The sequence below is a fragment of the Streptomyces sp. NPDC042336 genome, assembly GCF_055581985.1.
Map to the genome: position 1 here is coordinate 338,665 of NZ_JBVJEA010000004.1, position 56,609 is coordinate 395,273.

The window sequence follows — 56,609 nt, forward strand, 5'->3', positions numbered from 1 at the left end:
GATCGACCCCTGGTTCGTCGACCAGCTCTTCCTGATCAAGGAGATCGCCGACGAGCTGGCCGCCGCGCCCGAGCTGACCCCCGACCTGCTCGCCGAGGCCAAGCGGCACGGCTTCTCCGACCAGCAGGTCGGCGAGATCCGCGGGCTGCGCGAGGACGTCGTCCGCGAGGTGCGCCACGCGCTCGGCATCCGCCCGGTCTACAAGACGGTCGACACCTGCGCCGCCGAGTTCGCCGCGAAGACGCCGTACTTCTACTCCTCCTACGACGAGGAGACCGAGGTCGCACCCCGCGAGAAGCCCGCGGTGATCATCCTGGGCTCCGGCCCGAACCGCATCGGCCAGGGCATCGAGTTCGACTACTCCTGCGTCCACGCCTCCTTCGCGCTCTCCGACGCCGGGTACGAGACCGTCATGGTCAACTGCAACCCCGAGACCGTCTCCACCGACTACGACACCTCCGACCGGCTGTACTTCGAGCCGCTCACCCTGGAGGACGTCCTGGAGATCGTCCACGCGGAGCAGCAGGCCGGACCGGTCGCGGGCGTGATCGTCCAGCTCGGCGGCCAGACCCCGCTGGGCCTCGCCCAGGCGCTCAAGGACAACGGCGTGCCGGTCGTCGGCACCTCGCCGGAGGCCATCCACGCCGCCGAGGACCGCGGTGCCTTCGGGCAGGTCCTGGCGCAGGCCGGGCTGCCGGCCCCCAAGCACGGCACCGCCACCACCTTCGCCGGGGCCAAGGCCATCGCCGACGAGATCGGCTATCCGGTCCTGGTGCGGCCGTCCTACGTCCTCGGCGGACGCGGCATGGAGATCGTCTACGACGAGACCCGGCTGGAGGCGTACATCGCCGAGTCGACCGAGATCAGCCCGTCCCGGCCGGTCCTGGTCGACCGTTTCCTGGACGACGCCATCGAGATCGACGTCGACGCCCTGTACGACGGCGAGGAGCTGTACCTCGGCGGCGTCATGGAACACATCGAGGAGGCCGGCATCCACTCCGGCGACTCGGCGTGCGCCCTGCCCCCGATCACGCTGGGCGGCTTCGACATCAAGCGGCTGCGCGCCTCCACCGAGGGCATCGCCAAGGGCGTCGGCGTGCGCGGCCTGATCAACATCCAGTTCGCGCTGGCCGGGGACATCCTCTACGTCCTGGAGGCCAACCCGCGCGCCTCGCGCACCGTCCCCTTCACCTCGAAGGCGACCGCGGTGCCGCTGGCCAAGGCCGCCGCCCGCATCTCGCTGGGCGCGACCATCGCCGAGCTGCGCGCCGAGGGCCTGCTCCCGGCGAACGGCGACGGCGGCACCCTGCCGTTGGACGCGCCGATCTCCGTCAAGGAGGCCGTGATGCCGTGGTCCCGCTTCCGGGACATCCACGGCCGCGGCGTCGACACGGTGCTCGGCCCGGAGATGCGCTCCACCGGCGAGGTCATGGGCATCGACTCCGTCTTCGGCACGGCGTACGCCAAGTCGCAGGCGGGCGCGTACGGGCCGCTGCCGACCAAGGGCCGCGCCTTCATCTCGGTCGCCAACCGCGACAAGCGCTCGATGATCTTCCCGGCGCGCGAGCTGGTCGCCCACGGCTTCGAGCTGCTCGCCACCTCCGGCACCGCCGAGGTCCTCAAGCGCAACGGCATCAACGCCACCGTGGTGCGCAAGCAGTCCGAGGGCACCGGCCCGAACGGCGAGAAGACCATCGTCCAGCTGATCCACGACGGCGAGGTCGACCTCATCGTCAACACCCCGTACGGCACCGGCGGCCGCCTTGACGGCTACGACATCCGTACGGCGGCCGTGGCCCGCTCCGTGCCCTGCCTGACGACGGTCCAGGCGCTGGCGGCGGCGGTGCAGGGCATCGACGCCCTCAACCACGGCGACGTGGGAGTGCGCTCACTCCAGGAACACGCCGAATTCCTGACCGCGGCCCGCGACTAGCAGCCCCGAGGGGGACACCGGAAACGGTGTCCCCCTCTTCATGAGGCTTCACGAGGACACCATGTACAAGACCTTCTTCTCTCTCGTCTTCAAGCGCATGGACCCGGAGGGCGCGCACCACCTGGCCTTCCGCTGGATCCGGCTGGCCGTCCGCGTGCCCGTCCTGCGCACCTTCGTCGCGGCCGTGCTGGCGCCCCGCTTCAGGGAACTGCGCACCGAGGCCCTCGGCCTGCGCATGCACGGCCCCTTCGGGCTCGCCGCCGGCTTCGACAAGAACGCGGTCGCGATCGACGGCATGGCGATGCTCGGCTTCGACCACGTCGAGATCGGCACCGTCACCGGCGAGCCCCAGCCCGGCAACCCCAAGAAGCGGCTGTTCCGCCTGGTGGGCGACCGTGCGCTGATCAACCGCATGGGCTTCAACAACGAGGGTTCACTGGCCGTCGCGGCCCGGCTGGCCTCCCGTACGCCACTCTTCCGGACCGTCGTCGGCGTCAACATCGGCAAGACGAAGGCCGTCCCCGAGGAGGAGGCCGTCGGCGACTACGTGAAGTCCGCCGAGCGGCTGGCCCCGCACGCCGACTACCTGGTCGTCAACGTCTCCTCGCCCAACACGCCCGGCCTGCGCAACCTCCAGGCCACCGAGGCGCTGCGCCCGCTGCTCAGCGCGGTCCGCGAGGCCGCCGACCGCGCGGTGACCGCCCGGCGTGTCCCGCTGCTGGTCAAGATCGCGCCGGACCTCGCCGACGAGGACGTGGACGCGGTCGCCGACCTGGCCGTGGAGCTGGGCCTGGACGGCATCATCGCCACCAACACCACCATCGCGCGCGAGGGCCTCGGCCTGACCTCCTCGCCCGCCCTCGTCGGGGAGACCGGCGGACTGTCCGGCGCCCCCCTCAAAGCACGGTCCCTCGAGGTGCTGCGCCGCCTCTACGCGCGCGTGGGCGACCGGATCACCCTCGTCGGCGTCGGCGGCGTCGAGACCGCGCAGGACGCCTGGGAGCGCATCCTGGCCGGTGCCACGCTGGTCCAGGGCTACAGCGCCTTCATCTACGAGGGCCCCTTCTGGAGCCGCGCCATCCACAAGGGGCTCGCCGCGCGCCTGCGGCAGAGCCCGTACGCCACCCTCGCCGACGCGGTCGGCGCCGACGTAAGGAAGCACTCATGACGGTGATGGAACCCTTCGGTGCCCGGCTGCGGCGCGCGATGGACGAGCGCGGCCCCCTGTGCGTCGGCATCGACCCGCACGCCTCCCTGCTCGCCGAGTGGGGCCTGAACGACGACGTGGCCGGGCTGGAGCGCTTCAGCCGCACCGTCGTGGAGGCGATGGCCGACCGGGTCGCCGTCCTCAAGCCGCAGAGCGCCTTCTTCGAGCGCTTCGGCTCGCGCGGCGTCGCCGTCCTGGAGAGGTCGGTCCAGGAGGCGCGCGCGGCCGGCGCGCTGGTCGTCATGGATGCCAAGCGCGGCGACATCGGCTCGACCATGGCCGCGTACGCGGAGTCGTTCCTGCACAAGGACGCCCCGCTGTTCTCGGACGCGCTGACCGTCTCCCCGTACCTCGGCTACGGCTCCCTGAAGCCGGCCGTCGACCTGGCGCGCGAGAGCGGCGCGGGCTTGTTCGTGCTGGCGCTGACCTCCAACCCGGAGGGCGGCGAGGTCCAGCACGCGGTCCGGGGTGACGGGCGCAGCGTCGGGGCGACGATGCTGGCGCACCTGGCCGCCGAGAACGCGGGGGAGGAGCCGCTGGGCTCCTTCGGCGCGGTGGTCGGTGCCACCCTCGGCGACCTGTCCTCGTACGACCTGGGCATCAACGGTCCGCTGCTGGCGCCGGGCATCGGTGCCCAGGGGGCCACGCCGGCGGACCTGCCGCGCGTGTTCGGTGCGGCGGTGCGCAACGTGGTGCCGAACGTCAGCCGGGGTGTCCTTCGTCACGGTCCCGATGCGGCGGCGTTGCGGAGTGCCGCGGACCGCTTCGCGGCGGAGATCCGGACCGCGGTCACGGCGCCCTGACGCTGGATACATCCTCAAATCAGAGGGAGTATGTCCTAAATGTCCGGCCTGACGGAGGCTGACCAGGACTTTTCCGCTGTTCTCGCTGACTCTGGCGGACTTGACCGCTAGTCTCCGTCGAGAGTCAACGGGCAAGCGTGTTGCTCGTGGCTCACCAGGTGAGGGGTGACTAGGTTCCTCACCGGTCCGTATCCGACAGTTCGACATCCGAGGTGACGTAGGCGTGGCTCTTCCGCCCCTTACCCCTGAACAGCGCGCAGCCGCGCTCGAAAAGGCCGCCGCGGCTCGCCGGGAGCGGGCCGAGGTCAAGAATCGACTCAAGCACTCCGGCGCCTCCCTCCACGAGGTCATCAAGCAGGGTCAGGAGAACGACGTCATCGGCAAGATGAAGGTCTCCGCCCTCCTCGAGTCCCTGCCGGGCGTGGGCAAAGTCCGCGCCAAGCAGATCATGGAGCGACTGGGCATCTCCGAGAGCCGCCGCGTGCGCGGTCTCGGGTCCAACCAGATCGCGTCCCTGGAGCGCGAGTTCGGCAGCACCGGCAGCTGAGTCCGGACCACTCCGGGATTGCTGGAATAATCGCTGCATGGCTGCAACACCCCGGGGGACGTCCCCCGTACCCCCGGACGCACGTCCGCGGCTGACCGTGCTCTCCGGCCCCTCGGGGGTCGGCAAGAGCACGGTCGTCGCCCATATGCGCAAGGAACACCCCGAGGTATGGCTGTCGGTCTCGGCGACGACCCGCAGGCCCCGCCCCGGCGAGCAGCACGGCGTCCACTACTTCTTCGTCAGCGACGAGGAGATGGACAAGCTGATCGCCAACGGCGAGCTGCTGGAGTGGGCCGAGTTCGCCGGCAACCGCTACGGCACGCCGCGCACGGCCGTGCTGGAGCGCCTGGAGGCAGGTGAGCCGGTCCTCCTGGAGATCGACCTCCAGGGAGCCCGGCAGGTCCGCGAGTCCATGCCCGAGGCCCGGCTGGTGTTCCTGGCCCCGCCCTCCTGGGACGAGCTGGTGCGCAGGCTCACCGGCCGGGGCACCGAGCCGCCCGAGGTGATCGAGCGCCGCCTCGCCGCGGCCAGGGTCGAGCTGGCGGCCGAGCCGGAGTTCGACCAGACCCTGGTGAACACCTCGGTCGAGGACGTGGCGCGCGAGCTGCTAGCCTTGACGAACGTCGTGTGATCGCCACTGGTCGTCCTGCGGTCATCCTTTGTGGTCATCCTGACTGAATCTTTCCCATCCATCGGAAGGTAGAGCGTGTCCTCTTCCATCTCCGCGCCCGAGGGCATCATCAACCCGCCGATCGACGAGCTCCTCGAGGCCACGGACTCGAAGTACAGCCTCGTGATCTACGCGGCCAAGCGGGCCCGCCAGATCAACGCGTACTACTCGCAGCTCGGCGAGGGCCTCCTCGAGTACGTCGGTCCGCTCGTCGACACCCACGTCCACGAGAAGCCGCTCTCGATCGCCCTGCGCGAGATCAACGCGGGGCTGCTGACCTCCGAGGCCATCGAGGGTCCGGCGCAGTAAGACCGGCGGCATCGCGGCGGTAATATCTTCAGCCTTACGCTGACTTTTCCACAGGCCCGGCAGTCCGACTGTCGGGCCTGTGGTGTGTGATGGGTCGTACGCGCAGTTCGAGCGGCGCGAAGTCCGAGCGCGTTATCCGAGCCGGGGAGAGACGGTGGACAAGCCCAAGGTCGTTCTGGGGGTCAGCGGCGGCATCGCCGCGTACAAGGCCTGTGAGCTGCTGCGCAGACTCACCGAGTCGGGGCACGAGGTCCGGGTCGTCCCCACCGCCTCCGCACTGCACTTCGTCGGCGCCGCCACCTGGTCCGCCCTGTCCGGCAACCCCGTGTCGACCGAGGTGTGGGACGACGTCCACGAGGTCCCACACGTCCGCATCGGCCAGCACGCCGACCTGGTCGTCGTCGCCCCCGCCACCGCCGACACGCTCGCCAAGGCGGCCCACGGTCTCGCCGGCGACCTGCTCACCAACACCCTGCTCACGGCCCGCTGCCCGGTCGTCTTCGCGCCCGCCATGCACACCGAGATGTGGGAGCACCCGGCCACCCAGGAGAACGTGGCGACGCTCCGCCGCCGCGGCGCCGTCGTGATCGAGCCCGCCGTCGGCCGTCTCACCGGCGTCGACACCGGCAAGGGCCGGCTGCCGGACCCGGGCGAGATCTTCGAGGTCTGCCGCCGGGTCCTCGCCCGCGGGGTGCGCGAGCCCGACCTCGCCGGACGGCACGTCGTGGTCAGCGCCGGCGGCACCCGGGAGCCCCTCGACCCGGTCCGCTTCCTCGGCAACCGCTCCTCCGGCAAGCAGGGCTACGCCCTCGCCCGCACCGCGGCCGCCCGCGGTGCCCGCGTCACGCTCGTCGCGGCGAACACGTCGATGCCGGACCCGGCAGGCGTGGACGTCGTGCCGGTCGGCACGGCGGTGGAGCTGCGCGAGGCGGTGCTGCGCGCCGCGGCGGACGCGGACGCCGTGGTCATGGCCGCCGCGGTGGCCGACTTCCGGCCGGCGGCGTACGCCACCGGGAAGATCAAGAAGAAGGACGACCGGGAACCGGAGCCGATCGTCCTGGTGCGTAATCCGGACATCCTCGCGGAGATCTCCACCACCCGGGCCCGCACCGGGCAGGTGATCGTCGGCTTCGCCGCCGAGACCGACGACGTCCTGGCCAACGGCCGGGCCAAGCTGAAGCGCAAGGGCTGCGACCTGCTCGTGGTGAACGAGGTGGGGGAGCGCAAGACCTTCGGCTCCGAGGAGAACGAGGCGGTGGTCCTGGGCGCCGACGGCAGCGAGACGCCGGTCGCCCACGGCCCGAAGGAGGCCCTGGCCGACATGGTCTGGGACCTCGTCGCCCGGCGGCTGGAGTGAATAACCCATTTGCTCGAAGGAGCCTCGAAGACGACGCATTCGAGCGTGGCGCCCCTGGCCAAGGGCGCTTCCTTCTGGGCAGAATGCCCGTGCCGCAGGTCACAGCCCTCCCGAGAGCTGAGACAGGTGGGCCCGCGGCAGAGTGCGACCGATAAACTGTTCTCGGACGTCGCCGGGTGCAGCTCCCCGTGCCGTCCACAAATGATCAGCCAGCAGCCGCTGCAACCCCAGGGAGCGTTGTGTCCCGTCGCCTGTTCACCTCGGAGTCCGTGACCGAAGGTCACCCCGACAAGATCGCTGACCAGATCAGCGACACGATTCTTGACGCGCTTCTGCGTGAGGACCCGACCTCCCGGGTCGCCGTCGAAACGCTGATCACCACCGGCCTGGTGCACGTCGCCGGCGAGGTCACCACCAAGGCCTACGCGGACATCGCCAACCTGGTCCGGGGCAAGATCCTGGAGATCGGTTACGACTCCTCCAAGAAGGGCTTCGACGGCGCCTCCTGCGGCGTCTCGGTCTCCATCGGCGCCCAGTCCCCGGACATCGCGCAGGGTGTGGACACGGCGTACGAGAACCGCGTCGAGGGCGATGACGACGAGCTGGACCGGCAGGGCGCCGGTGACCAGGGCCTGATGTTCGGCTACGCGTCCGACGAGACGCCGACGCTGATGCCGCTGCCCGTCTTCCTGGCGCACCGCCTGTCCAAGCGCCTGTCCGAGGTCCGCAAGAACGGCACCATCCCCTACCTGCGCCCGGACGGCAAGACGCAGGTCACCATCGAGTACGACGGCGACAAGGCGGTCCGCCTGGACACGGTCGTCGTCTCCTCCCAGCACGCGAGCGACATCGACCTGGAGTCGCTGCTGGCCCCGGACATCAAGGAGTTCGTCGTCGAGCCGGAGCTGAAGGCGCTCCTGGAGGACGGCATCAAGATCGACACGGAGAACTACCGTCTCCTGGTCAACCCGACCGGCCGCTTCGAGATCGGCGGCCCGATGGGCGACGCCGGTCTGACCGGCCGCAAGATCATCATCGACACCTACGGCGGCATGGCCCGCCACGGCGGTGGCGCCTTCTCCGGCAAGGACCCGTCGAAGGTCGACCGCTCCGCGGCGTACGCGATGCGCTGGGTCGCCAAGAACGTCGTGGCGGCGGGCCTCGCCGCCCGCTGCGAGGTCCAGGTCGCCTACGCCATCGGCAAGGCCGAGCCGGTCGGTCTGTTCGTGGAGACCTTCGGCACCGCCAAGGTCGAGCCCGAGAAGATCGAGAAGGCGATCGACGAGGTCTTCGACCTGCGCCCGGCCGCCATCATCCGCGACCTCGACCTGCTGCGCCCGATCTACGCCCAGACCGCGGCGTACGGCCACTTCGGCCGTGAGCTGCCCGACTTCACCTGGGAGCGCACCGACCGCGTGGACGCGCTGCGCGAGGCCGCGGGTCTGTAAGGCACCCGGGCGCAGCGCGCCCGACGGTCCCGGGGCGAGGCCCGGTGTCCCCGAAGGGGGGCGCCGGGCCTCGCCGCATACTCCCGACCCCGCCGCGTTGTCGGTGGTCTTTGCGAGAATGCAGGCGTGAGCAGCGAGAACGGACCGGAGCAGGGCGGCGCGCAGGACGCGCCGCCCGAGCAGCTCGCGCTCATCCGGGAGACCGTGCGCAAGGCGAAGACCCCGCGGGCCAAGCCGCGCACCTGGCGCGGGGCCGCGCTCGCCAAGGAACTGCCGGTCGCCAGGGTCCTGGTCGACAAGGGCGTGCTCCACCTCGACCGCTACTTCGACTACGCCGTGCCCGAGGAGCTGGACGCCGACGCCCAGCCCGGTGTGCGGGTGCGGGTGCGCTTCGGCGCCGGACGGCACCGGGTGCGCGACGGGCGGCGCGAGGGCGGCGGGCTCATCGACGGTTTCCTCGTCGAGCGGCTCGCCGAGTCCGACTACGCGGGGCCCCTGGCCGCGCTGGCCCAGGTCGTCTCGCCCGAGCGGATCCTCGACGAGGAACTGCTCGGCCTCGTCCGGGCGGTCGCCGACCGTTACGCGGGCAGCGTCGCGGACGTCCTCCAGCTCGCCGTGCCACCGCGCAACGCGCGCGCCGAGAAGCGGGCCTCGCCGCAGCCGCTGCCCTCACCGCCGGCTCCCGGGCCGGGATCGTGGGCGCGGTACGAGCAGGGGGCCGCGTTCGTGGCGGCCCTCGCGTCCGGCGGCGCGCCCCGCGCGGTGTGGAACGCGCTGCCGGGCCCGCAGTGGACCGAGGAGCTCGCGCGGGCCGTGGCGGCGACGCTGGCCTCCGGCCGGGGCGCCCTCGTGGTCCTGCCGGACGGCCGGGCGGTCGCCCGCGCCGACGCCGCGCTCACCGCGCTGCTGGGCGAGGGACGGCACGCGGTGCTCACCGCCGACGCCGGCCCCGAGAAGCGGTACGCGCAGTGGCTCGCGGTCCGCCGAGGTGCCGTACGGGCCGTGATCGGGACCCGCGCCGCCATGTTCGCGCCGGTGCGGGACCTCGGTCTGGTCGCCCTGTGGGACGACGGCGACGACAGCCACAGCGAACCGCACGCCCCACAGCCCCACGCGCGTGAGGTGCTGCTGCTGCGCGCCGCCCAGGACCGGTGCGCCTTCCTGCTGGGCGGCTGGAGCTGCACCGTGGAGGCGGCCCAGCTGGTGGAGACCGGCTGGGCCCGGCCGCTGGTCGCCGCGCGGGAGCAGGTGCGGGCCGCCGCGCCGCTGGTGCGGACCGTGGGGGACCAGGACCTGGCCCGGGACGAGGCCGCCCGCGCCGCACGGCTGCCGAGCATCGCCTGGCAGGCCGTCAGGGACGGACTGCGGAACGGACCGGTACTCGTGCAGGTGCCCCGGCGCGGTTACGTACCCCGGATGGCCTGCGCGGCGTGCCGGACGCCCGCGCGGTGCCGGCACTGCTCGGGCCCGCTGGAGGGGCAGGAGTCCGGAGCCGCGCTGCGCTGCGGCTGGTGCGGGCGCGAGGAGGGCTCCTGGCACTGCCCGGAGTGCGGGGCCTTCCGGCTGCGGGCGCAGATCGTGGGCGCCCGGCGCACCGCGGAGGAGCTGGGGCGGGCCTTCCCGGCCGTGCCCGTGCGCACCTCCGGACGGGAGCACGTGCTGGACACCGTGTCCGAGGCCCCGGCGCTGGTGGTGAGCACACCTGGGGCCGAACCGGTCGCCGAGGGCGGATACGCGGCGGCACTGCTGCTCGACGGCTGGGCGATGCTCGGCCGTCCCGATCTGCGCGCGGGCGAGGATGCCTTGCGGCGCTGGCTGGCCGCCGCCGCCCTGGTGCGCCCGCAGGGCGCCGGGGGCACCGTCGTCGCGGTCGCCGAGCCGACCCTGCGGCCGGTGCAGGCGCTGGTGCGCTGGGACCCCGTCGGCCACGCGCTGCGGGAGCTGTCCGAACGGGCCGAGCTGGCTTTTCCGCCGGTGTCGCGGATGGCGGCCGTCGCGGGGCCGCCAGAGGCGGTGACGGCCTTCCTCGACGCGGTCGAACTGCCGCGGGAGGCGGAGGTGCTCGGCCTGGTGCCCCTGCCGGTCACGGCACCGGGGCGGCCGCGCCGGGTGGGGGCGCCACCGCCCGGGGAGCACTGGGACCGTGCGCTGGTCCGGGTGCCGCCGGGGCGCGGGGCGGCGCTGGCCGGCGCGCTGAAGGCCGCTCAGGCGGCGCGGACGGCACGCGGGAGCGACACGGCGGTGTGGGTGCGGATCGATCCGCCCGACATCGGGTGAGGGGCGTACACGCCGCGGCCCTCCGTCTCCCGGAACGGAGGGGAGGGGCGGAGGGCCGGTGTGGGGTCGCGGCTCGGCCGGTGCGGGCGGCCGGTGCGGATTACCGCCGGGGCGGATCAGCCAGTGCGGGTCAGTCAGAGCAGATCAGTCAGAGCAGACCAGCCAGTACGGGCCGGCCAGAGCACTTCAGCCGTTGCGCGGGCCGGGGAAGGCGGTCGGGCGGACCTCGTCGCGCAGGGACGGGCTGCCCGACGTCGGCTGGGTCGGCATGGAGCGGGCCGCCGGGACCGTGGGCACCGGGGGGAGCCCCGAGCCCACGTCGACCGGGCGCGTACCCGTCGGCTCCGGAGTGTGCTCGGCGGTCTCGGCGGCGGACGCCGTCTGGGCCGCGGCGCGCCGGGAGCCGTAGCGCCGGTGCACGGCCTGCTTGGTGACGCCGAGCGCGGAGCCCACCGCGTCCCACGAGAAGCCGAGTGAGCGGTCGAAGTCCACGGCGGCCGTGACCAGTGTCTCGACACTGTCCCGCAGCTCCTGGGCGAGACGGACCGTCGGGGCGGGGGCGCGTCCGTAGACGACGAAGCCCGCGGAGGGGCCGGAGCGGCGCGGGCGGTAGACGTTGCCCAACTGGGCGGTGAGGGTGCGCAGTGCGTCCACCTGCCGGCGGACCCGCTCGATGTCCCGCACCAGCAAGTGCAGGCTGGCCCGAGCCTGGGCGTCGTGGGTTGCGTGGTCGGCCATGAACAAGCCTCTCGAACCGGCGTTGAAAGGAATCGGGCCGCGCGGGCGGCCCGGTGTGTCAACTCTTCCTTGACCAACGTGTGGGTGCGGCGTTGGTCACGGGGTGGGGGCGTGGGGGTTGGTTCGTGCGCCCCCTCGGCCTTCGGTCTTGTGCGCCCGTCGGCCTTCGGCCTCGTGCGCCTCCCACCCCCGCATCCCGCGTTTCCGGTCGGCCGAGCGGCTGAGCCCTCCCGTGGGGCTGCCGCGCCGCCGGCGCCTTCCCGTCGGTTGACGGCTCGTAGACTGGTGCGCTGCCCAGCAACCGCCCCCGCCCGAGAGGCCCGTCCCACCCATGAAGCTCGTCTTCGCCGGTACCCCCGAGGTCGCCGTCCCCGCCCTGGACGCCCTGATCGCCTCCGGGCGTCACGAGGTGGCCGCCGTCGTCACCCGGCCCGACGCGCCGGCCGGGCGCGGGCGCCGGCTGGTCGCCTCGCCCGTGGCCGAACGGGCCGAGGAGGCGGGCATCGAGGTGCTCAAGCCCGCGAAGCCGCGCGACCCCGGCTTCCTGGACCGGCTGCGCGAGATCGCGCCCGACTGCTGCCCCGTCGTCGCCTACGGCGCCCTGCTGCCCCGCGTCGCCCTGGACGTGCCCGCCCGCGGCTGGGTGAACCTGCACTTCTCGCTGCTGCCCGCCTGGCGCGGCGCGGCCCCCGTGCAGCACGCGCTGATGGCAGGCGACGAGATCACCGGCGCGTCCACCTTCCTGATCGAGGAGGGCCTGGACTCCGGCCCCGTGTACGGGACGGTCACCGAGACCATCCGCCCCACCGACACCAGCGGCGACCTGCTGACCCGGCTGGCCTTCGCCGGCGCCGGCCTGCTGGCGGCCACCATGGACGGCATCGAGGACGGCAGCCTGAAGGCGGTACCGCAGCCGGACGAGGGCGTCACCCTCGCCCCGAAGATCACCGTGGAGGACGCACGGGTCGACTGGACCGCCCCGGCGCTGCGCGTGGACCGGGTGGTGCGCGGCTGCACCCCGGCCCCCGGCGCCTGGACCACCTTCCGCGGCGAGCGGCTCAAGCTGGTGCAGGCCGTGCCCCTGCCCGACCGGACCGGCCTCGCCCCGGGGCAGCTCGCCGCCGGGAAGAACAACGTGTACGTCGGCACCGGCTCGCACGCCGTCGAGCTGCTGTGGGTGCAGGCGCAGGGCAAGAAGCCGATGCGGGCCGCGGACTGGGCGCGCGGGGCGCGGATCACCGAGGGCGAGCTGCTCGGCGACTGACGGACCCGCGCCCGCGGGCCCCGCGCCCGCGCTTCACCGTTCACCGGCCCGGCGTACGCTGGTGAGCGCACTTCATCCCACATCCGGAGCACCTTTTTCGTGAGCGAGCAGCCCCGCCGTCCCCGCAAGCCCGGCAAGCCGTACCGCAGGCCCCAGAAGGACCCCGTCCGCATCCTCGCCTTCGAGGCGCTCAGGGCCGTCGACGAGCGGGACGCGTACGCCAACCTCGTCCTGCCACCGCTGCTGCGCAAGGCGCGGGAGAAGGAGGGGCCGGAGAAGTTCGACGCCCGGGACGCGGCCCTCGCGACCGAGCTGGTGTACGGCACGCTGCGCCGGCAGGGGACGTACGACGCGATCATCGCGGACTGCGTGGACCGGCCGCTGCGCGAGGTCGACCCGCCGGTCCTGGACGTGCTCAGCCTGGGCGCGCACCAGCTGCTGGGGACGCGCATCCCGAGCCACGCCGCCGTCTCCGCGTCCGTCGAGCTGGCGCGGGTCGTGCTCGGGGACGGGCGGGCCAAGTTCGTCAACGCCGTGCTGCGCAAGGTCGCGCGGGACGATCTCGACGGATGGCTGGAGCGGGTCGCCCCGCCCTACGACGAGGACCCGGAGGACCATCTGGCCGTCGTGCACTCGCACCCGCGCTGGGTGGTCTCCGCGCTGTGGGACTCGCTCGGCGGTGGCCGGGCCGGCATCGAGGAACTGCTGGCCGCCGACAACGAACGCCCCGAGGTCACCCTCGTCGCGCGGCCGGGCCGGGCCACCCGCGAGGAACTGCTCGGCGAGGAGGCCGCCGTACCGGGGCGCTGGTCGCCGTACGCGGTGCGGCTGAGCGAGGGCGGTGAGCCCGGGGCCGTCGAGGCCGTGCGGGAGGGCCGCGCCGGTGTGCAGGACGAGGGCAGCCAGCTGGTCGCCCTGGCCCTCGCCAACGCGCCCCTGGACGGGCCGGACCGGCGCTGGCTCGACGGGTGCGCCGGACCCGGCGGCAAGGCCGCGCTCCTCGGTGCTCTCGCCGCCGAACGGGGCGCCTTCCTGCTCGCCTCCGAGAAGCAGCCGCACCGCGCCGGGCTCGTGGCCAAGGCGCTGGACGGCAATCCGGGGCCGTACCAGGTGATCGCCGCCGACGGGACCCGCCCGGCGTGGCGGCCCGGGAGCTTCGACCGCGTCCTGGTCGACGTGCCGTGCACCGGGCTCGGTGCCCTGCGGCGCCGGCCCGAGGCACGCTGGCGGCGGCGCCCCGAGGACCTGGACGGCTTCGCCCCGCTCCAGCGCGGGCTGCTGCGCAGCGCCCTGGAGGCCGTACGGGTCGGCGGCGTCGTCGCCTACGCGACCTGCTCGCCGCACCTCGCCGAGACCCGGGCGGTCGTCGCGGACGTCCTCAAGCAGCACCCCGGCACCGACCTCGTGGACGCCCGCCCCCTCCTCCCCGGCGTCCCGGACCTGGGCGAGGGCCCCGACATCCAGCTGTGGCCCCACATCCACGGCACGGACGCGATGTACCTGGCCCTGATCCGTCGCACCGCATGACGCGCCCGACAACGCGCCCCAAAGGGGCGCGGGGAACGGCGCGGGCAACCAGCACCGGTCCCGCGGCCGACGAACAAGCCAGACAGGTCCCCGGGCCCATGCCACCCGCCCCCGGAGGGCATGGCAGGCTTGGGCACATGGCCGCGCAGATCAACCCCAGCATCCTGTCCGCCGACTTCGCCCGCCTCGCGGACGAGGCCAGGGCGGTCGAGGGAGCCGACTGGCTCCACGTCGACGTCATGGACAACCACTTCGTCCCGAACCTCACGCTCGGCGTGCCGGTGGTCGAGTCCCTTGCCCGCGCGACCGACACCCCGCTGGACTGCCACCTCATGATCGAGGCTCCCGACCGTTGGGCGCCGCAGTACGTCGAGGCGGGCGCCGGTTCCGTCACCTTCCACGTCGAGGCGGCCGCCGCGCCGGTGCGGCTGGCCCGGGAGATCCGTGCCAAGGGCGCCCGCGCGTCCATGGCGCTGAAGCCCGCGACGCCGATCGAGCCGTACGAGGACCTGCTCCCCGAACTCGACATGCTGCTGGTCATGACGGTTGAACCCGGCTTCGGCGGGCAGGCGTTCCTGGACATCATGCTTCCCAAGATCCGGCGCACCCGTGAGCTGATCAAGAAGCACGGTCTGGAGCTGTGGCTCCAGGTCGACGGCGGGGTCTCGGCGTCGACGATCGAGCGGTGCGCCGACGCCGGCGCCGACGTCTTCGTCGCGGGTTCCGCCGTGTACGGGGCGTCCGACCCTGCCGAGGCGGTACGTGCACTGCGCACGCAGGCCGAGGCGACGACCGCCGGGGCATCCTGGTCCTGCGACCACTGAGGAACAGAAAGTGAACGGCTCCCATCAGGGCTGATCAACAGCGCCGAATCTGCAAGGATGAACGGCGTATCCAGAGTGTGAACAGCAGTGAGGAGATCGCCGTGTCGGGTATGTCGGCGGGCCGTTCAGCCATGCGGATGGGACCCGCTGAGCTGGTCCAGGCGGCGGCCATGGCCCGCCGCTTCTACCTCGAGGGCAAGTCCAAGATCCAGATCGCGGAGGAGTTCGGCGTCAGCCGCTTCAAGGTGGCCAGGGTTCTCGAGACCGCCCTTGAGCGGGACCTGGTAAGAATCGAGATCCGCGTGCCGGCCGAGCTGGACGCGGAGCGCTCGGACGCCCTGCGCGCCCGCTACGGGCTCAGGCACGCCGTCGTGGTGGAGTCCCCGGCCGACGCCGAGGAGACACCCGACCCGGAGAACCTGGGCGAGGTGGCCGCCGACCTGCTCGGCGAGCTGGTCAACGAAGGTGATGTGCTCGGCCTGGCCTGGGGCCGGTCCACCATCCACATGGCGGCGGCGCTCGACCGGCTGCCGCCGTGCACCGTGGTCCAGTTGACGGGCGTGTACGACGCCGGGACCGCCGAGCGCGGCTCGGTGGAGGCCGTCCGCCGAGCCGCCCAGGTGTCGGGCGGCGACGCGCACCCCATCTACGCGCCGATGCTGCTGCCGGACGCGGCCACCGCGCAGGCGCTGCGGCACCAGACCGGGATCGCCCGGGCCTTCGAGTACTTCGACAAGGTCACGGTCGCCTGCGTCTCCATCGGCTCCTGGGAGCCCGGCATCTCGACCGTGCACGACATGCTCAGCGACGAGGAGCGCGCGCACTACGCCTCGCTCGGGGTCGCCGCCGAGATGTCCGCGCACCTCTTCGACGCCGAGGGCCGCCGGGTCGGGCGGGACCTGGGGGAGCGGTGCATCACGGTCAAGGCCGACCAGCTCCGCCGTATCCCCGAGGTGGTGGCGATCGCGGGCGGGCAGCGCAAGGCGGCGGCCATCGACGCGGTGCTGCGCTCCGGCCTCGTCACCAGCCTGGTGACGGACACGTCGGCCGCGGACTACCTGATGACGGCCGGTTCGGCGCCGAAGTCGACGCTCAACCGGACCGATCCGGACGGGATCTGACGGCCGGTCGGCGCGGGACGAGCGGGAGGAAGGGCACCACATGGGCGAGATGACCGAGGACTCCGCGGGACGGCTCGTGGTCACGCTGGACCTCGGCGGGGTCACGGACAAGGCGGGCCTGATGGACCGCTTCGCCCGTGACCTGGCGCTGCCCGACTGGTTCGGCCGCAACTGGGACGCGCTCGCCGACTCCCTCGCCGACCCCTCCGTCTGGCCTGGCGGCGCGGCGGACCGGGGGCTGGTGCTGGTCGTCGAGGGCTGGCGGGCGTACGCCGAGGCGCGGCCCGAGGAGTGGGCCGTCGCCGAGGAGGTCTTCGCCGAGGCCACCGACCGCGGCCCGGGACTCTTCGTCACCCTCGGTCCTGGAGGTTCCTCCAAGGAGTCCGCTGACCAGCCTGGATGATCTGCCCGGGGATTATCGGCCACCCGTCATGGGAGAATGAAGTACGTGCTCTTTCCCCCTGGCTGACCTGTCCGGGGGCCACCTCTGATCGACTGGGATGTGCAGCACGTGCGTTTCCTGAATGACATCCAGCCCTCGTACGACCTGACGTACGACGACGTGTTCATGGTGCCGAGCCGCTCCGCCGTCGGCTCCCGGCAGGGCGTGGACCTCGGCTCCCCGGACGGCACGGGCACCACGATCCCGCTCGTCGTCGCCAACATGACCGCCATCGCGGGCCGCCGGATGGCGGAGACGGTGGCCCGGCGCGGCGGGCTCGTGGTCATCCCGCAGGACATCCCGATCGAAGTCGTCACCGATGTCGTCTCCTGGGTGAAGAGCCGCCACCACGTCCTGGACACCCCGATCGTGCTGGCCCCGCACCAGACCGTCGCCGACGCGCTGTCCCTGCTGCCCAAGCGGGCGCACAACGCCGGTGTCGTCGTCGACGAGGACGGCAAGCCCGTCGGCGTGGTCACCGACACCGACCTGACCGGCGTCGACCGCTTCACCCAGCTCGAAGAGGTCATGTCCAAGGACCTGCTCCTCATCGACGCGGACCTGGACCCGCGCGAGGCCTTCAACACCCTCGACGCCGCCAACCGCCGCTACGCGCCCGCCGTGGACCAGGACGGCCGCCTCGCCGGCATCCTCACCCGCAAGGGCGCCCTGCGCGCCACCCTCTACACCCCGGCCGTCGACGCCGACGGCAAGCTCCGCATCGCCGCCGCCGTCGGCATCAACGGCGACGTGGCCGGCAAGGCCAAGCAGCTCCTCGACGCGGGCGTGGACACCCTCGTCATCGACACCGCCCACGGTCATCAGGAGTCGATGATCAGCGCCGTCAAGGTGGTGCGCGACCTCGACCCGCAGGTGCCGATCGTCGCGGGCAACATCGTCTCCGCCCAGGGCGTGCGCGATCTGATCGAGGCGGGCGCCGACATCATCAAGGTCGGTGTGGGCCCCGGCGCGATGTGCACCACCCGGATGATGACCGGCGTGGGCCGGCCGCAGTTCTCCGCCGTCCTGGAATGCGCCGCCGAGGCGAAGAAGTACGGCAAGCACGTGTGGGCCGACGGCGGCGTCCGCCACCCGCGCGACGTGGCGATGGCCCTCGCGGCCGGCGCGTCCAACGTGATGGTCGGCTCCTGGTTCGCCGGTACCTACGAGTCCCCGGGCGACCTCCAGCACGACGCCAACGGCCGCGCCTACAAGGAGTCCTTCGGCATGGCCTCCGCGCGCGCGGTGCGCAACCGCACCTCGGAGGAGTCGGCGTACGACCGGGCCCGCAAGGCGCTGTTCGAGGAGGGCATCTCCACCTCGCGCATGTTCCTGGACCCGGCCCGCCCCGGCGTCGAGGACCTGATCGACTCGATCATCGCCGGTGTCCGCTCGTCCTGCACCTACGCCGGTGCGGGCTCCCTGGAGGAGTTCGCCGAGAAGGCCGTGGTCGGCATCCAGAGCGCCGCCGGCTACGCCGAGGGCAAGCCGCTGCACGCCAGCTGGAGCTGACCCGCGCGGCGCCGGACCCGGTACCCCATCGCGTCAGGTCTGCTTGACGTCAAGCAGACCTGACGCGACGCTGGGCGCATGACGACACCCGAGAGCATCGAGCCGCAGCACACCCTGCTGACCGCCGTGGCCCGCCTCGACGAACTGCGCGCCCGCGAGTCCCTCACCGGGTTCGGCAGCGACGACGAGGCCCTGGACCGCCCCCAGCTCCTCGAACTGCTCGCCCTGAGCGAGGTGGTCGCCCGCAAGGCGGCCTACGGGCGTCAGCTCACCGTCCGCGCCGCCCGCGAGGCGGGTGCCTCCTGGTCGCAGATCGGGGCCGCTCTCGGCACCAGCAAGCAGGCCGCCTGGGAGGCGCACATGCGCTGGATCGACGCCCAGGAGGACGCTCGCGACCGGCCCGGACAGATCGGCTTCGACGCCGCGGACGCGGCCGAGGCACGGGCCGTCGCGGGCGAACCGGACGGCCACTGACCAGGCCCGATCCGCCCTCCACCGACCCTCTGGGCGCACCGCGGCACACCCCGCGCGCAACGAACATCCGCGCTGCCCCGTGGAACGCAACGATCGTGCTCGAACGCGCAAGGTTGCTGCATTACCGGGGCACCGCCCCGCTCGTAGTGTTCTGCGCTGTACGTGGCGTGGCGGGGACCCCGCTCGGTGGGTTCCCGTTCTGCACGAGCGCGCCCGCCGGTCCCCGCCGCTCCCCAGGCCCGCCGGGAGCGCGTCCGCCCACCCGGGCGGCGCGACCGGCAGCGACAAAGGAGTCAACGCGTGCTCGACCAAGGCGCACCCCCGCACCACGACACACCGGCCACCCCCACGTCCCCGGGGCCGGCCGCGCGCCTCATGCGCCGCAAGCCCGTGGAGCGCCTGGTCGCCGAGGGCGGCCAGGGCGACGGCGGCAGCCTCCGCCGCTCCCTCGGCCTCTGGCAGCTCACGATGATCAGCATCGGTGCCACCCTCGGCACCGGGATCTTCGTCGTCCTCGGCGAGGCCGTCCCCAAGGCGGGTCCGGCCGTCACGCTCTCCTTCGTCATCGCGGGCCTCACCGCGCTCTTCTCGGCCCTGTCCTACGCCGAGCTGGCCGGGACCATCCCGGTGGCCGGGTCCTCCTACTCGTACGCCTACGCCACCATGGGCGAGCTGGTCGCCTGGATCTGCGGCTGGTGCCTGGTCCTGGAGTACGGGGTGTCCGTGGCCGCCGTCGCCGTCGGCTGGGGCGAGTACCTGAACGAGCTGCTCGACGGCACCATCGGCGTCACCCTCCCGACGGCCCTGTCCGCCCCGCCCGGCGACGGCGGCATCTTCAACCTGCCCGCGCTGATCGTCGTACTCCTGGCCATGACGTTCCTGCTCGGCGGCGCACGCGAGTCCGCCCGGGCCAACACGATCATGGTCGTCGTCAAGATCGCGGCCCTGGTGCTCTTCTGCGCGATCGGCGTGCAGGGCTTCCGCTCCGGCAACTACGAGCACTTCATGCCACTCGGCATGGCCGGGGTGAGCGCGGCCGGCGCCACCCTCTTCTTCTCCTACATCGGCTTCGACGCCGCCTCCACCGCCGGTGAGGAGGCGAAGGACGCCCAGCGCGACCTGCCCCGCGCGATCATGCTGTCCCTGGTCATCGTCACGGCGCTGTACGTCCTGGTCGCGGCCGTCGCCGTCGGCGCCAGGCCCTGGCGGACCTTCACCGACTCCGAGGCGTCCCTGGCGCAGATCATGGCCGACGTCACCGGGCAGAGCTTCTGGGGCACCCTGCTGGCCTTCTGCGCGGTCGTCGCCATCGCCAGCGTCGTGCTGACCGTCCTCTACGGCCAGACCCGCGTCCTGTTCGCCATGTCCCGCGACGGACTGGTGCCCAAGGTGTTCTCCAAGGTCCACCCCAAGACCGGCGCGCCCCGCGCCAACACGCTGATCGTCTCGCTGTTCTGCGGCGTCCTGGCCGCGGCCGTCCCGCTCGGACAGCTCGCCGACGCCACCAGCATCGGCACCCTCTTCGCCTTCGCCCTGGTCAACGTCGCCGTCGTGGTGCTGCGCCGGACCCGGCCCGAGATGCGCCGCACCTTCCGGGTCCCGCTGTCGCCGGTCCTGCCCGCCCTCGGCTTCGGCTTGTGCGTCTGGATGATGGGCAGCCTGTCCACCGTCACCTGGGTGGTCTTCGGTGTCTGGATGGCCGTCGGGCTCGTGTTCTACTTCCTGTACGGCCACCGCCGCTCCCGACTCGCCGCACCGGACCCGTCCGAGGGCCGGACGCACCAGAAGTGAAGTGAACGACCCGCAGTGCTGAACGATCTCGACGAACGCATCGTGCACGCCCTCGCCGAGGACGCCCGCCGCTCCTACGCGGACATCGGGCAGTCGGTCGGCCTCTCCGCGCCCGCCGTGAAACGGCGCGTGGACCGGCTGCGCGCCACCGGAGCCATCACCGGCTTCACCGTACGGGTCGACCCCGCCGCGCTCGGCTGGGAGACCGAGGGGTTCGTCGAGATCCACTGCCGCCGCAACACCTCGCCGGAGACCATCCAGCGGGGCCTGGAGCGCTACCAGGAGGTCGTGGCCGCGTCCACCGTCACCGGCGACGCGGACGCGGTCGCCCAGGTCTTCGCCTCCGACATGCGGCACTTCGAGCGGGTCCTGGAGCGGATCGCCGGGGAGCCGTTCGTGGAACGGACCAAGTCCGTCCTGGTGCTCTCGCCGCTGCTGCGGCGCTTCTCGTCGGGCTCGCCCGCGTAATCCCATGGGCTAGACGCCGTGTGCCGTCTAACATCGGTGCCATGACCTGGCGACATTGATCCACCCGCGCCACCCGTAGCGCCTCCTCCCGAGGGCCGCCCCGGACGCCGTACCTCCGGTGTCCGATCCGCCCCCTCGGGAAGGCCTCATGACCGTCTCACCCTCACCCTCGCCCTCGCGTGCGGCAACCGCGCCCGCCGGCACCCGCCGCCTCGTGCGCACGCTGTACGCCTCCGCGTTCTGCGACGAGTTCGTCCTGCTCTACCCGGTGTACGCGCTGCTGTTCGCCGACACCGGTCTGTCCGTCTGGCAGACGGCCTCGCTGTTCGCCCTGTGGTCGCTGACCGGCGTGCTGCTGGAGGTGCCCTCCGGCGCCTGGGCCGACGCCGTCTCCCGGCGGCTGCTGCTGATCCTCGGCCCCCTGCTCACCGCGGCCGGCTTCGCCCTGTGGGTGCTCCTGCCCTCCTACGGCGCCTTCGCCCTCGGCTTCGTGCTGTGGGGCGCCGGCGGCGCGCTCGGCTCGGGCGCGCTGGAGGCGCTGGTCTACGACGAGCTCGACCGGGCCGGCGCGGCCGGCCAGTACGCCCGCGTCATGGGCCGGGCCCGGGCGATCGGCATCGCCGCGACCATGTCCGCCATGGGCCTGGCCGGTCCGGTGTTCGCCTGGGGCGGCTACGACGCGGTGGGCGCGGCGAGTGTGCTCGCCTGCCTGACCGCGGCGGCGGTGGCGACCCGGTTCCCCGAGCACCGCACACCCTCCGGTGACGGCGAGCGCTGGTCCGCGACCCTGCGCGCCGGACTCGCCGACGCCCGCGCCGACCGGTCCGTGCGCGGCGCGCTGCTCCTCGTACCGGCCGTGACGGCCGTGTGGGGCGCGCTCGACGAGTACACGCCGCTGCTGGCGCGCGACACCGGTGTGGCGCCCGAGACCGTGCCCTGGCTGCTGCTGGTGATCTGGGCCGGCGCCACGACCGGCGGCCTCCTGGCCGGTGCGGCGGAGCGCCTGACCACCCACGGGTTCGCCGCCCTGCTCACCGGGTCCGCGCTCGCCCTGGCCGTGGGCGGCCTGTCCGGCACACCGGCCGCCCTGGTTCTGGTGGCGGTCGCCTTCGGCGGTTTCCAGCTGGCCACCGTGCTGGCCGACGCCCGCCTCCAGCAGCGTATCGACGACACCGGGCGGGCCACCCTGACCTCGGTCGCGGGCCTCGGCACCGAGGTGGGCAACCTCGCCACCTACGGCGCATACGCGGCGGCGGCCACGGCATGGGGCCACGACACCGCCTTCGCGCTGTCCGCGGTGCCGTACCTCCTGACGGCGCTGGTGCTGGCCGGTGCCGTGCGGGCCACGACCGCGGCCGCCAGGGCACGACGTCGAAGCCGCCGGCCGCCTTCCTGACTTCCCGAAGAGCGCATCCCTACCCCATCGGAGGGGTCGGAGTCGGCCACGTCGCCCCGGGGGCCGGGCAGCGCGCGCACCGGACAACGGGGCCCGCCGGAGGGGGGCGCAACGAATCGCCGTGGGGAGCCGGGCGCACGCAACGATCCGCTCACCGGCGCGCAACAGGTCCGTCTTGTCCGGCCGGGCCCGCCGACCGTACCGTCTATCTGGCCCCCGACCCCCCTTCCTTCCGGTGAGGAACACGCATGCGCACCGCCCTGCTCCAGAGCTCCGGCCGCCCCGGCTCCACCGCCGAGAACCTCAAGATCCTCGACGAGGCCGCGGGCCGGGCCGCCGCCGCGGGCGCCGCACTGCTCGTCACCTCCGAGCTGTTCCTGACCGGGTACGCCATCGGCGACGCCGTCGGCGCCCTCGCCGAGCCCGCCGACGGCGACTCGGCCGACGCGGTCGCGGAGATCACCGGGCGCCACGGCCTCGCGATCGCCTACGGCTACCCGGAGCGGGAAGGTGAGAGCGTCTACAACTCGGTGCAGCTGATCTCCACCGACGGCACCCGCCTGGCCGGCTACCGCAAGACCCACCTCTTCGGCTGCTTCGAGCGCGACCACTTCACGCCGGGCGAGCTGCCCGTCGTGCAGGCACGGCTCGACGGCGTCACCGTCGGCCTGATGATCTGCTACGACGTGGAGTTCCCGGAGAACGTCCGCGCCCACGCCCTGGCCGGCACCGACCTGCTGCTCGTCCCGACCGCGCAGATGCACCCGTTCCAGTTCGTCGCCGAGTCGGTCGTGCCGGTGCGGGCCTTCGAGAACCAGCTGTACATCGCGTACGTCAACCGCGTCGGCAAGGAGGGCGAGTTCGACTTCGTCGGCCTGTCCACCCTCGCGGGGCCCGACGGCATCGCCCGAGCCCGTGCCGGGCGAGCCGAGGAACTGGTCCTCGCCGACGCCGACCCGGCCTTCCTGGCCGCCTCGCGCGAGGCCAACCCGTACCTGGAGGACCGCCGCCCCGGCCTCTACGGCGCCCTCGCCTGAGCCCGGGACCGCGCCTCCCGCCCCTCCGTTCCACCCGTGCAAGGAGTCCGTACCCCATGACGTCCACCGTGCCCAACGCGATCGAGCACGCAGACGAGCAGCAGCCGCCGATCACCATGTTCGGGCCGGACTTCCCGTACGCGTACGACGACTTCCTCGCCCACCCCGCCGGACTCGGCCAGATACCGGCGACCGCGCACGGCACCGAGGTCGCGGTCATCGGCGGCGGACTGTCCGGCATCGTGGCCGCCTACGAGCTGATGAAGATGGGCCTGAGGCCCGTCGTCTACGAGGCCGACCGGATCGGCGGCCGGCTGCGGACCGTGGGCTTCGACGGCTGCGACCCCTCGCTGACCGCCGAGATGGGCGCGATGCGCTTCCCGCCGTCCTCCACCGCCCTGCAGCACTACATCGACCTGGTGGGCCTGGAGACCCGGGCCTTCCCCAACCCGCTGGCCGAGGCGACCCCCTCGACCGTCGTCGACCTCAAGGGCGAGTCGCACTACGCCGAGACCCTCGACGACCTGCCGCAGGTCTACCGGGACGTGGCCGGGGCCTGGGCGAAGTGCCTCGAAGAGGGCGCCGACTTCTCCGACATGAACCGCGCCCTGCGCGAGCGCGACGTGCCCCGCATCCGCGAGATCTGGGCGAAGCTGGTCGAGAAGCTCGACAACCAGACCTTCTACGGCTTCCTGTGCGACTCCGAGGCCTTCAAGTCCTTCCGGCACCGCGAGATCTTCGGCCAGGTCGGCTTCGGCACCGGCGGCTGGGACACCGACTTCCCCAACTCCATCCTGGAGATCCTCCGCGTCGTCTACACCGAGGCCGACGACCACCACCGCGGCATCGTCGGCGGCTCCCAGCAGCTGCCGCTCCGGCTCTGGGAGCGCGAGCCCGAGAAGATCGTCCACTGGCCGCACGGCACCTCGCTGAAGTCCCTCCACGTGGACGGCGAGCCCCGCCCCGCCGTGACCCGGCTGAACCGCACCGCCGGCAACCGCATCACCGTCACCGACGCCGACGGCGACATCCGCACGTACCAGGCGGCGATCTTCACCGCCCAGTCCTGGATGCTGCTCTCGAAGATCGCCTGCGACGACTCGCTCTTCCCCATCGACCACTGGACCGCGATCGAGCGCACCCACTACATGGAGAGCTCCAAGCTCTTCGTGCCCGTCGACCGGCCCTTCTGGCTGGACAAGGCCGTCGACGACAGGGGAAATCCGACCGGCCGGGACGTCATGTCGATGACACTCACCGACCGCATGACCCGCGGCACCTACCTGCTCGACGACGGCCCGGACCGGCCCGCCGTCATCTGCCTCTCCTACACCTGGTGCGACGACAGCCTGAAGTGGCTGCCGCTGTCCGCGAACGAGCGGATGGAGGTCATGCTGAAGTCGCTCGGCGAGATCTACCCGAAGGTCGACATCAGGAAGCACATCATCGGCAACCCGGTGACGGTCTCCTGGGAGAACGAGCCCTACTTCATGGGCGCGTTCAAGGCCAACCTGCCCGGTCACTACCGCTACCAGCGCCGCCTGTTCACCCACTTCATGCAGGAGGAGCTGCCCGAGGACAAGCGGGGCATCTTCCTCGCCGGCGACGACATCTCCTGGACGGCTGGCTGGGCCGAGGGCGCCGTCCAGACCGCGCTGAACGCGGTCTGGGGCGTCATGCACCACCTCGGCGGCGAGACCGACCCGACCAACCCCGGCCCCGGCGACCTGTACGAGGAGATCGCACCGGTCGAGCTCCCCGAGGACTGAAGGGGATCTCCGGCGGAGGCCTAGATCCCGGCCGCCCTCGCCTTCTCGTAGACCTGGGCGGCGACGTCCTTGAGCTCCTCGGCGTCACGCGTGGTGCTCTGCACGTCGATGAGGATCTCGTCCAGGCCGATCTCGGCGTGCGCGGCGAGGTCCTCGACGATCTGGTCGACGCCGCCCTGGAAGGGCCGCCGGTCGGAGCCTTCGTAATTCGACTCGCTGTAGCGGGTGTTGACCCGCAGCACCGTGCGGATCGGCTCCGTACGGCCCCGCTCGGCGGCCAGCTCCCGCAGCTCCCGCAACTGCCGGGCGACGGTCTCGGCGCCGATACCGGTCGGCAGCCAGCCGTCGGCGTGGTCGACCAGACGGCGCCGGGCCCGGCCGCTGTCGCCCGCCGCCAGCAGGACGGGGATCGGCCGGGCGGGTTTGGGGCCGACCACGGCGGACGCGATCTTCGTGACCTCGCCGTCGTACACCACCGGGTCCGGACCCCACACCGCCCGGCACACCCCGATCAGTTCGTCGAGGGCGGCGCCGCGCTCGGCGAACGGCCGCACCGACGCCGCCGCGTACTCGTCGTGGGACCAGCCGGTGCCGAAGCCCGCCACCACCCGGCCGCCGCTCGCCGCGTCCAGCGAGGCCAGCGCCTTGGCCAGCTGGAAGGGCACGTGCAGCGGGGCGACCAGCACGCTCGTGCCCAGCCGGGCCCGCTCGGTGACCGCGGCGGCGAGCGTGAGGGTGACCAGCGGCTCCGCCACGCCCCGGTACGTGTCCGGCCAGGGCAGGCCCTCGACGCCGTACAGCCCCTGGGTGGCGGGCTCCGGGAACAGGGCGCGCTCGAACACCCACAGGCTCTCGTAGCCCGTCCGTTCCGCCGCGCGGGCCACGTCGGGGACGTCCTTGCCGATGTCGTACTGCCGCATCTGGGGGAGGCCGAGTCCGAGCCGGGTCGTCATGCCGGGTGCTCCTTCGCCGTCGAGGTGCGATGTGCGATGTGCCCTTGGTTCCAACCGGTTTCAACGTACAGCGATCGCGCGGGGGTTCGGGGCGCACACACGGCGGGAACCGGCCGGATCAGTCCGGCAGCGGGGTGAGCAGCATGCGGCCCGCGAAGCCCACCGCGGCGTCCAGCCGCTCCGTGAACTCCCCGGCCACGTCCGGCAGCCTGCGCAGTGCCCACAGCGCGCGGGCCGCGGCCCAGGTGGCCTCGCGGGCGCGCTCCAGGCTCCAGGAGCCGAGCAGATGGGTCAGCGGATCGGCGATCTGGAGGAGATCGGGACCCGGCATCAGCTCGTCGCGGATGCGCTCCTCCAGCGAGACGAGGAGATCGCCCACGCGGTCGAACTCGTCCTCCAGCTCGACGGGTTCGCAGCCGAGCGTACGACAGGTGTCCACCACGGCCAGCGCGAGGTCGTGGCCGATGTGCGCGTTGATGCCCGCCAGCGCGAACTGCAGCGGCCGTACCCCGGGATGGCGCCGGAACTGGAACAGGGGACGCCAGCACGCGGGCGGACGGCGGTCCTCCTCCGCCGCGTCCACGGCGGCCAGGTAACGCTCGGCGAACCGCACGTCCAGCGCGGTCGCGGCCGAGGCGTCCGCGAACCGGCCGCCGTCGATGTGCCGGTCGACGGCCTCCGTGACGGCCAGGTAGACGCGGTTGAAGACGGCCACTCCGTCCCGGGCCGGCAGCGCCGTGTCGAGCGCGCGCATCCGGGACAGGACGCAGTCCACCGTCAAGGCGGCCGTCGGGACTTGCTCGCAGTGCGCCATGGCGGCAGCGTCGCAGCTTTAGGCTGACGGCTGTGCCGGCGGGCCCGAGGCTTCCCCAGAACGGGGGAACGCGCCCGCCGCGCGGGGGAGGGGGACCGTACGTGTCAGGCCGTCGTGCCCGGCGCCGGGCCGCTCGCAGGGCGGAGCGCGGACGTGCCGCCGGCCGCGGTGCGATGGTCGTCGCGGCGTTTGTGGTCGTCGCGGTGGGGACCGCCGCCGGGCTGCTCACCGCGCTCGGCGACCAGGACGGCGGCGCCGGCGACGCCGCCCGCCCGCGGGCGACCGACTCGGTGCCGCCGGACGCCCTGCCCGCCTCGCCGTCCCCGGCCAGGTCCCCGTCGGCGTCGCCGCCGCCCTCCGCGGCGCCGTCCTCGACCGCCGGGAAGCCCACTCCCGCCCCCGCGCCGAAGCGGACCTACGCGCGGGAGGAGCCCCGGACCACGGCCGCCCGGCTCTACCGGCACCCCGACTCCCAGGTCGCCGACTGGGTCCGGGCCCACCCCGGCGACCCGCGCCAGGACGTCATCGCGTCCCGCATCGCCGGGCACCCGGCCGCCGTCTGGTTCACCGACCACACGCCGGCCACCCTCACCTCCCGGGTCCGGGCCGTCACCTCCGCGGGCGCCGCCCAGGGCCGGGTGCCGGTCCTCGTGCCGTACGCGATACCCGACCGCGACTGCGGCGGCCACTCCGAGGGGGGCGCGCCCGACCTGGACGCCTACGACGCCTGGATCGACCGGTTCGCCGCCGGGCTGGGCTCGGGTGAGGTGATCGTCGTGCTGGAACCCGACTCGGTCGCCCAGGCCGAGTGCCTGTCGGCCGGTGAGCGCGCCGCCCGCTTCGCCTCCCTGGCCCGGGCGGGCCGGGTGATGAAGGACGCCGACCCGCAGGCCCGGGTCTACTTCGACGCGGGCCACTCCGGCTGGCACGCGCCCGCCGAGCAGGCGGCCTGGCTGAAACAGGCCGGTGCCGCCTCGGCCGACTCCTCCGACGGCGTCTTCAGCAACGTCTCCAACTTCCACACCACCGCCGACGAGGTCGCCTACGACCGCGCGGTCCTCGACGCGCTCGGCGGCCCGGCGAGCCTCGGCGCCGTCATCGACACCAGCCGCAACGGCAACGGCGCCCCGCCCGACGGGCAGTGGTGCGACCCGGCCGGCCGCAAGCTCGGGCGCGCGCCCACCCTCACCACCGGCATGGGACGCATCGACGCCTACCTGTGGGTCAAGCTGCCCGGGGAGTCGGACGGCTGCCGGGGCGAGCCGGGGACGTTCACCCCGTCGTACGCCTACGACCTCGCGCGCTGAGCACCCCCGTCGCCCTCCCCCTCGGACTGCGCGTCGTACGACGACGTGCCCTCGTCGAGGAGCGGCTGCTGCGTCTTGAGGTGGGCCGGGGCGAAGGCGCGCAGCGCGTGGTAGCCGGTGATGACGACCAGGGTGCCGAGCGCGATGCCGCTGAGGGAGAAGGTGTCGGTGAACTCCATGCTGACGTTGCCGACGCCGATGATGATGCCCGCGGCGGCCGGCACCAGGTTCAGCGGGTTGCGCATGTCCACCTTGGCGTTGATCCAGATCTGCGCGCCGAGCAGGCCGATCATGCCGTAGAGGATGACGGTGATGCCGCCGAGCACGCCGCCGGGGATCGCGGCGACGACCGCGCCGAACTTCGGGCAGAGGCCGAACAGCAGGGCGAAGCCCGCCGCGGCCCAGTAGGCGGCCGTCGAGTAGACCCGGGTCGCGGCCATCACGCCGATGTTCTCGGAGTACGTGGTGTTGGGCGGGCCGCCGACCGCGGTGGAGAGCACCGAGCCGATGCCGTCGGCGGAGATCGCCGTACCGAGCCTGTCGTCGAGGTTGTCGCCGGTCATCTCGCCGACCGCCTTGACGTGCCCGGCGTTCTCCGCGATCAGGGCGATGACGACCGGCAGGGCGACCAGGATCGCCGACCACTCGAAGCTCGGCCCGTGGAAGGCCGGCAGCCCGATCCAGTCGGCGTGGCCGACGGCGGAGAAGTCCAGCCGCCAGTGGTCGGTGAGCTTGCCGCTGCCGTCCACGGAGTGAATCTTCCCGAAGATCCGGTCCAGGGCCCAGGACAGGACGTACCCGAAGACCAGCCCCAGGAAGATCGCGATCCGGGACCAGAAGCCGCGCAGGCACACCACGGCCAGGCCGGTGAAGAGCATCACCAGGAGGGCCGTCCACTGGTCCTGCGGCCAGTAGGTGGACGCGGTGACCGGGGCCAGGTTGAAGCCGATCAGCATGACCACCGCGCCGGTGACGACCGGCGGCATCGCGGCGTGGATGATCCGCGCCCCGAATCGCTGCACGGCCAGCCCCACCAGGAACAGGGCGACGCCGACGACGAGGACCGCGCCGGTCACCGTGGCGCTGGTGCCGCCCTGGGCCCGGATCACCGCGGCGACGCCGACGAAGGAGAGCGAGCAGCCGAGGTAGCTGGGCACCCGGCCGCGGGTGGCGAGCAGGAAGATGACGGTCGCCACGCCCGACATCATGATCGCGAGGTTGGGGTCGAGGCCCATCAGGACCGGAGCCACGAAGGACGCCCCGAACATGGCCACCACGTGCTGGGCGCCCAGCCCGGCCGTGCGGGGCCACGAGAGCCGTTCGTCGGGGCGGACCACCGCTCCGGGGGCGGGCACCTTGCCGTCCCCGTGCAGCTTCCAGCGCACGCCGAGGTCCATGGTGAGGTTTCGCTTTCTTCGTACCGAGGTCTGTCCGGACCATTGTCAGGGGTGCCCGGCCGTGCGGTTGACCTGCACCCTTCCCCGAGGGGTGTCCTGAGCGTCCGCTTAGGATGGTGTCGGCCCCCGTACGCCGACACCACACGTACCACCACGCACCACCCAGGAGCCCGCCGTGACCGCCGAAGCGCCCGCCGCCCCCGTCCCGCCCGCCGTCTCCCACGGCAGGCTCGTCCCCGTCACCGTCCACTTCGACGACCTGGACGCGCTCGGGCTGCTGCACAACGCCCGCTACCCGGTGATGGTGGAGCGGGCCTGGACGGAGCTGTGGGCCGGGTACGGCGTCCGCTTCGAAGGCGACTGGGCGGCGGCCGGCGACGCCTGCAACGCGGTCAGGGAACTGACGATCGGCTACGAGGCGCCGGTCACCCGGCCGGGCGCGTACGCCGTCCACCTGTGGCTGGAGCGGCTCGGCACCACCGGGCTGACCTACGGCTTCCGGTTCTGCTCGGCGGACGGCGCCACCACCTACGCCCGCGGCACCCGGGTGCTGGTCCGGCTGGACTCCGAGACGCTGCGCCCGGCGCCGTGGAGCGAGGCGTTCAGGACTGCCGGTCGGGCACTTCTGCGACCGGCGGACTGATCTTCGGGCGGTTGCGGTCCCCGGACCGCAGCACCCGCGCGAACACCACCAGGCAGCAGGCCAGCAGGGTCACCAGACCGAACGACACCACCAGACTCGTCGCCTGGGCCAGACCGCCGATCGCGCTCGGCGCGACCAGGCCCGAGGTGTACGTGATGGTGGCGACACCCGCGATGGCCAGGCTCGGATTGGAGCCGGCCCGGCCGGCCGCGGCGAAGCACAGCGGGACGACCACGGCGATGCCGAGGCCCATCAGCGCGAAGCCGGTCATCGCCACCGCCGGATGGCCGCCGGCCACGACGAGCAGACCGCCGAGGGTGGCCAGCACACCGCTCACCCGCACGGTGCGCACCGCGCCGAACCGGTCCACCACCTTGTCCCCGGCGAGCCGGGCCAGTGCCATCGTCAGTGTGAAGCCGGTCGTGCAGGCCGCGGCCAGACCGGCCGAGGTCTCCAACTCGTCCCGCAGGTAGACCGCGGACCAGTCCAGGCTCGCGCCCTCCGCGAACACCGCGCAGAACCCGACCGCGCCGATCAGCAGCGCCGACCTGGGCGGCAGCGCGAAGCGCGGCGGCGGGTCCTCGTCCTCGGCGGGCTGGAGGTCCAGGACCCAGGTGCAGGCGACCAGGCCCGTCACGGTCAGCACCGCGGCGGCCAGGAGGTGGTGCGTCCGGGCGTCCGTGCCCAGGTGTGCGGCGAGCGTGCCGGCCGCCGATCCGATCAGCGCGCCCGTGCTCCACATGCCGTGCAGCCCGGACATGATCGACTTGTCGAGACGGTTCTCGATCTCGACGCCGAGCGCGTTCATCGCCACGTCCGACATGCCCGCCGTGGCGCCGTAGACGAACAGGGCGAGGCACAGGGTGAGCAGGTTCGGGGCGAGGGAGGGCAGGACCAGCGCCAGCGTCCACAGGGCCAGCAGGCCGCGCAGGGCGGTACGGGCGCCGAAGCGGTGACTGACGCTCCCGGCCAGCGGCATGGCGAGGGACGCGCCGAGCGCCGGGAAGGCGAGCGCCAGCCCCAACTGGCCCGCGCTCACGTCGGCGTGGTCCTGGATCCACGGCACGCGGGTCGCGAAGGAGCCGGTGACGGAGCCGTGCACGGCGAACACGGCCGCCACGGCGTACCGGGCGCGCTTCACCTCGCGTCGCCCGTAGGTCCCTGTGCTCATGGTCCACCCCTCCGTGTCCGTCAATCCGCGGCGTAAACTATCAGGGAGCCTGCCTGATAGATAGTGGGTTACCGGCGTGGGCCGCCGCGCCGCCGATCTGGAAGGATCCCGGCATGCCCGCATCCCCGAGCACCGCCCGGGCCATCAACGACCGGCTCGCCCTTCATCTGCTCCAGCGGGAGGGCCCGTTGACGGCAGGGCAGTTGAAGCAGCTGACCGGCCTGTCCCGGCCCACCGTCGCCGACCTCGTCGAACGCCTCACCGCCTCCGGACTGATCGAGGTTGCGGGGGAGTCCGGCGAACAGCGCCGCGGACCCAACGCCAAGCTGTACGGCATCGTCGCCGAGCGCGCGTACCTGGCCGCCCTCGACGTACGCACCGGGGGCGTCGCCGTGCTCGTCTCCGACCTGCTCGGCCGGGTCCTCGCCGAGGCCTCCGCGCCGATCGACGACCGCTCCGGCACCGGTCCCGCGGTGGAGCAGGCGGTGAGCCTGGTGGAGCGCGCGGTGAAGGAGGCCGGCGCCGACCGGCTGCACACCGTCGGCATCGGCGCGCCCGGCCTGATCGACCCGGCCGGGGGCGAACTCCGGAACTCCACGGGGCTGCCCGAGTGGCACCGGCGGCTGATGGCCGCGCTCCAGGAGAAGTTCCCCGAGGCGCGGGTCGGCGTCGAGAACGAGACCAACCTCGCCGCCCTGGCCGAACAGCGCGACGGCGCCGCCCGGGACCGCGACACCTTCGTCCTGCTCTGGCTCGGCCTCGGCATCGGCGCGGCCGTCGTCCTCGACGGCACCCTGCGCCGGGGCGTCTCCGGGGGAGCGGGGGAGATCGGCTTCATGCCGGTACCGGGCACGGCCGGACTGCCCTCCGCCACCGACTGCGACGGCGGCTTCCACTCCGTGGCAGGGTCGGTGGCGGTGACCGCACTCGCGGCGGAGCACGGCGTGACGGCCCGGCCCACCGGGGGCGAGCCGCACGCCGCCGCCCTGGTCCGGGAGGCGGTACGCCGGTCGACGTCCGGGGACGACCCGGCCGCCGGGGGGTTCCTCGACGCGCTCGCCGAGCGCGTCGTCCTCGGCGCCGCCGCCGTCGTCTCCGTCCTCGACCCCGGCTGCCTGGTCCTCGCCGGTGAGATCGGCCAGGCCGGCGCCGAGGCTCTCGCCGACCGAGTCCAGCACCGCCTCACCCGGATGTCCCCGCTGGCCACGGAGGTACGGCCGAGCACCCTGGGCGGCGGCGCGGTGCTGCGCGGCGCCCTGCTGACCGCCCGTGACCGCGCCCAGGACGAACTCTTCGCACCGCCGGAGCGGTAGCCTCCGGCGGTACCGGCGGGGGTGTGGTCGCGCGCCGGCGACGGCGCGGGCGAGGTGGGCCGCGGGAGCCGGGGGCAAGCCGAACTCCCCGGGGCCCGGAGGGGTTCTCGGAGGCTCAGACCCAGGCGGGGCGCGCCTCGCACGGCCGGGCGACGCTTCGCGCGGGCGGGTCGCACACCGACGGCCGGACACGGGTCCCGGAGTCCGCACCGGCACAGTGCGGTCCAGGCCGCGTGCCGCCAGGAGGTCCGCTGCCGAGGGTGTCCGGGCAGCGGACCCGCTCAGGAGGCCGGCCGCCGCCCGGCGGGGTCCGCCTCCCGGAACGCCGAGCGGTCCGCCGCCAGCCACACCAGGGCTGCCGGAAGCAGCACCGCCGCTCCCAGCAGGGCCATGAAGCCCGCGGCGCCGGCAGCCGACAGGGGCTCCAGATGCCGGGCGTGGAACAGGAGGTGGGCGACGGCGGATACCAGGTAGGCCACCAGGGCCGTCAGCACCAGGCGCCGTTCCATCGCGGCCACCGCCGCGCACAGCACCACGGCGAGCGCGAGGCTCGCCCCGCCGAAGTCCTGGAGCAGATGCTCGTTGTAGGGCGGCAGGTGCGACACCCACGGCCACTTCCAGAACAGCTCGGGCAGCAGCACGATCCACAGCCCCAGCACCACCTGGCTGCCCGCCAGCACTCCCAGCCCCGTCCGCAGCCACGCCCGTCTGCTCATCCGCGCCGCCCGCCCTCCCCGCCGCCGAACCGCACCGACAGATACTCCTCGAACGTGCCCTTGCCCACCGCGTGCCCGGGCGTGAGATGCCCGCCGGCGCGGAACGCGCGGTAAGTCTTCCCCGGCGAGCGGCACCTTCACCACGGCCCGCCGGCGTCCCGTCGCGCCCGGACAGCCGCGGGCCAACGACTCGAAGGCGCGCACCTCCGGACCGCCCAGGTCCGCCACCCGTCCGGCGGGCGAGCCCACGGCCAGAGACCTGGACCAGGTGCGCCACCCCGGCCCGCCGCGCCGCCGCGACCGGGTTCGCGGCCGACCGCTCGTCCCCGCCGCGCTGTGTGGTCGCACAGTGCACGACCGCGTCGACACCGGCGCGCGCCGGTGTCCGGGCCGCGCCGCCCTCGCGCAGGCCGACGGCGTGGGGCTCGCTGTGCCGGCTGAGCGCGTGGTCATGCCGTTCAGCCTCCTGCCGGTCGTGGCGTGCGGTTCGCCCATCACACCGTGGCGCGGCCCGACGGGCAACGCACCGTGCCGGAGTCCGGCACGGTGCGTCGGGGGGACCCGGCGGCGGGCAAGGGCCTTCGTCACCGCCGCCGGGCCCGTTCGGGTGGGGGTCAGCAGGCGCCGAGGTCCTGCCAGACACCCCATTCACCGGTGGTCCCGGGCTCCTCGCCCTTCGTCCACCACTTCGACTTCCACGTGTGCCCCCGGTGGGACACCTCAGTCCCGCCGCCGTACGACGCGCCCGTGTCCCAGGCCGGGGCGGCGCACTGCCCGGTGCCGCCCGTAGGGCTGGGGCTCGGCCCCGGGGACGCGGTCCCCGTGGGGGTGGGAGTGGGCGTCTGCGTCCCCGGCTCCACCACGGTCGTGCCCCGGGCGAGGTCACCGGCCAGGGCGTATGCCTTGCCGCCGATCGTCACCGTCCAGTTCGACGGGGTCGACACCGGCAGGTAGTAGTTGAACGACAGGTCGACGGTCGCGCCCGGTGCGAGCGACTGCCATGCCGGCAGTTTCAGCGACACCCGGTGGAAGTCACCCTTCAGACCGCCCACGTTGCCGCCCGTGTGGTCGCTGCTGATCACCTTGGTGCCGAAGCCGGACTGGTCGGAGGCGTTCCCCGGGGCCGAGGTCGCGTAGTCGAACTGGAACTCCGTGCCGCCCGGCAGCGCGGTCTTCGTGTGGTTCGTGATCCGCAGCATGGGCGTGATCGGGTAGTTGGAGTCGCCCAGCTTGAAGTCCGTGAACTCCACGTCCACGTTCACGGCCTGTGCCGGCAGGTCCGCGTTCGACTTCTTCGCGCCGTACGGCGCGGCCGACTTGAAGGTGTCGTACATCAGCGAGGTGAGGGTGTCACCCGCCTCGTACTGGCCCTTGGCGGCGTTCCAGGCGTAGTCGCCGGCCAGCTCCCAGATCATCGCGCCGCCGATGCCGCGGTCCACCACGTAGTCGGCCTTGGCCCCGACCGACTGCTCGTCCTCGGTGGAGAGGAAGACCTTCTTCTCGGCGTTCCACAGCCAGGGGGCGACCAGCGTCGAGTCGTACTTGCGGGCGTACGTGCCGGTCAGCTTCGTGTCCGCCGGGAAGCCGTAGTCCGTGACGTAGTCGCCGACGATGCCCTTCTCCAGGTTCTTGGCGTGCCACATCGGGTTGGAGCCCGCCGGGGACTCCTTGCCGTTGGTGTCGAGGTCGTGCCAGAGGTTGTCGATGCCGACGGCGCCGTCACCGCACTTGTTCAGACCGGAGCCCGCCGGGCACGAGGAGGCGGAGGCCCTGCCCCACAGACCGTCGGTCCCGCCCTGGACGTTCTTGTGGCCGCGCGTGTAGTACGGCAGGCCGATGTTGATGCGGCCGGCCGGCATGGAGCCGCGGAAGTAGTGGTAGGCCCAGTCGGTGTTGAGGTAGCCGATGCCGCCGTACTGGGCGCTGCCGTAGACGTTGGCGGCGGCCAGCTCGGCGTCCTTGCCGTCGTCGAAGAGCGAGGCGTTCGGGCCGACGTACTCGTTCCAGGCGCCGTGCAGGTCGTACGACATGATGTTGACGTAGTCCAGGTACTTCTGGACCTGGAAGGTCTCCATGCCGCGCAGCAGGTACCCGGAGGACGGCGCGGCGACGGAGAGGAGGTAGTGCCTGCCGTCCGCGGCGCCCGCGCGGTCGAGCTTCTCGCGCAGCGTCTTCATCAGGGCCGCGTAGCCCTTGACCAGACCGGCCCTGCGGCCGTTCGCGAAGGACCAGTCGAGCGGGTTGCCCGCGTCCTTCATCGTCGTCGGGTACTCGTAGTCGATGTCGACGCCGTTGAAGCCGTACTTCCGGACGAAGTCGACCGCCGAGTCGGCGAAGGTGTCGATGCCGGCCTGGTTGACCGAGCCGTCCGCCTTCGTGGCCATCGAGTAGAAGCCGCCCGAGTCCACGCGCGAGCCGTCGTCCGCGAAGTAGCCGCCCGTCTCGGCCCAGCCGCCCACCGAGATCATCGTCTTGACGTCCGGGTGCTGCTTCTTGAACTTGTTCAGCAGGTTGAAGTGGCCCTTGTAGGGCAGTCCCGGGTCCATCTCGGCGCCCGCGACCCCGGGCCAGGTCATGCCGGTCGCCGCGTTCTTCTCGCCGTCCGGGCCGACGGAGAGCCGGTTGCCGCCGTCGACGTGCGCGAAGGCGTAGTTGATGTGGGTGATCTTGTCCCACGGGATGTCCGAGGCGAGGTAGGCCGGCTTGCCGTCCTTGCCCGTGCGCCAGCCGGTGAAGTACCCGATCACCCGGCGCGGGTGGTCGGCGCCCATCTTCTCCCGGCCCGCGGAGTCGTAGACCGAGCAGTAGGGGACGTCGACGCCGGGGGTCTCGTACAGACCGTCGGGTCGACAGGAGTCGTGGTCGGCGGCCTGCGAGGCGGTCGCCGGGAGACCGGCGAGGAGCAGGCCGGCGACGGCGGCGACGGCCGCGAACAGGGCCGGCCCCGCTCTGTGGCGGGATCTGGAGCGTGACGGGGAAGGCACAGTCGGTTCCTCTCCACGGAAGTTGCGCAGACCCTAGAGAGGACTAGACCAGTGCGTCAATAGGTATGGACCAATCTCAATGCGAGGGGGAGGCCGTCCAGTTGGGGAAGGTCACGGACGGGTCCGGAGGCCGGAGCGGGCATTCTGTGAGCCACCCCACACACTCCGTCCGCATGGACCGCGATCAGTCGTGGCACACTGGCCGTGTACCAGAAGCAGCGCACTCCGGGGTCGGTGAAAGTCCGAACCGGCGGTTACAGTCCGCGACCCGGTCGCTTCCAGCGGCCGGTTGACCAGGTGAAATTCCTGGACCGACGGTTAAAGTCCGGATGGGAGGCAGTGCGCGGTGAGCGGGCATACGTGCGCGCCGCCGACCTCTGGGCTCGTCCGTTCGCGGACGGGTCCCGTCCGGCGTCGTTCCCCGTGTCCCGTTCGCTCTCTCTGTCGCTCTCGACAGCCCCGGAGTCCGTGCCCGAAGAGGGAGGACCCGGGAAGTGTTCACCGGAATCGTCGAAGAGCTGGGCGAGATCACCGCCGTCGAGACCCTCGACGACGCCTGTCGCTTCCGCGTGCGCGGCCCCGCGGTCACCGAAGGGGCCCGGCACGGCGACTCCATCGCCGTCAACGGCGTCTGCCTCACGGTCGTCGACCACGAGGGCGACGAGTTCACCGCCGACGTGATGGCCGAGACCCTGAACCGCTCCAGCCTCGGCGTCCTCGCCGTCGGCTCCCGCGTCAACCTGGAGCGCCCCACCGCGGTCGGCGCCCGGCTCGGCGGCCACATCGTCCAGGGCCACGTCGACGGCACCGGCGAGATCCTGGAGCGCAAGCCCTCCGAGCACTGGGAGATCGTCAAGATCTCGCTGCCCGCCGACCTCGCCCGCTACGTCGTGGAGAAGGGCTCCATCACCGTCGACGGCATCAGCCTCACCGTCGTCGACGCCGGCCCCGACTTCCTCACCGTCAGCCTCATCCCCACCACGCTCGCGCTGACCACGCTGGGCATCAAGCAGCCCGGCGACCCGGTCAACCTCGAGGTCGACGTCATCGCCAAGTACGTCGAGCGGCTGCTCGGCGCCCGCGTCGGACAGGGAGACGCCCGGTGAACTGGCTCAACTCCGAGGCGTTCACGCTCTTCGACCAGCACATCAAGTGGTCGGACATGATCGGCAACGTGATCGGTCTGCTCGGCCTCGCTCTCGGCTGGCGGCGCTCGATCTGGACCTGGCCGGTGCAGTTCGTCTCCGGACTCGTCCTCTTCGCGGCCTTCGCCACCGCCCACCTCTCGGGCAGCGCCGGCAAGCAGATCGTCGTCATGGTCGTCGCCGCCTGGGGCTTTTGGCAGTGGAACCGCGGCCGTCGGCAGACGCAGGACGGTTCGGTCGCCGTACGGTTCGCCACCTGGCGCGAACGCGGCGCGCTGGTCGCCGCGGCCGCCGTCGGCACCCTCGCGGTGGGCGCCCTGTTCGCCGCCTACCCCACCCTGTCCTGGGACCCCTGGCCGGACGCGTACATCTTCGTCGGCACCGTCGTCGCCATGTACGCCCAGGCCCGCGGCATGGTCGAGTTCTGGTTCGCCTGGCTGCTGGTCGACCTCGTCGGCGTCCCGCTGAACTTCGCCAACGGCTTCGCCTTCTCCGGCTTCGTCTACGTCCTGTACGGCGCGCTCGTCCTGTGGGGCCTGCGCGACTGGTGGCTGCGCTCGCGCAACGCGGCCCGCCCCCTCCCGGAAGGAGCGCCCGCATGAGCACGGCACCCATCCTCTACAGCCCCGACGGCATCGACGACCTCTCCCTCGACCCGGTCGAGCGGGCCGTCGCGGACATCGCCGCCGGCCGCCCGGTCGTGGTCGTCGACGACGAGAACCGCGAGAACGAGGGCGACCTCGTCATCGCCGCGGAGAAGGCGACCGAGGAGATCGTCGCCTTCATGATGACCGAGTGCCGCGGCCTGATCTGCGCCCCCATGGAGGGCGAGGAACTGGACCGGCTCCGGCTCCCGCAGATGGTCGACGACAACACCGAGTCGATGAAGACCGCCTTCACCGTCTCCGTCGACGCCACCGCCGCCCACGGTGTCAGCACCGGCATCTCCGCCTCGGACCGCGCCACCACCCTCCGGCTCCTGGCGGGCGGCTCCGCCGAACCCACCGACCTGGTCCGCCCCGGGCACATCTTCCCGTTGCGCGCCCGCCCCGGCGGCGTGCTCGTCCGCAACGGCCACACCGAGGCCGCCGTCGACCTCGCCCGCCTCGCCGGCCTGCGCCCGGCCGGCGCCATCGTGGAGATCGCCGGCGAGGACGGGCGCATGCTGCGGCTGCCCGAGCTGATCCCGTTCGCCCGCAAGCACGGCCTGACGATCATCTCCATCGAGGACCTCATCGCCTACCGGCGCAGCGAGGAACCCACCGTCCGACGCGAGGCCGAGGTCCGGCTGCCCACCAAGCACGGCGAGTTCACCGCGTACGGCTACCGCTCCACGGTCGACGGCGTCGAGCACATCGCCCTCGTGCACGGCGAGATCGGCGACGGCGAGGACGTCCTGGTCCGCGTGCACTCCGAGTGCCTCACCGGCGACGTCTTCGGGTCCCAGCGCTGCGACTGCGGACCCCAGCTCGACGCCTCCCTGGCCCGCATCCAGGCAGAGGGCCGGGGCGTGGTCGTCTACCTGCGCGGCCACGAGGGGCGCGGCATCGGCCTGATGTCCAAGCTGCGCGCCTACGAACTCCAGGAGCGCGGCCGCGACACCCTCGACGCCAACCTGGAACTCGGCCTGCCCGCCGACGCCCGCGACTACGGCGCGGGCGCCCGGATCCTCGCGGACCTCGGAGTACGCGCCGTCCGCCTGATGACCAACAACCCGGACAAGAGCGAGGCGCTGGAACGGCACGGCATCACGGTCGACGGCCGCGAGCCCATGCCCGTCCAGGCCGGCGAGCACAACCTCCGCTACCTGCGCACCAAGCGGGACCGGATGGGACACGACCTGCCCTGGCTGGACACGACCCCCGTGTCCACCTGCGGCAACCAGTAAGCAAGCACGACGAGGAGACACGTGAGCGGCAAGGGTGCACCGGAACTGTCCGTACGCAACGTCGGGGACCTCAGGGTCGCCGTGATCGCGTCGCAGTGGCACGACAAGGTGATGGACGGACTGGTCGACGGCGCCCTGCGCGCCCTGCGCGAACTCGGGATCGACGAGCCGACCCTGCTCAGGGTCCCCGGCAGCTTCGAGCTGCCGGTGGTCGCCAAGGTCCTCGCGGGCCGCGGCTACGACGCGATCGTCGCCCTCGGCGTCGTCATCCGCGGCGGCACCCCCCACTTCGACTACGTCTGCCAGGGCGTCACCCAGGGCCTGGTCCAGGTGTCCGTCGAGACCGGCGTCCCCGTCGGCTTCGGCGTCCTCACCTGCGACACCGAGGAGCAGGCCCTGGACCGGGCCGGCATCGAGGGCTCCAGTGAGGACAAGGGACACGAGGCGGTGACCGCGGCCGTCGCCACGGCGGCCACGCTCCGCTCAGTATCCGAACCGTGGCGCTAGGCCGTCCGGCACACGCGTAAAGTGGAGCCACCATGTCCAAGAAGACTTTCGAGGAGCTCTTCACCGAGCTCCAGCACAAGGCCGCCAACGGCGACCCCGCCACCTCCCGCACCGCCGAGCTGGTGGACAAGGGGGTCCACGCCATCGGCAAGAAGGTCGTCGAGGAGGCCGCCGAGGTCTGGATGGCCGCCGAGTACGAGGGCAAGGACGCCGCCGCGGAGGAGATCTCCCAGCTGCTGTACCACGTCCAGGTGATGATGGTCGCCCGCGGCATCTCCCTGGACGACGTCTACGCCCACCTGTAAGCCACACCCCCTTTTCTTCACCCTCCACGCAAAGGAAGCCGACCTCATGCTGCGCATCGCCGTCCCCAACAAGGGTTCCCTGTCAGGCCCCGCGGGGGAGATGCTGCATGAGGCCGGCTACCAGCAGCGCCGCGAGGCCAAGGAACTGCGGATCGTCGACCCGACCAACGAGGTCGAGTTCTTCTACCTCCGGCCCCGCGACATCGCGATCTACGTCTCCTCCGGCAAGCTCGACATCGGCATCACCGGCCGCGACCTGCTGATCGACTCCGGTGCCGACGCCGAGGAGATCCTCCCGCTCGGCTTCGCCCGCTCCACCTTCCGCTTCGCCGGCAAGCCGGGCACCGCGAACGGCGTCACCGACCTCAAGGGCCGCACCGTCGCCACCTCCTACGAGGGCATCGTCGCCGCCCACCTGGCCGAGCAGGGCGTCGACGCCTCCGTCGTCCACCTCGACGGCGCCGTCGAGACCGCCATCGAACTCGGCGTGGCCGAGGTCATCGCGGACGTCGTGGAGACCGGCACCTCCCTGCGCAACGCGGGGCTGGAGGTCTTCGGCGAGCCCATCATGAAGTCCGAGGCCATCGTCATCCGCCGCTCGAACGCGGAGCCCGACGACACCACCGAGCCCAAGGTCCAGCAGTTCCTGCGCCGCCTCCAGGGCGTCCTGGTGGCCCGGACGTACGTGATGATGGACTACGACTGCCGGGTGGAGCAGCTGGAGAAGGCCGTCGCCCTCACCCCCGGCCTGGAGTCCCCGACCGTGTCCCCGCTGCACAACGAGGGCTGGGTCGCCGTCCGCGCGATGGTCCCGGCCAAGGAGGCCCAGCGGATCATGGACGACCTGTACGAGATCGGTGCCCGGGCCATCCTGACCACGGCCATCCACGCCTGCCGGCTCTGACCCGCCGCCCGCCGTACCAGGAGCACCACCGGAGCCACGCCATGCCCGACACCACGCCGGACGACCTGCCGGCCCTGCCCGTCACCTTCCGTCCGGGCCGCACCCGTGCCGTCCTGATCGTCCTCGCGGTCGTCACCTTCGTGACCGTCACGGCGGTCGGGATGCTGCTGGGCGGCCTCGGCCCGGGGGAGCGCCTCAGCTTCGTCCTGACCGCCCTGGTCCTGGCCGGCGTGCTGCTCCTGCTGGCCCGGCCCCGGGTGGTCGCCGACGAGACGGGCGTCACCGTCGTCAACCTCACCGCCAGGCGGCACCTCGCCTGGCCCGAGGTCCTCCGGGTCAACCTCCGCCAGGGCGACCCCTGGGTCTTCCTCGACCTCAGCGACGGCACCAGTCTGCCCGCCCTCGGCATCCAGCCGGGCATCGCCAAGCAGCAGGCCCTCGCCGACGCACGCGCCCTGCGCGACCTCGTGGAGGCCCGTTCCGGTGCCCTCCCCGAGGCACCGAGTGACTGACGCGGCGCCGCCGACCCTGCCGCGGGCACCCTTTTCGTGATTAATCTGGGAACGAGGACGCGGCCCGTCGCGTCCCCGCCCCGTCGCTCCGCCCGGTGCACGGGGTTCCTGCTACCCGAGGAGTGACTCCCTCCGGCGATGGACGGACCGTCCTGCAGTACCTGCGCCGCTCCCTGCTGTGACACCCCACAGGCGGCGGCATCATGACCACCCCCCTGCTGCTCCTGGCAGCCGCGTTCCTGCTGATCCTCGCCAACGGCTTCTTCGTCGCGGCCGAGTTCGGCCTGGTGACCGTCGAACGGCCCGACGCCGAGCAGGCCGCCGCGGCCGGCGACCGGCGCGCCCAGCGGGTCGTCGAGTCCCTCAAGGAGCTGTCCTTCCAGCTCTCCGGCACCCAGCTCGGGATCACCATCACCTCCCTCGTCGTCGGCATGCTCGCCGAACCGGCGCTCGCCCGGCTGCTCGACGGCCCGTTCACGGCGATCGGCCTGCCGGACGGCGCGGTCCCCGGCGTCTGCGTCGTCGTGGGCATGCTGCTGGCCTCCGCCGTCCAGATGGTGATCGGCGAACTGGTGCCCAAGAACTGGGCGGTGTCCAAGCCGCTCCAGGTCGCGCGCTTCGTCGCCGGCCCGCAGCACGCCTTCGCCCGGCTCTTCCACCCGGTGATCGCCGCGCTCAACACCGTGGCCAACCGCCTGGTCCGCGCGCTCGGCATCGAACCCGCCGAGGAACTGGCCTCCGCCCGCACCCCCGGGGAACTGGTCTCCCTGGCCCGGCACTCCGCCCGGGCCGGCGCCCTGGAACAGGACACCGCGGACCTCTTCGTGCGGACCCTGTCACTCGGCGAACTGACCGCCCAGCACGTCATGACCCCGCGCGTGAAGGTCAGCGCCCTGCACTCCACGGCCACCGCCGAGGACGTCGTCAACCTGACCCGTGCCACCGGGCTGTCCCGCTTCCCCGTCTACCGGGAGAAGATCGACGAGATCGTCGGCATGGTCCACCTCAAGGACGCCCTCGCGGTCCCCGTGCACGACCGGCTGCGCACCCCGGCAGGCCGGATCGCCCGCCCGGCGCTGCTCGTCCCCGAGACCCTGCCCGTACGGCCGCTGCTCACCCGGCTGCGCAGCGAGCAGCCCATCGCGGTCGTGGTCGACGAGTACGGCGGCACGGCCGGCGTCGTCACCCTGGAGGACATCGTCGAGGAGCTCGTCGGCGAGGTCCGCGACGAGCACGACGGCCTCGACGCGCCCGAACTCGCCCCCGCACCGCCCGAGGACGGCCGCCCCGCCTGGGACGTCGACGGCAGCTGCCGCGTCGACATGCTGCGCCGCGTCGGCCTGGAGGCGCCCGAGGGCCCGTACGAGACGGTGGCCGGACTCGTCGCCGACCTGCTCGGCCGCATCCCGGCCGTCGGCGACCGCGCGGAACTGCCCGGCTGGCGGCTCTCCGTCCGCCAGGTCGGCCACTACCGCGCCGAGCGGATACGGCTGGTGCGCACCGCCGCGGTCTCCGCGCTGGAGGCCGTCCGATGAGCGTCCTGCAACTCCTCTTCGCCGCGCTGCTCGTGCTCGCCAACGGCTTCTTCGTCGGAGCCGAGTTCGCCCTCGTCTCCGTGCGCCGCAGCCAGATCGAACCCCTCGGCACCGCCCGCGCCCGACAGGTGCTGTACGGCCTGGAACGGCTGCCGCAGATGATGGCCGCCGCCCAGTTCGGCATCACCGTGTGCTCGCTGACGCTGGGCGCCGTCGCCGAACCGACCGTCGCCCACCTGCTGGAGCCGGTCTTCGAGTGGATCCACCTGCCGCACGGCGTGATCCACCCGCTCGGCTACGTCATCGCGCTGGCCGCCGTGGTCTTCTGCCACCTGGTCATCGGCGAGATGGTCCCGAAGAACCTCGCGATGGCCGCCCCCGAGAAGGCGGCGCTGTGGCTCAGCCCCGGCCTGGTCGCCTTCGCCCGCCTCTGCAGGCCGATCACCGTCGCCCTCGGCGCCTGCGCCCAGGGCATCCTGCGGCTCTTCCGTGTCGAGCCCAAGGACGAGGTCGAGGCCGTCTTCACCAGCGAGCAGCTCAACCGCCTGGTGGAGGACGCCGGCCAGGCCGGACTCCTCGACCCGGAGGAGCAGGAACGCCTGGAGGACGCCCTGGAACTGGGCTCCCGCCCGGTGACGGACGTCCTCCTCGCACGCGAGTCCCTGGTGACGGTCAGCCCCTCGGTCACGCCCGGGGAGATCGTCGCGCTCACCGCCCGCACCGGGTACTCGCGCTTCCCGATCGCGGCGGACCAGGGCGCCTTCATGGGCTACCTGCACGTCAAGGACGTCCTCGACCTGGAGGAGTCCGACCGTGCCGTCCCCCAGCACCTGTGGCGCCCGATGACCACCCTGCGCCCCGAACTTCCCCTGGACGACGCCCTCACGGTGATGCGCCGCGCGGCCACCCACCTGGCCCAGGTCACGGACGTGTCCGGAAAGGTGCTCGGCCTGGTGGCCCTGGAGGATGTACTGGAACTCCTGGTCGGCGAGGTGCGGGACCCGGCCCACAGAGAGGTGACCCTGGCGACGTAGCCGCGGACAGTCGTCCCGCCGCTGCCGCGGGCAAGTCGTGCCTCCCCAGTGCCTGAACGGCCTGGGAGGCACCCCCAGGGCGGCTACGTGGCCGACGGCTCTCCCGGCCCCCGCCCCGACAGCACCTCCCCGTACGCCTGCATCAGATCCGGCAACCGCAAGGTCGCCAGGTCGTCCCGCGTCAACACCCCGGGATACGCGGACAACCGCAGATCCCGGTACGCGCAGCTCTTCTCGTACAGCGTCCGCAGGAACCGCCCGTTCCCCAACTCGTCGATCCACCCCTGGTCCACCACGTGCCCGGCGATCGACCGCAGTTCGTCCAGCGCCTCCTCGTCCCATCCGTCCCCGTTCTCCGCCGCGAGCACCTCACCGATCGAGGTCAGCTCCGACGGCCGGTACGACGGGAAGTCGACCCGGGTGGTGAAGCGGGACGACAGCCCCGGGTTGGCCGTCAGCAGCCGGTCCATGCCCTCCGGATAGCCGGCCAGGATCACCACCAGGTGGTCCCGGTTGTCCTCGGCCCGCTTCAGCAGCACCTGGAGCGCCTCGTCGCCGTACGCGTCGCCCTTGCCGTAACCCGAGTTGGACAGGGAGTACGCCTCGTCGACGAAGAGGACACCGCCGAGCGCGGAGTCGATCAGCTCGTTCGCCTTCACCGCCGTCTGGCCCAGGTACTCGCCCACCAGATCGGCCCGCTGCGCCTCCACCAGGTGGTCGCCGCCGAGCAGTCCGAGGGCGTAGAAGACCCGGCCCAGGATGCGGGCCACGGTGGTCTTGCCGGTGCCGGAGGGGCCGGAGAAGACGAAGTGACGCTTGGGCGGCTGCACGGGCAGGCCCTGCCCGGCCCGCAGCCGAGCCATGTTCAGCTGCGCGGAGAGCGCCTTGACCTGCCGCTTCACCGGTTCGAGGCCCACCATCCGCTCCAGCTCGGCGAGCGCCTCCTCCAGCAACGCGGGATCGGTGGGCCCGCTGGGCAGGGACGGGTCGGGTCCGCCCGCCTTCTCGCGCACCGAGGGTCCGCCGAGCGGCGGCAGCGGGGCGGACGGCGCCGGCTCGGGCGCGGAGAGCTTGACGTCGCGCTCCTCGGTGCCGAAGAAGGGGTCGAGACCGTCCAGGCCGTCCGTACCGGCGCCCGCCTGCGCGAGCCCCGCGAGGTCGGTCGCGTCGTCGTAGCCGTCGCCCTCGGCGATCGCGGCCAGCCGGGCCGAGGTGTCCATGAACGCGGGGTCGACGCGGTGCACCGCCCGGTACAGCGGGAGCGCGGCGGCGCTGCGCCCGGTGCCCTCGTGGGCCCGCGCCAGCCAGTAGCGCAGCTCCTTGCGCTGCGGCTGCTCGCTGCGGCACCGCATCAGCGCCGCCGAAAGCAGCGGCTCGGCCTGCCCGTACATCTCCAGCCGGACCCGGGCCATGCCGCTGAACAGGCCCGCCTCGATGCCGAGTAAGGGGTCGCCGAGCAGGGGATCGGTGTGCCGGACGAGCTGTTCCCAGTCCTTGACGAGGTAGGCGCGGCACGCGTGCAGGAAGCGGACCTGGGGGTCGGAGTCCACCGGAGGCAGCCCGGCCAGGGCCCGGTCCAGCTCCGGGACGTGCCGTCCGTCCAGCCAGTGCGAGGCGTGCGCCAGCAGCAGATCGCGCGGGTTCTCCAGCACCGGCTGCACCCACCAGCCGAGCCAGTACCAGGAGTTGAGCGTCCGACGATGGCGCGCCCGCTGCTCGCCGAAGCGGTCGCGGTTGCGGAACATTCGCAGGAGCGCGTTCGTCGTGTCGACGCGCAACGCGTGCAGTCCCAGCCACCCGTCGGCCATCGTGGGATCGATCCGCACCGCCGCCCGGAACTCCTCCTCCGCCTGCGGGTAGGCCCCCATGGTGTAGGCGTCCACGCCGCGCAGCCAGGCGAGTTCGGCCGGGGCCTGTGGGCCCTGCGCGCCGAAGTCCATCACGTCCCCCACCTACCGTGCCCCCGTCGGTATGCCGCCGAGCCGTCGCTCGTCGGCCGCCTCGGTCAACGGCGGTACCGCGGACCGGAGTTGCAGGTGCGTGCGGCAATCTCCCGTAGGTCGCACCGAGGGCATCGTACCCGCGGCGGTCTTTCCTCCGAAGGGTGCGGGAGGGGTCGTTCCACGAGGTGGGAGCGGGTTGGGGCGCCGGACCGGGTGGTGACTGAGGGTGAGTGTGCGGCCCCGCGGAGCAGCCGGAAAACGGGCTCAGGGCAGAACGAAGCCCCCGATCACGGGGGAACAACCGGGGGCTTCGCGTCTGCCGGCGGCTTCGAACTGCCGCACATCCAGAACGTAAGACCTGTACGGCCCCTGGGTCAAGCCAAGTTGGGGCACGCCGGCGGGTCGTCGGTGCGCGATCTTCACGAGTTCAACACATTGCGGAAGGTCCGTCACTCTGGGTGAGGAAGTGGGCTCCGGAGGCGGTTCCCGTGGGCCCCGGCAGCACCTCGTACCCCTGTTCGCGCTGTCGTACCAGAAGGTGCGCGAAGGGGCGCGAGGGGTCCTCGGCGAAGTGCCGGCGCTCGGCCGGGATCCACCCGTCCCAGAACGTCCGCTGTTCCGCTCCGTCGCGCGCCCGTCCGCGTGCCCACGCCCGCTCCCGGGGCAGGTCCATCCAGAGCAGCCCGGCCAGGTGCGGCCGCAGCGCCTCGCGGCCGGCGCCGACGCCCTCGACCAGCATCACGGGAGCGGGCGGCAGCGGACGGGGGGCGCCGAAACGCCGGGTGTGCCAGTCGTAGGGGGCGTAATGGGCGGTGTCACCGCGTCGCAGGGGCTCGATCACCTGGTCGAGCAGCCGTGCGGTCCAGTCGAACAGCTCGTCGTGACTGGCGATGTCGTCCAGGTGCAGCACCGGCGCACCGCCCAGGCCGGCCGCCAGGCGCCCGGCGAACGTCGACTTCCCGGAACCGGCGTACCCGTCGACACCGATCAGGCGTACGGGGCCGCAGGAGGGGGGAAGCCGGCGGAGCCGGGCTGCTAGGTCGCGGATGGCGGATCCTGAGGGTGGGAGGGACGGACGCGTTCCCCCGCACTCTAGCCAGTGGTCGACACCAATATTGGTGGCGTGGCGTGCGTGGAAGTGCTGGCAGGAGCGGGCGGCTGCGGCCATAGTTGGCGCACGACCGTGCAACGACGGACCCGCCCGACCCGGACACCTGGGGGTCTCCCGCCCATGAGCAGAGTCGAACAGCCGTCCCGCAGGGCCCTCCTGGCCGCGGCCGTCGCCGCCGCCGCTGTGGCGGGCGGCGCGATCCCGGCCGCAGCCCAGTCCGCGCACGGCGCGGGCTCCGGCGCCGACGGCGGCGCGGACCCCGGCCGGGCCGGCGCCCGGCCGGTGGACTACCACGCCTGGACCACGTACGCCGACTGGCGGCGCGGAACCGTGCGCGGCGCCCGCCCCGTCGCCGGCGCCCGCCCCGGCGTGGTGATCGGCGCCCCGGCCGGCACCACCGACTACACCGACCCGCACAGCGGCACCACCGCCGCCTGGGAGTACGCCACCTGGACCTCCCCCGTCCACCGGCTCACCGTGCCCTCGACGGAGGTCATCGCCTCCTGGAACGCGCACACCCCGGGCGGCACCTGGATCCAGGTCGAACTGAAGGGCACCTACTCCGACGGCACGGACACGCCCTGGTACGTGATGGGCCGCTGGGCGGCGGGCGACGGCGAGCGGGACATCCGCCGGACCTCGGTCGACGACCAGGGCGACGGCAAGAGCAGCGTCTGGACCGACACCTTCTCCGTCGACGACGCCTCCACCGGCCTGCGCCTGGTCTCCTACCGGCTCCGGCTCACCCTCCACCGCCGCCCCGGCACGCGCGCCACGCCCACCGTCTGGCGGCTCGGCGCGATGGGCTCCGACGTCCCCGACCGCTTCACCGTCCCCGCCTCCACCCCCCGCCACGCCGGGGAACTGCGCGTGCCGCGCTACTCGCAGGAGATCCACAAGGGCCAGTACCCCGAGTACGACAACGGCGGCGAGGCATGGTGCAGCCCCACCTCGTCGCAGATGATCATCGAGTACTGGGGCGGGCGCCTCACCGAGGAGCAGCTCGCCTGGGTCGATCCCGCGTACGCCGACCCGCAGGTCTGCCACGCCGCCCGGTACACGTACGACCACCAGTACGCCGGCTGCGGCAACTGGCCGTTCAACGCCGCCTACGCCGCCACGTTCGACGGCCTCCAGGGCGTGGTCACCCGCCTCGGCTCCCTCGCCGACCTGGAGACGCTGATCGCGGCCGGAATTCCGGCCATAACGTCCCAGTCGTTCCTGGAGGAGGAACTGACCGGGTCGGGCTACGGCACCTCGGGCCACCTGATGACCGTGATCGGCTTCACCGCCGACGGGGACGTGATCGCCAACGACCCGGCCTCGGACGACAACGACGCCGTGCGCCGCGTCTACAAGCGGCGCGAGTGGGAGAACATCTGGCTCAGGACCAAGCGGTACAACGCCAGTGGCAAGGTCGTCTCCGGCACCGGCGGCGTCTGCTACCTGTACTTCCCGGCCCACCCCAGCCCGCGTCAGCTCAAGGCGCTCGCGGCGGTGGGGGTGCGCTGAGCGGACCGGGCCGCCCCGCTGTGACCAAGCTCTCGGCCGCAAAAGCCGCTCACGGTGGCAAGGTGGACACCGTGAGCGGGGGGACTCCGCCGAAGCCGAACCCGAGACCAGCGAGAAGCCATGACCGCACACACCGCAGCCGCCACCCGTGTCCGCACCGGCGGCCCCAAGGACGATGGCCCGAAGATCCTCGAGCACGTCATGGGCTGGACCCTCGTCGTGGTGGTCGCGATGCTCGTGGTTCAGCTGGGCCTTCTGTGACGTGACCCGCGTGTGACCTGCCCCACGACCCGACCTGCCATACTGCGGATGTCCCGCCGCCCGTAGGAGACCAGGGTCGAAATTGAATATCAGTCAACAAGGTGTCGACGCCCGTCCCCGGGCGCGCGGCACCGAGCGCTCGCTGGCGCGCCGCGCCGAACTTATCGCCATCGGGCGGAGGTTGTTCGCCGACACGTCGTACGACGCGCTCTCGATGGACGACATCGCCCGCCAGGCGCATGTCGCCAAGGGGCTGATCTACTACTACTTCCAGTCCAAGCGGGGCTACTACCTGGCGATCATCCAGGACTCCGTCGCCGGCCTCGTCACCACGGCGGCCCGCGGCACCGAACTGCCGCAGGTGGACCGCGTCCACCGCACCATCGACGGCTACCTGCGCTACGCCGAGCACAACCAGGCCGCCTACCGCACCATCGTCAGCGGCGGAGTCGGCTTCGACGCCGAGGTGCACGCCATCCGGGACGGGGTGCGCGAGGCGATCGTGGTCACCATCGCCGAGGGGGCGTACGGGCGCTCGGACATCGGGCCGCTGGCCCGCATGGGCCTGCTGGCCTGGGTGTGCGGTGTCGAGGGAGCCACCCTGGACTGGATCGGCCGCCCGGAACTGCCCCGCGAGACCATGCGTGAGCTGCTGGTGAGGTCGCTCGGCGGCACGCTGCGCGCCATCGAGGAACTGGACCCCGCCTACCCGGCCCCCGCCCCGGCCCGCCGGGACGACGTCTGACGAAGCTTGACGAGGGGGCGGAGACCCTAGCCGGTCTCCGCCCCCTCGCCCCCCGTGCGCGCCGGGTGGTTCAGTCGATCGCCTTGATCAGCTCACCGTTCGCGGTGTCGCCGCTCAGCTCCCAGAAGAAGGTGCCGCCGAGACCCTGCTCGTTCTTGTACGACATCTTGGTGGCGACGGTCTGCGGAGTGTCGTAACTCCACCAGTCGTTGCCGCACTTGGCATACGCGGTGCCGCCCACCGTGCCGGTCGCCGGGCAGCTGGTCTTCAGCACCTTGTAGTCCTCGATGCCGTTCTCGTACGTGCCCTTCGCCGGGCCGGTCGCGGTGCCGCCCGGTTCCGACTGGGTGACACCGGTCCAGCCGCGGCCGTAGAAGCCGAGCCCGAGCAGGAGCTTCGAGGACGGAATGCCGAGCCCCTTGAGCTTCGCGATCGTCGCCGAGGTGTGGAAGTCCTCCTTCGGGATGCCGGAGTACGAGGTCAGCGGCGAGTGCGGAGCGGTCGGGCCGGTGGCGTCCCAGGCGCCGAAGAAGTCGTACGTCATCGGGTTGTACCAGTCGACGTACTGGGCGGCGCCCGCGTAGTCCGCCGCGTCGATCTTGCCGCCGGCCGTGGCGTCGGCCGTGATCGCCGCGGTGACCAGGTAGTCCTGGCCGAACTTGGCGCGCAGGGCGCCCATCAGCTTCGGGAAGGCGTCGCGGCCGCTGGTGTCGCAGCTCAGGCCGCAGGCGTTCGGGTACTCCCAGTCGATGTCGATGCCGTCGAAGACGTCGGCCCACTTGGAGTTCTCGACCAGGTCGTAGCAGGACTGGGCGAAGGCCTCCGGGTTCTGCGCGGCCTGCGCGAAGCCGCCGGACCAGGTCCAGCCGCCGAACGACCAGAGGATCTTCAGGTCGGGATGCTTCTTCTTCAGCTTGAGCAGCTGGTTGAAGTTGCCCCGCAGCGGCTGGTCCCAGGTGTCGGCGACGCCGTCCACGGAGTCGGCGGCGGTGTAGGCCCGGTCGGTCGCCGCGTAGGCGTCGCCCATGGCGCACTTGCCGCCGGTGACGTTGCCGAACGAGTAGTTGATGTGGGTGAGTTTGCCGGCCGAGCCCGACGACTCGATGTTCTTGACGTGGTAGTTGCGGTCGTAGACGCCCCATTCGGTGAAGTAGCCGACGACCTTGGACCCGGCCGCGGCCTGCGCGGCGGGTGCCTCGGCCTGTGCGGCGGGTGCCGTCGCGTCCGCCGTGGCCGGGCCGGCGCCGGCCAGCAGCCCGGCGCCGAGGGCGACGGTGCACAGGGCGGAGAACAGCGTCCGGATGGGGCGGACGCGGGGGAGGTGCGGGACGTGCATCGGGTGTCTCCTCGTGGGGGAAGAGGGAAACGCGCGCCGATTGGCATGAACGCGATTAGGCGTTCGGTCCGTCACCGTAGGAGGACTAGACCAGTGTGGTCAATGGTGCGGACCATTCTCGGTTTCCGAGGGCGGGAATCCCTGTCCTCGGGGCCTGGCCGGACCCGTTCTCCGAATTCTTTGAGTAAGCGGTCGTTAACTGGTGACTCCATGCCTCCGATCGGGCATACTCACAGCGCACAGCCGCTGGTCAGCCGCTTCCGCGACCCGGGAGTGCGAGCATCGGCCAGGCCGAACGACCCGGCGGAGCCGCCTCCACCCAAGGCGCACGTCCGCCGATGTGCCCGACAGGGAGGAGAGCGTCGCCATGCCCGACCGCGCCCCGCAGCCGGTGGACCGGCATCTGCCCACGGACGAGGCACGGGACCTGATCTCGCTCGTCCGCGACATCGCGCAGCGTGAGATCGCCCCGAGCGCGGCCGAGGAGGAGGACACCGGACGCTTCCCGCGCGAGGTCTTCACCCTCCTGTCCGACGCCGGCCTGCTCGGCCTGCCCTACGACCCCGAGTTCGGCGGCGGCGAGCAGCCGTACGAGGTCTACCTCCAGGTCCTGGAGGAGCTGGCCGCGGCCCGGCTCACCGTCGGCCTCGGCGTCAGCGTGCACACGCTCGCCTCCTACGCGCTGGCCGCCCACGGCACCAAGGAGCAGCAGGCCGAACACCTGCCCGCGATGCTCGGCGGCGGCCTGCTGGGCGCCTACTGCCTCTCCGAACCCGCCTCCGGCTCCGACGCCGCCTCGCTGCGCACCAGGGCCGTGCGCGAGAGCGGGGGCGACTGGGTGATCACCGGCACCAAGGCGTGGATCACGCACGGCGGCATCGCCGACTTCTACACCGTCATGGCACGCACCGGAGAGGAGGGACCGCGCGGCATCACCGCCTTCCTGGTCCCCGGTGACGCCGAGGGGCTGAGCGCCGCGGTGCCGGAGAAGAAGATGGGGCTCAAGGGCTCGCCCACCGCGCAGATCCACCTCGACGGCGTGCGGGTCCCCGACGCCCGCCGCCTCGGCGACGAGGGCCAGGGCTTCGCGATCGCCCTGTCCGCGCTCGACTCCGGCCGGCTCGGCATCGCCGCCTGCGCCATCGGCGTGGCCCAGGCGGCGCTGGACGCGGCGGTGTCCTACGCGGGCGAGCGGCGGCAGTTCGGCAAGCCGATCGCCGACTTCCAGGGGCTGCGCTTCATGCTCGCCGACATGGCGACGCAGATCGAGGCCGGCCGTGCCCTGTACCTGACGGCGGCACGGCTGCGCGACGCGGGCCTGCCGTTCGCCAAGCAGGCAGCCATGGCCAAGCTGCACTGCACCGACACGGCGATGCGGGTCACCACCGACGCCGTGCAGATCCTCGGCGGGTACGGCTACACCGCCGACTTCCCGGCCGAGCGGTACATGCGCGAGGCCAAGGTGCTGCAGATCGTCGAGGGCACCAACCAGATTCAGCGGATGGTCATCGCCCGTCACCTCGCGGGTCCCGAGGAGCGCTGAAGTCGGCGGCGACGGCGAAGTCGCCGCCGACCCGGAAGTCACCGGTGGTGAAGAAGTCACCCGTGGCGAAGAAGTCACCGAGCCCGCGCGGGGGTTCCGCGAGCCTGACCCACTCCGGGTCGTGGCGCCCCGGCAGGGTGCGGCCGCCGTCGGCCCAGGTCCGCATCAGCTCGCGGTAGATCGGCGGGTCGGGAATCTGCGGGGCCGGGGGAACCGGTCCCGCGTACACCGGTACGAACACGCGGCGCCGACTCCCGGTCGACGAGTACGTGGGGGTCATACCCGGGCAACGCGGCGAAGTGCGGACAGGTCACCGGCGGGCGCAATCGAGAGTGAGTTCGTGCGCGTCCGCCGTCCACGCGTCCGCCCGCCCACCCGTCCGCCACCGAACCGCGCCACGGCGTCCTGCGAGCCGTGGCGCGGTCGGGATGACCCGGTGGGTGGGCGAGCCCCGCGAACCGGGTGCCCGGGAGCCTCAGGCCGCTTCGCGCCGCATCGTCGGCACCCGCATCGGGCGCGAGCCCGGGCCGCCGACGTGGGAGAAGGGCTGGGTCCGCCAGTCGAGGCCCCGGGGGAGCGTCAACAGCAGGGCGGTGTCCTGCTCGTGGGGCTGGAACGACTCGTCGGCGGGGCGCGCCTCGGTGGCCCGGCGCCCGGTGCCGGCGCAGACCGTGAGCCCGAACGGGTTCCACGGCGAGGCGCACAGCGCGTGCTCCGGCAGCGTCTCCTCGTCCGCCAGCAGGGCGATGGGCTGCGCGCAGTCCGGGCAGAACACCCGGTACATCTCGAAGGTGTCGTAGGCGTCGAGTTCCTCGTCGTCGAAGGCGTCGGGTTCGACGCCCTCCGATACGGGCTCGACGACCGGCTGCTGCCGCTTGGGCGCGGTACGACCAGGGCGCTTAAGACTCTGCATGGGATTCTCCCCCTCGGGCTGGGTCGTGACGGCACTGCGGCCTCGACCACAGCAAGCACTTCCCGTCCCCCCTCCGGGGTAATCACGAGAACATCACGGAGAACGTTCAACCAGTGTGGTGTTCGTCACATGCCGCTCGCAGATGCCCCGTGCGGTGGGTTTGTCCCCGCCCGGCCGTCGTCCGACGCCCCGTCACATCACGAACGGGGCATGACCCGGACTGCTCAGGTATCCGAGGAGATCAACCGCACTGTAGGTTCTTGCGCCATGGAGGAGCTGGACCGACAGATCGTGCAGCTGCTCGTCAAGGACGGGCGGATGAGCTACACCGACCTGGGCAAGGCCACGGGCCTGTCCACGTCGGCCGTGCACCAGCGGGTGCGGCGGCTGGAGCAGCGTGGCGTCATCCGCGGTTACGCGGCGGTCGTCGACCCGGAGGCCGTCGGGCTGCCGATGACCGCGTTCATCTCGGTGAAACCGTTCGACCCCAGCGCCCCCGACGACATCGCGGACCGCCTCGCCGGGGTCCCCGAGATCGAGGCCTGCCACAGCGTCGCGGGCGACGAGAACTACATCCTCAAGGTCCGGGTGGCCACCCCGCACGAGCTGGAGGAGCTGCTCGCGCGCGTCCGCTCGCTGGCGGGTGTGTCGACCCGGACCACCGTGGTCCTCTCGACCCCCTACGAGTCCCGGCCCCCGCGGATCTGACGGCGCCCGCGCGGGAGCGGGAGCCACGGGCGGCCGCCGGGCCCGCCCCGGCTGCCGTGCGGTGTCCGTGAGGGGCGAGACTGGTGTCCATGAGTGAGTCCACCACCCCGTCCTCGACCGTCCTGCTGCGCCGCGGCGAGGTCCACAGTCCCGCCGACCCCTTCGCGACCGCCATGGTCGTCGAGCGCGGCCAGGTCGCCTGGGTCGGCTCGGAGGGCGCCGCGGACGCCTTCGCGGACGGGGTCGACGAGGTGATCGACCTCGACGGCGCGCTCGTCACCCCGGCGTTCACCGACGCACATGTGCACACCACGGCCACGGGCCTCGCGCTCACCGGCCTCGACCTCTCCGCCGCCCCGACCCGCGAGGCGGCCCTCGCCCTCGTACGGGACTTCGCCGCCGCCCGCCCGGAGGACCGGGTGCTCCTGGGCCACGGCTGGGACGCCGCCCGCTGGCCGGACGGACAGCCCCCGACGCGCGCCGAACTGGACGCGGCGACCGGCGGCCGTCCCCTCTATCTCAGTCGTATCGACGTCCACTCCGCCGTCGTCACCACCGCCCTGCTCGACCTGGCGCCCGGTGGCCTCCCCCGCGGGGACGGCCCGCTCACCGGCGACGCCCACCACGCCGTACGCGCCGCGGCGCTGGGGGCCGTCACCCCCGCCCAGCGCGCCGGGGCCCAGCGCGCCGCCCTCGCGCACGCCGCCTCCCTCGGCATTGGAACCGTTCACGAATGCGCAGGGCCGGAGATCTCCTCCGAGGACGACCTCACCGGTCTGCTGCGCCTGTCCGCCGAGGAGCCCGGGCCGCGGGTGATCGGCTACTGGGCCGAACAGGACGTCGACAAGGCGCGGGAGCTGGGTGCCGTCGGGGCCGCCGGAGACCTCTTCGTCGACGGTTCCCTCGGCTCGCACACCGCATGTCTGCACCAGCCCTACGCCGACGCCGGCCACACCGGCACCGCCCACCTGGACGCCGACGCCGTCGCCGCGCACGTCGTCGCGTGCACCGAGGCCGGCCTCCAGGCGGGCTTCCACGCCATCGGCGACGCCGCCGTGACCGCCGTCGTGGAGGGAGTGCGCGCCGCCGCCGACAAGATCGGCCTCACCCGCGTCCGCGCCGCCCGGCACCGGATCGAGCACGCCGAGATGCTCACCCCTGAGACGGTCGCTGCCTTCGCCGAACTGGGTCTGACCGCCTCCGTCCAGCCCGCCTTCGACGCGCTCTGGGGCGGCGAGGACGGCATGTACGCCCGGCGCCTGGGCGCCGAGCGGGCGCGCACGCTCAACCCCTTCGCGGCCCTGCTGCGCGCCGGCGTGCCGCTCGCCTTCGGCTCCGACAGCCCGGTCACCCCCCTCGACCCGTGGGGCACCGTCCGGGCCGCCGCCTTCCACCGCACTGCGGAACACCGCGTCTCCGTCCGCGCGGCGTTCACGGCGCACACCCGCGGCGGCTGGCGGGCGATCGGCCGCGACGACGCGGGTGTCCTGGTGCCGGGCGTGCCCGCGGACTACGCCGTGTGGCGCACCGGCGAACTCGTGGTCCAGGCCCCGGACGACCGGGTGGCGCGCTGGTCGACCGACCCGCGCTCCGGCACCCCCGGCCTGCCCGACCTCACCCCCGGCCGGGACCTGCCCGTCTGCCTGCGTACCGTGGTGGGCGGCCGGACCGTGTTCGTACGGCCGGGCGAGTGATCTCCACGGCCGACGGGGCGATGATCTTCGCGCGGCCACGACCTGCGTCTCCTCCGCGCTGACCTGCGCATTGACATCAAAGGTGCAGGTGGAACGGCTGTTGACAGGCGACGGCGGGGGGCCGGTAGGTTCGGCCGAGTCCACCACCGGACGCCCGACCGGGGAACCTTCCGCACAGCGTCGCGGCGCCGCTGAGTCAGGACGGTGTGCCGCACCGGGACACCGCCACTGGGAGCCAGGCTCAGTGCCCGCACCGCGACGAGGGAACGTTCCGGCCGGCCGGGAGGTGTGACCCGGGTGGGGCCCGGGCGCTCAGTAGACAACGGCCTAGGTCGACCCGCAGCCGGCGGGTCCCGGGCCGGCCCGAAGGGCGCCGGGCCCCCATCCGTCGCACAAATGGCCTGAATCGGCCATCCCTACCCCGGTTCCGGGAAAACGACACCACCGTACGACCGTCCTGTCACGTCGGCGCAGGCCGCGGCGTTTATGGTGGTCCTCTGTGGACGGACACGAAGGGGCAGTGGTGAACGACGGCGACGGGACGCCCGCGGCTGCGGGGCGGGAGAGGCGGTTCGGCCCCCTGGGCACGGCCTTGGTGATCATCCCGACCTACAACGAGGCGGAGAACATCAGGGCGATCGTCACGCGCGTGCGCGAGGCCGTCCCGGAGGCGCACGTACTCGTGGCCGACGACAACAGCCCCGACGGCACCGGCAAGATCGCCGACGAACTGGCGGCCGGGGACGACCACGTCCAGGTCATGCACCGCAAGGGCAAGGAAGGGCTGGGTGCCGCCTATCT

General features: G+C 72.6%; 52 protein-coding genes, 1 pseudogene and 1 riboswitch (2 of these 54 only partly in view). Of the genes and pseudogenes, 40 read left to right on the forward strand and 13 right to left on the reverse strand.

Annotated features, from left to right (window positions below; translation table 11 throughout):
* The 9 genes from carB to ACZ6IM_RS12490 all read left to right on the forward strand — a co-directional run.
* Positions 1-1,933: the 3' portion of a carbamoyl-phosphate synthase large subunit gene (carB, locus tag ACZ6IM_RS12450; RefSeq protein WP_052837882.1), read on the forward strand. Its footprint begins 1,376 nt before the window's first position; the window shows 1,933 of its 3,309 coding nt (coding positions 1,377-3,309); its start codon lies beyond the left edge, outside the window; the stop codon is at positions 1,931-1,933.
* Between the two features lie 61 nt (positions 1,934-1,994).
* Positions 1,995-3,101, forward strand: a complete 1,107-nt coding sequence (locus ACZ6IM_RS12455) for a quinone-dependent dihydroorotate dehydrogenase (RefSeq protein WP_469556423.1) — start codon at positions 1,995-1,997, stop codon at positions 3,099-3,101.
* Positions 3,098-3,943 carry an orotidine-5'-phosphate decarboxylase gene (gene pyrF / locus ACZ6IM_RS12460; protein ID WP_469556280.1) on the forward strand — a complete coding sequence of 282 codons (846 nt, stop codon included), beginning with the start codon at positions 3,098-3,100 and terminating at the stop codon, positions 3,941-3,943. The genes ACZ6IM_RS12455 and pyrF overlap by 4 nt, the downstream gene beginning before the upstream one ends.
* Before the next feature lie 223 nt (positions 3,944-4,166).
* Positions 4,167-4,490 carry an integration host factor gene (locus tag ACZ6IM_RS12465; RefSeq protein WP_003977346.1) on the forward strand — a complete coding sequence of 108 codons (324 nt, stop codon included), beginning with the start codon at positions 4,167-4,169 and terminating at the stop codon, positions 4,488-4,490.
* Positions 4,491-4,527: 37 nt separating this feature from the next.
* Positions 4,528-5,121, forward strand: a complete 594-nt coding sequence (gene gmk, locus ACZ6IM_RS12470) for a guanylate kinase (RefSeq protein ID WP_052837885.1) — start codon at positions 4,528-4,530, stop codon at positions 5,119-5,121.
* A 75-nt stretch (positions 5,122-5,196) separates the two neighbouring features.
* Entirely contained in the window at positions 5,197-5,469 is a 273-nt protein-coding gene (rpoZ, locus tag ACZ6IM_RS12475) for a DNA-directed RNA polymerase subunit omega (RefSeq protein ID WP_003977348.1), read from the forward strand.
* Between the two features lie 154 nt (positions 5,470-5,623).
* A complete protein-coding gene (gene coaBC, locus ACZ6IM_RS12480; RefSeq protein ID WP_052837886.1) occupies positions 5,624-6,826 on the forward strand; it encodes a bifunctional phosphopantothenoylcysteine decarboxylase/phosphopantothenate--cysteine ligase CoaBC in 1,203 nt (400 codons plus the stop codon).
* 239 nt (positions 6,827-7,065) lie between these two features.
* A complete protein-coding gene (gene metK, locus ACZ6IM_RS12485) occupies positions 7,066-8,274 on the forward strand; it encodes a methionine adenosyltransferase (RefSeq protein WP_052837887.1) in 1,209 nt (402 codons plus the stop codon).
* A 126-nt stretch (positions 8,275-8,400) separates the two neighbouring features.
* A complete protein-coding gene (locus ACZ6IM_RS12490; protein WP_469556285.1) occupies positions 8,401-10,551 on the forward strand; it encodes a primosomal protein N' in 2,151 nt (716 codons plus the stop codon).
* Between the two features lie 186 nt (positions 10,552-10,737).
* Here ACZ6IM_RS12490 and ACZ6IM_RS12495 read toward each other — a convergent pair whose 3' ends face one another.
* Positions 10,738-11,289: a hypothetical protein gene (locus ACZ6IM_RS12495; RefSeq protein WP_052837889.1), complete on the reverse strand. Its 552-nt coding sequence runs from the start codon at positions 11,287-11,289 to the stop codon at positions 10,738-10,740.
* Between the two features lie 331 nt (positions 11,290-11,620).
* Between ACZ6IM_RS12495 and fmt the strand changes: the two genes are divergently transcribed.
* The 12 genes from fmt to ACZ6IM_RS12555 all read left to right on the forward strand — a co-directional run bounded on the left by fmt (position 11,621) and on the right by ACZ6IM_RS12555 (position 24,914).
* A complete protein-coding gene (gene fmt, locus ACZ6IM_RS12500; protein ID WP_052837890.1) occupies positions 11,621-12,553 on the forward strand; it encodes a methionyl-tRNA formyltransferase in 933 nt (310 codons plus the stop codon).
* Between the two features lie 99 nt (positions 12,554-12,652).
* On the forward strand, positions 12,653-14,080 hold the full coding sequence (locus ACZ6IM_RS12505) for an RsmB/NOP family class I SAM-dependent RNA methyltransferase (RefSeq protein WP_469556288.1): 1,428 nt from the start codon (positions 12,653-12,655) through the stop codon (positions 14,078-14,080).
* A gap of 137 nt (positions 14,081-14,217) precedes the next feature.
* Positions 14,218-14,904 carry a ribulose-phosphate 3-epimerase gene (gene rpe, locus ACZ6IM_RS12510; protein ID WP_052837892.1) on the forward strand — a complete coding sequence of 229 codons (687 nt, stop codon included), beginning with the start codon at positions 14,218-14,220 and terminating at the stop codon, positions 14,902-14,904.
* 77 nt (positions 14,905-14,981) lie between these two features.
* Positions 14,982-16,025 (forward strand): sugar-binding transcriptional regulator, encoded by a 1,044-nt coding sequence (locus ACZ6IM_RS12515; RefSeq protein ID WP_087810377.1) that lies wholly within the window; start codon positions 14,982-14,984, stop codon positions 16,023-16,025.
* A 49-nt stretch (positions 16,026-16,074) separates the two neighbouring features.
* The gene (locus tag ACZ6IM_RS12520) at positions 16,075-16,428 is read left to right on the forward strand and encodes a barstar family protein (RefSeq protein WP_052837988.1); all 354 of its coding nucleotides are present in this window, start codon (positions 16,075-16,077) and stop codon (positions 16,426-16,428) included.
* 108 nt (positions 16,429-16,536) lie between these two features.
* Positions 16,537-17,979 (forward strand): GuaB1 family IMP dehydrogenase-related protein, encoded by a 1,443-nt coding sequence (locus ACZ6IM_RS12525; RefSeq protein ID WP_052837989.1) that lies wholly within the window; start codon positions 16,537-16,539, stop codon positions 17,977-17,979.
* 78 nt (positions 17,980-18,057) lie between these two features.
* Complete coding sequence (locus tag ACZ6IM_RS12530) at positions 18,058-18,453, forward strand: hypothetical protein (protein ID WP_469556292.1); 396 nt, start codon at positions 18,058-18,060, stop codon at positions 18,451-18,453.
* 300 nt (positions 18,454-18,753) lie between these two features.
* Positions 18,754-20,244: an amino acid permease gene (locus ACZ6IM_RS12535; RefSeq protein WP_469556295.1), complete on the forward strand. Its 1,491-nt coding sequence runs from the start codon at positions 18,754-18,756 to the stop codon at positions 20,242-20,244.
* Between the two features lie 15 nt (positions 20,245-20,259).
* The gene (locus tag ACZ6IM_RS12540) at positions 20,260-20,712 is read left to right on the forward strand and encodes an Lrp/AsnC family transcriptional regulator (protein ID WP_052837896.1); all 453 of its coding nucleotides are present in this window, start codon (positions 20,260-20,262) and stop codon (positions 20,710-20,712) included.
* 148 nt (positions 20,713-20,860) lie between these two features.
* The gene (locus tag ACZ6IM_RS12545) at positions 20,861-22,108 is read left to right on the forward strand and encodes an MFS transporter (protein ID WP_052837897.1); all 1,248 of its coding nucleotides are present in this window, start codon (positions 20,861-20,863) and stop codon (positions 22,106-22,108) included.
* Positions 22,109-22,356: 248 nt separating this feature from the next.
* A complete protein-coding gene (locus tag ACZ6IM_RS12550) occupies positions 22,357-23,145 on the forward strand; it encodes a carbon-nitrogen hydrolase family protein (RefSeq protein WP_469556299.1) in 789 nt (262 codons plus the stop codon).
* A 56-nt stretch (positions 23,146-23,201) separates the two neighbouring features.
* Entirely contained in the window at positions 23,202-24,914 is a 1,713-nt protein-coding gene (locus ACZ6IM_RS12555) for a flavin monoamine oxidase family protein (protein ID WP_052837899.1), read from the forward strand.
* 20 nt (positions 24,915-24,934) lie between these two features.
* Here ACZ6IM_RS12555 and ACZ6IM_RS12560 read toward each other — a convergent pair whose 3' ends face one another.
* Positions 24,935-25,867, reverse strand: coding sequence for an LLM class F420-dependent oxidoreductase (locus ACZ6IM_RS12560; RefSeq protein ID WP_469556300.1), 933 nt, complete (start codon positions 25,865-25,867; stop codon positions 24,935-24,937).
* A gap of 118 nt (positions 25,868-25,985) precedes the next feature.
* Entirely contained in the window at positions 25,986-26,681 is a 696-nt protein-coding gene (locus ACZ6IM_RS12565; protein WP_469556302.1) for a DUF5995 family protein, read from the reverse strand.
* Between the two features lie 173 nt (positions 26,682-26,854).
* On the opposite strand from ACZ6IM_RS12565, the gene ACZ6IM_RS12570 reads away from it, so the two are divergent.
* The gene (locus tag ACZ6IM_RS12570) at positions 26,855-27,988 is read left to right on the forward strand and encodes a glycoside hydrolase family 6 protein (RefSeq protein ID WP_469556425.1); all 1,134 of its coding nucleotides are present in this window, start codon (positions 26,855-26,857) and stop codon (positions 27,986-27,988) included.
* Here ACZ6IM_RS12570 and ACZ6IM_RS12575 read toward each other — a convergent pair.
* Positions 27,970-29,385, reverse strand: a complete 1,416-nt coding sequence (locus ACZ6IM_RS12575) for a uracil-xanthine permease family protein (RefSeq protein ID WP_052837915.1) — start codon at positions 29,383-29,385, stop codon at positions 27,970-27,972. The genes ACZ6IM_RS12570 and ACZ6IM_RS12575 overlap by 19 nt on opposite strands.
* 175 nt (positions 29,386-29,560) lie before the next feature.
* Between ACZ6IM_RS12575 and ACZ6IM_RS12580 the strand changes: the two genes are divergently transcribed.
* Complete coding sequence (locus tag ACZ6IM_RS12580; RefSeq protein WP_052837916.1) at positions 29,561-30,028, forward strand: acyl-CoA thioesterase; 468 nt, start codon at positions 29,561-29,563, stop codon at positions 30,026-30,028.
* On the opposite strand, the gene ACZ6IM_RS12585 is transcribed toward ACZ6IM_RS12580, so the two are convergent.
* Positions 29,988-31,199 carry an MFS transporter gene (locus ACZ6IM_RS12585; protein ID WP_052837917.1) on the reverse strand — a complete coding sequence of 404 codons (1,212 nt, stop codon included), beginning with the start codon at positions 31,197-31,199 and terminating at the stop codon, positions 29,988-29,990. The genes ACZ6IM_RS12580 and ACZ6IM_RS12585 overlap by 41 nt on opposite strands.
* 113 nt (positions 31,200-31,312) lie before the next feature.
* Between ACZ6IM_RS12585 and ACZ6IM_RS12590 the strand changes: the two genes are divergently transcribed.
* A complete protein-coding gene (locus tag ACZ6IM_RS12590; RefSeq protein ID WP_469556305.1) occupies positions 31,313-32,512 on the forward strand; it encodes an ROK family transcriptional regulator in 1,200 nt (399 codons plus the stop codon).
* Between the two features lie 281 nt (positions 32,513-32,793).
* On the opposite strand, the gene ACZ6IM_RS12595 is transcribed toward ACZ6IM_RS12590, so the two are convergent.
* The 3 genes and pseudogenes from ACZ6IM_RS12595 to ACZ6IM_RS12605 form a co-directional block, all read right to left on the reverse strand.
* On the reverse strand, positions 32,794-33,228 hold the full coding sequence (locus ACZ6IM_RS12595; RefSeq protein ID WP_469556308.1) for a hypothetical protein: 435 nt from the start codon (positions 33,226-33,228) through the stop codon (positions 32,794-32,796).
* Positions 33,225-33,703 (reverse strand): annotated as a pseudogene (locus tag ACZ6IM_RS12600) (hypothetical protein); the annotation flags it as partial. The gene ACZ6IM_RS12595 and the pseudogene ACZ6IM_RS12600, both read right to left, overlap by 4 nt.
* 139 nt (positions 33,704-33,842) lie before the next feature.
* A complete protein-coding gene (locus ACZ6IM_RS12605) occupies positions 33,843-36,212 on the reverse strand; it encodes a chitinase C-terminal domain-containing protein (RefSeq protein ID WP_469556311.1) in 2,370 nt (789 codons plus the stop codon).
* A gap of 216 nt (positions 36,213-36,428) precedes the next feature.
* Positions 36,429-36,559: riboswitch (FMN riboswitch) on the forward strand.
* A 147-nt stretch (positions 36,560-36,706) separates the two neighbouring features.
* Between ACZ6IM_RS12605 and ACZ6IM_RS12610 the strand changes: the two genes are divergently transcribed.
* From ACZ6IM_RS12610 to ACZ6IM_RS12650, 9 genes are all read left to right on the forward strand, one after another.
* Positions 36,707-37,318 carry a riboflavin synthase gene (locus ACZ6IM_RS12610; RefSeq protein ID WP_052837921.1) on the forward strand — a complete coding sequence of 204 codons (612 nt, stop codon included), beginning with the start codon at positions 36,707-36,709 and terminating at the stop codon, positions 37,316-37,318.
* On the forward strand, positions 37,315-37,959 hold the full coding sequence (locus ACZ6IM_RS12615) for a nicotinamide mononucleotide transporter family protein (RefSeq protein WP_385970325.1): 645 nt from the start codon (positions 37,315-37,317) through the stop codon (positions 37,957-37,959). Before ACZ6IM_RS12610 ends, ACZ6IM_RS12615 begins: the two co-directional genes overlap by 4 nt.
* On the forward strand, positions 37,956-39,245 hold the full coding sequence (locus tag ACZ6IM_RS12620) for a bifunctional 3,4-dihydroxy-2-butanone-4-phosphate synthase/GTP cyclohydrolase II (protein WP_052837923.1): 1,290 nt from the start codon (positions 37,956-37,958) through the stop codon (positions 39,243-39,245). Before ACZ6IM_RS12615 ends, ACZ6IM_RS12620 begins: the two co-directional genes overlap by 4 nt.
* A 21-nt stretch (positions 39,246-39,266) precedes the next feature.
* Entirely contained in the window at positions 39,267-39,752 is a 486-nt protein-coding gene (ribH, locus tag ACZ6IM_RS12625) for a 6,7-dimethyl-8-ribityllumazine synthase (protein ID WP_052837924.1), read from the forward strand.
* 32 nt (positions 39,753-39,784) lie between these two features.
* Positions 39,785-40,057: a phosphoribosyl-ATP diphosphatase gene (locus ACZ6IM_RS12630; RefSeq protein ID WP_011027788.1), complete on the forward strand. Its 273-nt coding sequence runs from the start codon at positions 39,785-39,787 to the stop codon at positions 40,055-40,057.
* A gap of 46 nt (positions 40,058-40,103) precedes the next feature.
* Entirely contained in the window at positions 40,104-40,961 is an 858-nt protein-coding gene (gene hisG, locus ACZ6IM_RS12635) for an ATP phosphoribosyltransferase (RefSeq protein WP_052837925.1), read from the forward strand.
* Positions 40,962-41,002: 41 nt separating this feature from the next.
* On the forward strand, positions 41,003-41,473 hold the full coding sequence (locus tag ACZ6IM_RS12640; protein WP_052837926.1) for a PH domain-containing protein: 471 nt from the start codon (positions 41,003-41,005) through the stop codon (positions 41,471-41,473).
* A 203-nt stretch (positions 41,474-41,676) separates the two neighbouring features.
* The gene (locus tag ACZ6IM_RS12645; RefSeq protein WP_052837927.1) at positions 41,677-43,008 is read left to right on the forward strand and encodes a hemolysin family protein; all 1,332 of its coding nucleotides are present in this window, start codon (positions 41,677-41,679) and stop codon (positions 43,006-43,008) included.
* A complete protein-coding gene (locus ACZ6IM_RS12650; protein ID WP_052837928.1) occupies positions 43,005-44,042 on the forward strand; it encodes a hemolysin family protein in 1,038 nt (345 codons plus the stop codon). The genes ACZ6IM_RS12645 and ACZ6IM_RS12650 overlap by 4 nt, the downstream gene beginning before the upstream one ends.
* A gap of 83 nt (positions 44,043-44,125) precedes the next feature.
* Here the strand turns inward: ACZ6IM_RS12650 and ACZ6IM_RS12655 are convergent, their stop codons facing one another.
* Positions 44,126-45,982 carry an AAA family ATPase gene (locus tag ACZ6IM_RS12655; protein WP_052837929.1) on the reverse strand — a complete coding sequence of 619 codons (1,857 nt, stop codon included), beginning with the start codon at positions 45,980-45,982 and terminating at the stop codon, positions 44,126-44,128.
* Positions 45,983-46,412: 430 nt separating this feature from the next.
* The gene (locus ACZ6IM_RS12660; RefSeq protein WP_469556429.1) at positions 46,413-47,033 is read right to left on the reverse strand and encodes a uridine kinase family protein; all 621 of its coding nucleotides are present in this window, start codon (positions 47,031-47,033) and stop codon (positions 46,413-46,415) included.
* Positions 47,034-47,216: 183 nt separating this feature from the next.
* Between ACZ6IM_RS12660 and ACZ6IM_RS12665 the strand changes: the two genes are divergently transcribed.
* From ACZ6IM_RS12665 to ACZ6IM_RS12675, 3 genes are all read left to right on the forward strand, one after another.
* On the forward strand, positions 47,217-48,608 hold the full coding sequence (locus ACZ6IM_RS12665; protein ID WP_469556320.1) for a peptidase C39 family protein: 1,392 nt from the start codon (positions 47,217-47,219) through the stop codon (positions 48,606-48,608).
* 120 nt (positions 48,609-48,728) lie between these two features.
* Entirely contained in the window at positions 48,729-48,869 is a 141-nt protein-coding gene (locus tag ACZ6IM_RS12670) for an SCO1431 family membrane protein (protein WP_161379883.1), read from the forward strand.
* A gap of 82 nt (positions 48,870-48,951) precedes the next feature.
* On the forward strand, positions 48,952-49,614 hold the full coding sequence (locus ACZ6IM_RS12675) for a TetR/AcrR family transcriptional regulator (RefSeq protein ID WP_052837932.1): 663 nt from the start codon (positions 48,952-48,954) through the stop codon (positions 49,612-49,614).
* 70 nt (positions 49,615-49,684) lie between these two features.
* Here the strand turns inward: ACZ6IM_RS12675 and ACZ6IM_RS12680 are convergent, their stop codons facing one another.
* The gene (locus ACZ6IM_RS12680; RefSeq protein WP_052837933.1) at positions 49,685-50,950 is read right to left on the reverse strand and encodes a glycoside hydrolase family 18 protein; all 1,266 of its coding nucleotides are present in this window, start codon (positions 50,948-50,950) and stop codon (positions 49,685-49,687) included.
* Positions 50,951-51,317: 367 nt separating this feature from the next.
* On the opposite strand from ACZ6IM_RS12680, the gene ACZ6IM_RS12685 reads away from it, so the two are divergent.
* Positions 51,318-52,493 carry an acyl-CoA dehydrogenase gene (locus ACZ6IM_RS12685; RefSeq protein WP_469556323.1) on the forward strand — a complete coding sequence of 392 codons (1,176 nt, stop codon included), beginning with the start codon at positions 51,318-51,320 and terminating at the stop codon, positions 52,491-52,493.
* Here ACZ6IM_RS12685 and ACZ6IM_RS12690 read toward each other — a convergent pair.
* Complete coding sequence (locus ACZ6IM_RS12690; RefSeq protein ID WP_052837935.1) at positions 52,456-52,773, reverse strand: hypothetical protein; 318 nt, start codon at positions 52,771-52,773, stop codon at positions 52,456-52,458. The two genes, ACZ6IM_RS12685 and ACZ6IM_RS12690, sit on opposite strands and share 38 nt — an antisense overlap.
* 195 nt (positions 52,774-52,968) lie before the next feature.
* Positions 52,969-53,406 carry a hypothetical protein gene (locus tag ACZ6IM_RS12695; RefSeq protein WP_052837936.1) on the reverse strand — a complete coding sequence of 146 codons (438 nt, stop codon included), beginning with the start codon at positions 53,404-53,406 and terminating at the stop codon, positions 52,969-52,971.
* Between the two features lie 267 nt (positions 53,407-53,673).
* Between ACZ6IM_RS12695 and ACZ6IM_RS12700 the strand changes: the two genes are divergently transcribed.
* From ACZ6IM_RS12700 to ACZ6IM_RS12710, 3 genes are all read left to right on the forward strand, one after another.
* Positions 53,674-54,114, forward strand: a complete 441-nt coding sequence (locus ACZ6IM_RS12700) for an Lrp/AsnC family transcriptional regulator (RefSeq protein ID WP_019983923.1) — start codon at positions 53,674-53,676, stop codon at positions 54,112-54,114.
* An 89-nt stretch (positions 54,115-54,203) separates the two neighbouring features.
* A complete protein-coding gene (locus ACZ6IM_RS12705; protein ID WP_052837991.1) occupies positions 54,204-55,808 on the forward strand; it encodes an amidohydrolase in 1,605 nt (534 codons plus the stop codon).
* 523 nt (positions 55,809-56,331) lie between these two features.
* A protein-coding gene (locus ACZ6IM_RS12710; RefSeq protein WP_469556431.1) for a polyprenol monophosphomannose synthase crosses the window boundary here: on the forward strand, positions 56,332-56,609 show its 5' end (the start). The gene runs 667 nt beyond the window's last position; the window shows 278 of its 945 coding nt (coding positions 1-278); its start codon is at positions 56,332-56,334; the stop codon falls past the right edge of the window.

Coding starts and splice junctions, on each gene's coding strand:
- hisG (WP_052837925.1), top strand. CDS start 40,104: ATGCTGCGCATCGCCGTCCCCAACAAGGGTTCCCTGTCAGGCCCCGCG.
- ACZ6IM_RS12700 (WP_019983923.1), top strand. CDS start 53,674: ATGGAGGAGCTGGACCGACAGATCGTGCAGCTGCTCGTCAAGGACGGG.
- ACZ6IM_RS12520 (WP_052837988.1), top strand. CDS start 16,075: ATGACCGAGGACTCCGCGGGACGGCTCGTGGTCACGCTGGACCTCGGC.
- ACZ6IM_RS12620 (WP_052837923.1), top strand. CDS start 37,956: ATGAGCACGGCACCCATCCTCTACAGCCCCGACGGCATCGACGACCTC.
- ACZ6IM_RS12670 (WP_161379883.1), top strand. CDS start 48,729: ATGACCGCACACACCGCAGCCGCCACCCGTGTCCGCACCGGCGGCCCC.
- fmt (WP_052837890.1), top strand. CDS start 11,621: ATGAAGCTCGTCTTCGCCGGTACCCCCGAGGTCGCCGTCCCCGCCCTG.
- ACZ6IM_RS12695 (WP_052837936.1), bottom strand. CDS start 53,406: ATGCAGAGTCTTAAGCGCCCTGGTCGTACCGCGCCCAAGCGGCAGCAG.
- ACZ6IM_RS12570 (WP_469556425.1), top strand. CDS start 26,855: ATGGTCGTCGCGGCGTTTGTGGTCGTCGCGGTGGGGACCGCCGCCGGG.
- ACZ6IM_RS12455 (WP_469556423.1), top strand. CDS start 1,995: ATGTACAAGACCTTCTTCTCTCTCGTCTTCAAGCGCATGGACCCGGAG.
- pyrF (WP_469556280.1), top strand. CDS start 3,098: ATGACGGTGATGGAACCCTTCGGTGCCCGGCTGCGGCGCGCGATGGAC.
- ACZ6IM_RS12630 (WP_011027788.1), top strand. CDS start 39,785: ATGTCCAAGAAGACTTTCGAGGAGCTCTTCACCGAGCTCCAGCACAAG.
- ACZ6IM_RS12575 (WP_052837915.1), bottom strand. CDS start 29,385: ATGGACCTCGGCGTGCGCTGGAAGCTGCACGGGGACGGCAAGGTGCCC.
- ACZ6IM_RS12690 (WP_052837935.1), bottom strand. CDS start 52,773: ATGACCCCCACGTACTCGTCGACCGGGAGTCGGCGCCGCGTGTTCGTA.
- ACZ6IM_RS12650 (WP_052837928.1), top strand. CDS start 43,005: ATGAGCGTCCTGCAACTCCTCTTCGCCGCGCTGCTCGTGCTCGCCAAC.
- ACZ6IM_RS12590 (WP_469556305.1), top strand. CDS start 31,313: ATGCCCGCATCCCCGAGCACCGCCCGGGCCATCAACGACCGGCTCGCC.
- ACZ6IM_RS12655 (WP_052837929.1), bottom strand. CDS start 45,982: ATGGACTTCGGCGCGCAGGGCCCACAGGCCCCGGCCGAACTCGCCTGG.
- ACZ6IM_RS12595 (WP_469556308.1), bottom strand. CDS start 33,228: ATGAGCAGACGGGCGTGGCTGCGGACGGGGCTGGGAGTGCTGGCGGGC.
- ACZ6IM_RS12685 (WP_469556323.1), top strand. CDS start 51,318: ATGCCCGACCGCGCCCCGCAGCCGGTGGACCGGCATCTGCCCACGGAC.
- ACZ6IM_RS12585 (WP_052837917.1), bottom strand. CDS start 31,199: ATGAGCACAGGGACCTACGGGCGACGCGAGGTGAAGCGCGCCCGGTAC.
- ACZ6IM_RS12545 (WP_052837897.1), top strand. CDS start 20,861: ATGACCGTCTCACCCTCACCCTCGCCCTCGCGTGCGGCAACCGCGCCC.
- ACZ6IM_RS12560 (WP_469556300.1), bottom strand. CDS start 25,867: ATGACGACCCGGCTCGGACTCGGCCTCCCCCAGATGCGGCAGTACGAC.
- ACZ6IM_RS12565 (WP_469556302.1), bottom strand. CDS start 26,681: ATGGCGCACTGCGAGCAAGTCCCGACGGCCGCCTTGACGGTGGACTGC.
- ACZ6IM_RS12705 (WP_052837991.1), top strand. CDS start 54,204: ATGAGTGAGTCCACCACCCCGTCCTCGACCGTCCTGCTGCGCCGCGGC.
- ACZ6IM_RS12680 (WP_052837933.1), bottom strand. CDS start 50,950: ATGCACGTCCCGCACCTCCCCCGCGTCCGCCCCATCCGGACGCTGTTC.
- ACZ6IM_RS12640 (WP_052837926.1), top strand. CDS start 41,003: ATGCCCGACACCACGCCGGACGACCTGCCGGCCCTGCCCGTCACCTTC.
- ACZ6IM_RS12555 (WP_052837899.1), top strand. CDS start 23,202: ATGACGTCCACCGTGCCCAACGCGATCGAGCACGCAGACGAGCAGCAG.
- ACZ6IM_RS12665 (WP_469556320.1), top strand. CDS start 47,217: ATGAGCAGAGTCGAACAGCCGTCCCGCAGGGCCCTCCTGGCCGCGGCC.
- ACZ6IM_RS12645 (WP_052837927.1), top strand. CDS start 41,677: ATGACCACCCCCCTGCTGCTCCTGGCAGCCGCGTTCCTGCTGATCCTC.
- rpe (WP_052837892.1), top strand. CDS start 14,218: ATGGCCGCGCAGATCAACCCCAGCATCCTGTCCGCCGACTTCGCCCGC.
- gmk (WP_052837885.1), top strand. CDS start 4,528: ATGGCTGCAACACCCCGGGGGACGTCCCCCGTACCCCCGGACGCACGT.
- ACZ6IM_RS12495 (WP_052837889.1), bottom strand. CDS start 11,289: ATGGCCGACCACGCAACCCACGACGCCCAGGCTCGGGCCAGCCTGCAC.
- ACZ6IM_RS12550 (WP_469556299.1), top strand. CDS start 22,357: ATGCGCACCGCCCTGCTCCAGAGCTCCGGCCGCCCCGGCTCCACCGCC.
- ACZ6IM_RS12530 (WP_469556292.1), top strand. CDS start 18,058: ATGACGACACCCGAGAGCATCGAGCCGCAGCACACCCTGCTGACCGCC.